Annotated in this window: 27 protein-coding genes, 15 pseudogenes and 2 other annotated features; of the genes and pseudogenes, 5 read left to right on the top strand and 37 right to left on the bottom strand. The window is 43.5% G+C overall.

Annotated elements, in window-relative coordinates; translation table 11 throughout:
* Positions 1–302: 302 nt before the first annotated feature.
* The 6 genes and pseudogenes from JCM14505_RS06110 to ykzS all read right to left on the bottom strand — a co-directional run bounded on the left by JCM14505_RS06110 (position 303) and on the right by ykzS (position 4,507).
* The gene (locus JCM14505_RS06110; RefSeq protein WP_054653481.1) at positions 303–548 is read right to left on the bottom strand and encodes a DUF1797 family protein; all 246 of its coding nucleotides are present in this window, start codon (positions 546–548) and stop codon (positions 303–305) included.
* Between the two features lie 35 nt (positions 549–583).
* Positions 584–1,605, bottom strand: a pseudogene (locus JCM14505_RS06105) (lysylphosphatidylglycerol synthase transmembrane domain-containing protein).
* Positions 1,598–2,636: pseudogene (locus JCM14505_RS06100) on the bottom strand (glycosyltransferase family 4 protein). Before JCM14505_RS06100 ends, JCM14505_RS06105 begins: the two co-directional pseudogenes overlap by 8 nt.
* Positions 2,629–3,840 carry a glycosyltransferase family 4 protein gene (locus JCM14505_RS06095; protein ID WP_054653480.1) on the bottom strand — a complete coding sequence of 404 codons (1,212 nt, stop codon included), beginning with the start codon at positions 3,838–3,840 and terminating at the stop codon, positions 2,629–2,631. The pseudogene JCM14505_RS06100 and the gene JCM14505_RS06095 overlap by 8 nt, the downstream one beginning before the upstream one ends.
* Before the next feature lie 124 nt (positions 3,841–3,964).
* A pseudogene (locus JCM14505_RS06090) lies at positions 3,965–4,230 on the bottom strand (phosphocarrier protein HPr).
* A gap of 100 nt (positions 4,231–4,330) precedes the next feature.
* Positions 4,331–4,507: a protein YkzS gene (gene ykzS, locus JCM14505_RS09220; RefSeq protein WP_162839108.1), complete on the bottom strand. Its 177-nt coding sequence runs from the start codon at positions 4,505–4,507 to the stop codon at positions 4,331–4,333.
* 142 nt (positions 4,508–4,649) lie between these two features.
* On the opposite strand from ykzS, the gene JCM14505_RS06085 reads away from it, so the two are divergent.
* Positions 4,650–6,836: an ATP-dependent Clp protease ATP-binding subunit gene (locus tag JCM14505_RS06085; protein WP_054653479.1), complete on the top strand. Its 2,187-nt coding sequence runs from the start codon at positions 4,650–4,652 to the stop codon at positions 6,834–6,836.
* Between the two features lie 51 nt (positions 6,837–6,887).
* On the opposite strand, the gene JCM14505_RS06080 is transcribed toward JCM14505_RS06085, so the two are convergent.
* The 31 genes and pseudogenes from JCM14505_RS06080 to JCM14505_RS05940 form a co-directional block, all read right to left on the bottom strand.
* Entirely contained in the window at positions 6,888–7,502 is a 615-nt protein-coding gene (locus JCM14505_RS06080; RefSeq protein WP_225352292.1) for an ECF transporter S component, read from the bottom strand.
* A gap of 19 nt (positions 7,503–7,521) precedes the next feature.
* A pseudogene (alaS, locus tag JCM14505_RS06075) lies at positions 7,522–10,173 on the bottom strand (alanine--tRNA ligase).
* 250 nt (positions 10,174–10,423) lie between these two features.
* A complete protein-coding gene (locus tag JCM14505_RS10060) occupies positions 10,424–11,137 on the bottom strand; it encodes a helicase-related protein (protein ID WP_263848961.1) in 714 nt (237 codons plus the stop codon).
* A gap of 105 nt (positions 11,138–11,242) precedes the next feature.
* Positions 11,243–11,761: pseudogene (locus JCM14505_RS10055) on the bottom strand (DEAD/DEAH box helicase); the annotation flags it as partial.
* A gap of 60 nt (positions 11,762–11,821) precedes the next feature.
* Positions 11,822–12,769, bottom strand: a complete 948-nt coding sequence (locus tag JCM14505_RS06065) for a DHH family phosphoesterase (RefSeq protein WP_054653477.1) — start codon at positions 12,767–12,769, stop codon at positions 11,822–11,824.
* A 105-nt stretch (positions 12,770–12,874) separates the two neighbouring features.
* Positions 12,875–13,174 (bottom strand): annotated as a pseudogene (yajC, locus tag JCM14505_RS06060) (preprotein translocase subunit YajC); the annotation flags it as partial.
* 51 nt (positions 13,175–13,225) lie between these two features.
* Entirely contained in the window at positions 13,226–14,077 is an 852-nt protein-coding gene (locus tag JCM14505_RS06055; protein ID WP_054653476.1) for a hypothetical protein, read from the bottom strand.
* A 19-nt stretch (positions 14,078–14,096) separates the two neighbouring features.
* Positions 14,097–15,107, bottom strand: coding sequence for a Holliday junction branch migration DNA helicase RuvB (gene ruvB, locus JCM14505_RS06050; RefSeq protein ID WP_054653475.1), 1,011 nt, complete (start codon positions 15,105–15,107; stop codon positions 14,097–14,099).
* A 19-nt stretch (positions 15,108–15,126) separates the two neighbouring features.
* Positions 15,127–15,714: a Holliday junction branch migration protein RuvA gene (gene ruvA, locus JCM14505_RS06045; RefSeq protein WP_054653474.1), complete on the bottom strand. Its 588-nt coding sequence runs from the start codon at positions 15,712–15,714 to the stop codon at positions 15,127–15,129.
* 6 nt (positions 15,715–15,720) lie between these two features.
* Positions 15,721–17,622, bottom strand: a pseudogene (gene mutL / locus JCM14505_RS06040) (DNA mismatch repair endonuclease MutL).
* 1 nt (position 17,623) lies between these two features.
* The gene (gene mutS, locus JCM14505_RS06035) at positions 17,624–20,254 is read right to left on the bottom strand and encodes a DNA mismatch repair protein MutS (protein ID WP_054653473.1); all 2,631 of its coding nucleotides are present in this window, start codon (positions 20,252–20,254) and stop codon (positions 17,624–17,626) included.
* A gap of 103 nt (positions 20,255–20,357) precedes the next feature.
* A pseudogene (gene rny / locus JCM14505_RS06030) lies at positions 20,358–21,901 on the bottom strand (ribonuclease Y).
* Between the two features lie 174 nt (positions 21,902–22,075).
* Positions 22,076–23,128: a recombinase RecA gene (gene recA, locus JCM14505_RS06025; protein ID WP_054653472.1), complete on the bottom strand. Its 1,053-nt coding sequence runs from the start codon at positions 23,126–23,128 to the stop codon at positions 22,076–22,078.
* Positions 23,129–23,196: 68 nt separating this feature from the next.
* Positions 23,197–23,679 carry a CinA family protein gene (locus tag JCM14505_RS06020; RefSeq protein ID WP_054653471.1) on the bottom strand — a complete coding sequence of 161 codons (483 nt, stop codon included), beginning with the start codon at positions 23,677–23,679 and terminating at the stop codon, positions 23,197–23,199.
* A gap of 104 nt (positions 23,680–23,783) precedes the next feature.
* A pseudogene (gene pgsA, locus JCM14505_RS06015) lies at positions 23,784–24,367 on the bottom strand (CDP-diacylglycerol--glycerol-3-phosphate 3-phosphatidyltransferase).
* 46 nt (positions 24,368–24,413) lie between these two features.
* On the bottom strand, positions 24,414–25,703 hold the full coding sequence (yfmH, locus tag JCM14505_RS06010; protein ID WP_054653470.1) for an EF-P 5-aminopentanol modification-associated protein YfmH: 1,290 nt from the start codon (positions 25,701–25,703) through the stop codon (positions 24,414–24,416).
* Positions 25,696–26,952 (bottom strand): EF-P 5-aminopentanol modification-associated protein YfmF, encoded by a 1,257-nt coding sequence (yfmF, locus tag JCM14505_RS06005; protein ID WP_054653469.1) that lies wholly within the window; start codon positions 26,950–26,952, stop codon positions 25,696–25,698. The genes yfmH and yfmF overlap by 8 nt, the downstream gene beginning before the upstream one ends.
* A 98-nt stretch (positions 26,953–27,050) precedes the next feature.
* Positions 27,051–27,906, bottom strand: a pseudogene (locus JCM14505_RS06000) (amino acid ABC transporter substrate-binding protein).
* An 18-nt stretch (positions 27,907–27,924) separates the two neighbouring features.
* Positions 27,925–28,560, bottom strand: a complete 636-nt coding sequence (locus tag JCM14505_RS05995) for an amino acid ABC transporter ATP-binding protein (protein WP_054653468.1) — start codon at positions 28,558–28,560, stop codon at positions 27,925–27,927.
* Between the two features lie 14 nt (positions 28,561–28,574).
* Positions 28,575–29,221 (bottom strand): annotated as a pseudogene (locus tag JCM14505_RS05990) (amino acid ABC transporter permease).
* Between the two features lie 199 nt (positions 29,222–29,420).
* Positions 29,421–29,646, bottom strand: a binding site (T-box leader).
* 140 nt (positions 29,647–29,786) lie between these two features.
* On the bottom strand, positions 29,787–30,266 hold the full coding sequence (gene mreD / locus JCM14505_RS05985; protein ID WP_225352291.1) for a rod shape-determining protein MreD: 480 nt from the start codon (positions 30,264–30,266) through the stop codon (positions 29,787–29,789).
* A gap of 14 nt (positions 30,267–30,280) precedes the next feature.
* Complete coding sequence (gene mreC / locus JCM14505_RS05980; protein WP_054653466.1) at positions 30,281–31,135, bottom strand: rod shape-determining protein MreC; 855 nt, start codon at positions 31,133–31,135, stop codon at positions 30,281–30,283.
* Positions 31,136–31,250: 115 nt separating this feature from the next.
* A complete protein-coding gene (locus JCM14505_RS05975; protein ID WP_162200498.1) occupies positions 31,251–31,787 on the bottom strand; it encodes a JAB domain-containing protein in 537 nt (178 codons plus the stop codon).
* A complete protein-coding gene (locus JCM14505_RS09135) occupies positions 31,720–31,884 on the bottom strand; it encodes a hypothetical protein (protein WP_162200497.1) in 165 nt (54 codons plus the stop codon). The genes JCM14505_RS05975 and JCM14505_RS09135 overlap by 68 nt, the downstream gene beginning before the upstream one ends.
* Positions 31,885–31,942: 58 nt before the next feature.
* Positions 31,943–33,241, bottom strand: a complete 1,299-nt coding sequence (locus JCM14505_RS05970; RefSeq protein WP_054653464.1) for a bifunctional folylpolyglutamate synthase/dihydrofolate synthase — start codon at positions 33,239–33,241, stop codon at positions 31,943–31,945.
* A gap of 60 nt (positions 33,242–33,301) precedes the next feature.
* Positions 33,302–35,951: pseudogene (locus JCM14505_RS05965) on the bottom strand (valine--tRNA ligase).
* Positions 35,952–35,994: 43 nt separating this feature from the next.
* Positions 35,995–36,214: a binding site (T-box leader), on the bottom strand.
* A 46-nt stretch (positions 36,215–36,260) separates the two neighbouring features.
* The gene (gene tpx / locus JCM14505_RS05960) at positions 36,261–36,755 is read right to left on the bottom strand and encodes a thiol peroxidase (RefSeq protein ID WP_054653463.1); all 495 of its coding nucleotides are present in this window, start codon (positions 36,753–36,755) and stop codon (positions 36,261–36,263) included.
* Positions 36,756–36,832: 77 nt separating this feature from the next.
* Positions 36,833–38,057: pseudogene (thiI, locus tag JCM14505_RS05955) on the bottom strand (tRNA uracil 4-sulfurtransferase ThiI).
* A gap of 14 nt (positions 38,058–38,071) precedes the next feature.
* Positions 38,072–39,218 (bottom strand): annotated as a pseudogene (locus tag JCM14505_RS05950) (cysteine desulfurase family protein).
* Positions 39,219–39,297: 79 nt separating this feature from the next.
* On the bottom strand, positions 39,298–39,927 hold the full coding sequence (locus JCM14505_RS10050; RefSeq protein ID WP_054653462.1) for a septation ring formation regulator EzrA: 630 nt from the start codon (positions 39,925–39,927) through the stop codon (positions 39,298–39,300).
* Entirely contained in the window at positions 39,884–41,002 is a 1,119-nt protein-coding gene (locus tag JCM14505_RS05940) for a septation ring formation regulator EzrA (protein WP_054653461.1), read from the bottom strand. The genes JCM14505_RS10050 and JCM14505_RS05940 overlap by 44 nt, the downstream gene beginning before the upstream one ends.
* Before the next feature lie 339 nt (positions 41,003–41,341).
* Between JCM14505_RS05940 and rpsD the strand changes: the two genes are divergently transcribed.
* The 4 genes and pseudogenes from rpsD to JCM14505_RS05920 all read left to right on the top strand — a co-directional run bounded on the left by rpsD (position 41,342) and on the right by JCM14505_RS05920 (position 44,427).
* Positions 41,342–41,947, top strand: a complete 606-nt coding sequence (rpsD, locus tag JCM14505_RS05935; protein ID WP_054653460.1) for a 30S ribosomal protein S4 — start codon at positions 41,342–41,344, stop codon at positions 41,945–41,947.
* Positions 41,948–42,014: 67 nt separating this feature from the next.
* A pseudogene (locus tag JCM14505_RS05930) lies at positions 42,015–43,293 on the top strand (replication-associated recombination protein A).
* 314 nt (positions 43,294–43,607) lie between these two features.
* Entirely contained in the window at positions 43,608–43,889 is a 282-nt protein-coding gene (locus tag JCM14505_RS05925; RefSeq protein ID WP_054653459.1) for a hypothetical protein, read from the top strand.
* A gap of 67 nt (positions 43,890–43,956) precedes the next feature.
* Positions 43,957–44,427: a universal stress protein gene (locus JCM14505_RS05920; protein WP_054653458.1), complete on the top strand. Its 471-nt coding sequence runs from the start codon at positions 43,957–43,959 to the stop codon at positions 44,425–44,427.
* The last annotated feature ends 17 nt before the right edge of the window (positions 44,428–44,444 follow it).

Genomic DNA, 44,444 nt, shown 5'->3' with positions numbered 1-44,444 from the left:
TTGCCATTTGGCAACTTTTATATGATAACTTATATCAAAGAGTTTGTCAACAACTTTTTATAAGTTATTTCGTTGCTTGTTTATTTCAGACAACCCATTAATTTTACCAAACAATCAACAACTATGTCAACATGTTTTTTGTTATTAACTGAGCAGCGCTATGTAAGAAGCAACTTAATAATAATAACACTTACTAACCAATGCGTCAATAACTATTTTTATTAAATTAGTTATTATCAACACACCGGTTAACAGGTGCTTAATTAATATACCAAGTCACAGCTAATTAAACAACCCTTTTTTTAATAAATATTTTCAAATTCCTTAATTGCATCATAAACCTCAATCGCTACTAAATCGAGATCATCAAAAATACGTGATGTTACTTGACCGACTCGTTGAACTTCAAAGACTCCAGTAGCTTGATGATAGGTCACCTCACAAACAGGAATTCCAAATTGTTCAAACGTTCTCTTTTGGTCGCCAATATGACGGTCTTGATACATGGCTTCCAAGCGAGACATAATTTTCATTAACCGACTTTGCATAATTAAATACTCCTTTTAAAAACCGACTAGCCAAGCTAATCGGTTTCACTAACTTTATTAGGTTTAATCACTGTAGCCACCATTCCGGCGAAAATACCACCATAATAAGTTATCAGGCGCCACAAAACCATCGCCAAAACTAACTTACTATTATCGGTAACGTAATGTCCAAAGAGAACTAAGAACCCATACTCAGCTCCGCCAGCCCCACCAGGAATCGGAAAGACTGACGTCACCATGAAAATAATTACGTGTAAACTCATAATCATCCAAAAGTTAAGCTGCGTCACTCCTAGTGATAACAATAAAAAAATATGGAATCGCATAATAAAAAAACAATTGCCCCATTGTTACTAACGATACCTTAATTAACAGCTTTGGATTCCGCCGAATACCTAAACTCTCTTGATGGAAAATATCAATTTTTTTCCGCTAATTTGCGTTGTAACGACTGATACCGATGAACAGATAAAAACCAATGGGTTGGCCAAAGCACCATATGGGTTAAGCGTTTCGTTAATTGATACCAATTCATAATCATCAACAGCGTCAAGATGACCACAAAATGGATAATAAACCCGATGATCACAAACATCGTTAACGCTTGAAGCTCGGTTGCAATTAAATGAAACCCAATCATCATACTCAGACAAAAGTTAAGCACAATCATGGCTTGGAAAACCACAAACTTCATCAATAGCATCGAACTCGCTCGTCCACCATCAACCCCAGCTTTTAACATCGCAATGATTTGTGCTGGCTGCCCTCCCGTCGAAAACGGGGTAATCCCGTTAAAAAGTTGTTCAATTAAAGGTAGCCGCAAGGCATTGCCCCAGGAATAACTTGGGTAGCGTTGTTTCATAAATAGTTTAACGACTACCCCTTCGAGCACCAAATACAAAGCCATACAAAAAATGGCCACTAACAACCATCCCCAGTTAAGCTCAAGCAAATTCAGCCACAATTGATGTAAATTAACATCCCGTAAGGAGTAGGCAAAAATTGCGACCCCAATTATCATCATGATTAAGAGGGCACCCCAATTTTTTCTAGTCATGTTGTTTCCCCCTTTGCTGGGCTTGTGTTTGATAGAAGGTTTGCCAAATCGATGCTAACCGCGCTTTTGAGTATCGTTGTGCTGTTGCTAATGATAGCTCTTGATAAGGAACTAATAATGCCGGATTTGCTTCTAGTTGTGTTAATAAAGTTTGCATCTCAGCTACATCCGCTGCCGGCAGATAGTCGCCCTCAATAATAGCATGGTACAGTGACAAATCACGTAACATCACTGGCGTCCCGGTACTAAACGCTTCTAACACTGACATTGGAAATAATTCATTAAATGATGGCAATAAGAAGAGATCGGCTGAATTTAACAATTCATTAATCCGCGCCCGCGTAACAATCCCCGTAAAGGTTAAATTAGCTGGTGGATGTTCTACGACTTGTTTTAATTCATGATAGCCATCCGTAATCGCCCCAAAGGAAAAGCCCCCCGCCCAAATAAAGCGGATGGTTGGATTTTGCTTGGCAAGCTGTACAAAATCCATCACCCCTTTGCGCTCTTGAACTTGACCACTACCAAAGACCACTAATTGCGATTCCGTCACCCCTAATGCATGCCGGAGTTGGGCTCGTTTTGCTTCTGCGACCGGATGAAACTGATCATCATCGACAAAATTAGGAATATATGACACCATCGCTGGATCAATCCCATAGGCTGCTAATTTATCAATAAAACTCGGATTAACCACGACCAAATGATCCATCCGCTTATAAAAAGCAATGACATATTTATAAAACAACCATTTGATTGGCTTGGGTAATTTAATACTGCCCTCAAGGGTCTCCGGCAAAAAAATGAACATACCCTATTTTTTGTCCCCGTCGCTGACTAAATGTCGATAAATAAAAACTGGGATTAATCGTATGGTAATGACTAATATCACTCTTATCAAACGCATTTACCCGAATGGTAAACTGATCTGATAACTGTTTTTGCAAGAGCTGCATTAATTCTAAATAGGCACTACCGACCCCTTGGCCTGCAACTGAATCCGCTTTGGAATACATTGTAATTTTAATCATGCCGCTTCACCTTTAATCGCCAACGCCGTGGCTTTGGTTGCCGTCCCTGGCGTTGTTCAATACAAGTTTGATAATACGCTTCAATTCGTTGACCAAATACCTCAGCCGAGATAGCGTGCATTTTAGCTTGCCGCAGTTTCCTTGCTTCCGGATTGGTTCCGTACTTTAAATAGTTAGTTACTCCGGCGACTAAATCCGCCTTTTTTTGGTAACTGACCCCAATTGCCGGATCGTCAATTAATTCATCCGTATATTCACTGCGCATAACCACGATTGGTAAATCTGACGCCACCGCTTCATCATATGTTAATCCCTGCGTTTCCGAGTCTGAAGCTGAAACAAAGACATTGGCCATTTGGTAATACCGATGAACAAATTGATTTTTAATTTCACCAGCAAATTGAACATGCGCTTGCAACCCCATTACCTTCACCTGACGCATTAATGATGCCTTGGCTGGTCCGTCACCAACAATCAATAACTGCGCTTGGGGGACCGCTTGAATGATTTCTGGCATCGCGTCAATCAAGCCCTTGATGTTTTTTTCAAAGGCTAGTCGACTTAACGACAACATCACGGGCGTCTGTTCATCATATCCGTATTGTTCCCGTAAGGTTAGTAATGTTTGTGGATCAACGGGGGCTTGGAAACGCTGTAAATTTATCCCGGTTGGAATAACTTGAATCGGTGCTTCAATCCCGTATTTCCGCAAAGTAGTTAACACCCGGTCACTCGGTGCCACGACCCCATCGACATGTTTTAAAAAGGTCCGTAAAATCGTTGCGACATTTTGCGGTTTAATTAATCGTCCATTAGCCACGTAATGTAAATAATCCTCATACATGGTGTGGTAAGTATGTAAACACGGAATCTTTAATTCGCGCGCTACTAAATGCCCCATCACGCCCAATGAAAACTCAGTTTGAGTATGAATTACATCCAATTGCAAGCGTTTCGCAATCAGGAGCACTTTCACCCAACCACTGACCGTAACCCGTCGTTCAGGAAATGAAACAAACGGGATACTTGGAAAGCGATAAATTTGCTCTTGCCGGTCTAACACTGGGTCCGCCTGGGGATCAGTTGTAGTAAAAATATAAACCTGGTGTCCCCGAGCCATTAAAACTTCCCGTAAGGTTCGAATGGATGTTGCCACCCCACTTACTTGTGGAAAATATGTATCTGTAAACAACCCGATTCGCACCAGTCATCCTCCTTTTATCCGTTTCACAAATACCATTATTATACCGTAGGGGAAAATTGGTATCAAATCAAGTCAATCTAAAAAGCGACCTACCACAGCAGGTCGCTCTTTAGATTGGTAAAACTTATTCAGCTAAGTTTTCGTTGGCCATCGTTTCTTCGATTGCTTGATTGCTTCAGCTTCGTCAGCCCCTTCACTCGTAATCGTCACGTCAGCCCCTTGACCAACACCTAATGACATTACCCCCATGATGGACTTCAAGTTAACACTCTTGCCGTTGTACACAAGGTTCGTGTCAGCAGCAAACTTTGAAGCAGTTTGAACTAAAATCGTTGCAGGCCGAGCGTGAATACCAGTTTCAGCCGTTACATGAAATTCCCGTTGTTCCATAATTAAATTCTCCTTATCAAGGATTCAATGAATTCATTGAATCTTAAATGTACATCTACTATAACAAATGTAAGCGCTAAATTCAAACCACAACCACGATTTATTCTTCAATTAATCGATATTCAATAATGCCACCGCGATTCGCAATCCCCTTAATTTGGGAACGGTGAGCATAATCACGAAAAACCGCTTGAAAGTCCATAAAATCGGCCGGCTTAATTTCTAACACTTTGATTTCACCCTGCCATAATCGTTCTAATTCCGTTGCATAATCCATATTACTAGGCTCCCTTTTAAATCATCTCTTCACTATTGTAAGTGATACCTTTCAAACAAACAACTTGCACTCCCAAAGGAAGTTAGTATAATAAATATCAACAATAGTCAAGAAAGGTCAAACAGATTACGAGGTATTTGTTATGCAATGTCAAAACTGTCATGAACGCCCAGCTACCATTCACTTACAAGTTAATTACAATGGTCACCGCGTCCAACTTAATTTATGCCAAACCTGCTACCGGCAATTTCAACAATCAAATCAAATGCTAAATGGAGGTAACGAGATGGATAATAACCAATTTGAAAATTTTGAAGACTTCATGCGATCCATGGGCGCCATGGGCAGCCAAAATAATGAACAAGCGGCCACCACGGGACGTAATGCCCAAACTAAGCAGGGCATTCTCGACCAGTTTGGGATTAATATGACCGACCTCGCCCGGCAAGGCAAGATTGATCCCGTGATTGGACGAGACAATGAAATTCAACGAGTCGTTGAAATTTTAAACCGGCGGACAAAAAACAATCCCGTCTTAATCGGTGAAGCTGGAGTCGGGAAAACGTCCGTTGTCGAAGGACTCGCCGAAGCCATCGTCGCCGGCCAAGTCCCTGACAAACTGGCCAATAAAGAGATTATCCGCCTGGATGTTGTCTCTTTAGTTCAAGGGACCGGCATCCGGGGCCAATTTGAACAACGAATGCAACAATTGATCCAAGAAGTTTCGAAAAACGATGACATCATTTTATTCATCGACGAAATTCATGAAATCATGGGCGCCGGGAATGCCGAAGGCGGAATGGATGCCGGCAACGTCTTGAAGCCCGCCTTGGCCCGTGGCGAATTCCAATTAATCGGCGCCACCACCCTCAATGAATATCGCCAAATCGAAAAAGATGCTGCTTTAGCTCGCCGCTTCCAACCGGTTGAAGTGGCACAACCAAGCGTTGAAGAAACGATTCAAATCTTAAATGGGATTAAACCGCGGTATCAAGATTATCACCATGTTCAATATACAGATGAAGCCATTGAAGCAGCAGCCAAATTATCCGACCGCTACATTCAAGATCGCTTCTTACCAGACAAGGCAATTGATTTACTTGATGAAGCCGGTTCCCGGAAGAATTTAACCTTAAAGACGGCTGATCCCCGCGCCATCGAAAATCAAATCCACACCGCCGAAGCCCATAAACAACAAGCCGCTGAAAACCAAGATTATGAAAAGGCTGCCTTTTATCGGGATCAAGTGCATCGCTTAGAACAAGCTAAGAAAGAAGCCGAAGAACATCACACTGATGAAGCCGCCGTGGTTTCTGTGACGGACATGCAAAAGATTGTCGAAGAAATGACCAACATTCCGGTAAGTGAATTACAAGAACAAGAAGCTAATCAGCTCCGCGATCTTGATCAACAACTCGGTGCAAAGGTGATTGGCCAACCAGAGGCCGTCAATAAAATCGCCCGAGCCATCCGCCGGAATCGGATTGGATTAAATAAATCTGGTCGCCCAATTGGCAGTTTCTTATTTGTCGGTCCCACTGGGGTCGGGAAAACCGAAACCGCAAAGCAATTAGCTAAACTACTTTTTGGCTCCACCGATGCGATGATTCGCTTTGATATGAGTGAATACATGGATAAAACGTCAACTTCAAAGTTAATCGGAGCGGCGCCTGGTTATGTTGGCTATGAAGAAGCCGGGCAATTAACTGAACAAGTCCGGCGCCATCCATACAGTTTAATCCTCTTGGATGAAGTTGAAAAAGCCCACCCTGACGTGATGCACATGTTCTTACAAATTCTCGATGATGGTCGGTTAACCGATTCTCAAGGACGAACAGTTTCCTTCAAGGATACGATTATCATTATGACCAGTAATGCGGGGGCTGGTGATATGGTCGCTAGCGTTGGCTTTGGCACTGCCAACAACAATCACTCTGTCATTGATAAGCTAACCAATTACTTCAAACCAGAATTTTTAAACCGGTTCGATGATATCATCGAATTTAACGCCTTAACCGCTGAAGATTTAAACCAAATCGTCGAATTAATGTTAAATAATATGAATGCAACGTTAGCCGATCGTGAATTACACGTTGACGTAACGCCGGCGGTCCGCAACCGGCTCGTTGAACTCGGCTTTGATCCGAAAATGGGGGCTCGACCACTTCGCCGCGTCATCCAAGACCAAGTTGAAGATCGACTTGCTGACTATGTACTTGATCACCCTGGTAGCAAGCAATTAATCGCGGACTTAATTGATGATGAAATTGTCATCAAGGCGACTAGTGAAGCGCCAATCACTGAAGCAACGCCTGCAACTGAAAATTAATTCCATCACAAAAGCGTAGACCTGAAATGAAGGTCTACGCTTTTTATATCGCTATTTACCTGGTTGCTGCGTTAATTTCTTAACAACTTTCCAAACAGCCGGCGCAATTAATCCCGTTAAGATTAACGCCACCGCCGCTTCAACTAACCCATTCGTCGTCACAATCGCTAATAAGGCCGATGCTAAATGACCATTTGTTTGCCCATACGCCGCCGTTACTCGGTGATTATGATTAAAGAATAAATAAATTAACCCTAATACCAACACCGTATTCGTCAGCGATGCAAGTAAACCAGCAATTGCCGCACTAACACTTGGTGACAATAATTTAACTAATTCACGGAAGGCATACCCGGCAACCACCCCGACCAAAACGCGGGGGACGATTGCAATCACCGGATTCGTAAAAATGATTGGTGCCAAGGCACTGGTAGGATAAACAAAGGCGCGCAGCAACGTGACTATCCCCCATACGCCACCCATGATTGCTCCTTCGGCCGGTCCGAACGCCACCGCAATAATCGCAATCGTCACGGGAAGAATCGTAATCGACATTAAACCGAGGGGCAAATTTCCTAACCATGGAATCATGGTTTGCAACAAAACAATTACCATTAGTAACGCCCGTAGCGTTAACCGTAAAATCCGTTGGTGTCGCTTCATCATGGCCACCTCCTAATGGTGCTTAGTGATTTAAAAATTCCACTGCTTGCGTTAACGCAGCTTGGATTCCAGCTGGGTTCTTCCCCCCAGCTTGGGCTAAGGTTGGGCGACCACCCCCACCACCTTGAATGGCTGGTGAGATTGCTTTGATTAAGTCGCCAGCTTTGACCGTCTTCGCCTTATCATCGCTAACCGCCACTAATAAGTTGGCTTTGCCATTGGCTTCCGTGGCTAAGACTAAGAAGTCCGAGTGGCCTTGCGAACGCCATTGGTCAGCTAATTGCCGTAACTGATCCATCCCAGCGACATTCAATTCCGCCGCAATTAAGCTTCCGGCCGTCGTTGTTTGCACATCCTTAAAGACATCCCCAGCGGCTTGCGCAGCTAACTTGGATTGCAATTGTTCGTTTTCCTTTGTAACGGCTTTTAATTGATCTTGTAATTCTTCTAAACGCTTTGGCAATTCTGGCAATTGCGTTACCTTCAAGCTAGCAGCAGCTTGAGCAGCCAAGTCGGCCCGGGTTTGTAAGTACTTAAAGGCCGCCGCAGAAGTTACCGCTTCAATCCGCCGGACCCCGGCACCAACCCCAGCTTCAGAAACAATCTTAAAGAGCCCTAATTCATTCGTATTCTTAACGTGATCACCACCACAGAATTCGGTGTTAAAGTCACCAATCTTGACAACCCGTACCCGGTCTCCGTACTTGTCGCTAAAGAGGGCAATTGCGCCCATTTCTTTAGCAGATTCTAAATCCGTTTCAACTGTTGTGACTGGAATTTCAGCCCAAATTTGTTCGTTCACCATCTCTTCAACCTTGTCTAAATCATCCGGCGTAACTTGGCCAAAGTGATTAAAGTCAAAGCGTAAGTAATCAGCTTCCACTAAGGAGCCGGCTTGTTGTGTCCGACCACCTAAGACATTGCGAAGGGCTTGGTCGAGTAAGTGGGTAGCAGTGTGGTTCTTTTCAATCTTGTGATGCCGGGCTGCTGCCACCACTAACTTATAACGTGCTCCTTGCTTCAATTCCGTCAAGACTTCAACCCGATGTAAGTTTTGTTGATGAGGGGCATGTTGTACATCAACTACCTTAGCCACGACCGTCCCATGGTTATCAATGATGTCCCCGGTATCGGCCACTTGGCCCCCCATTTCAGCATAGAATGGCGTCCGATCAAAAATCACATCGACCATTTTTTTGTCCGGCTGTCGCACTTTGCGTATAACTGCCTTCCACGGCCATCCCAATTAATTTGGCGTCACTCACTTCAAGGTCAGTGTAACCAACGTATTCACTTGGCGTTTCAAAGTCGGTCCAAAGGCCAGTTTGAACCCCCATCCCATTATCGGTATCCCGCGCGTACGGGCCCGAACTTGTTGTTCCGTCATCGCCGCTTTAAAACCGGCAACATCAACTTGCAAGCCTTCATCTTCGGCATATTCTTGCGTTAATTCAACTGGGAAACCATACGTATCGTATAACTTAAAGGCTGTTTGCCCATCAATCGTTGTTTCACCGGCCGCTTTAACTTCATCAATTACCGAATTCAATAAGTTTAGCCCACCGTTTAACGTGGCACTAAACCGGTCTTCTTCGGCCTTCACAACTGATGCAATGTAATCGGCATTTTCCAAGACGGCTGGATAGTAATCTTGCATAATCTTACCAACCGTTGGAACCAAGGAAGCTAAGAAGGATTCTTCAATTCCTAATTTCTTTCCTGCCACTACTGAGCGCCGCAATAACCGCCGGATGACGTAGCCCCGGCCAACGTTAGATGGTAAGGCACCATCGCTAATTGCAAACGTAATCGAACGAATGTGGTCAGCGATAATCTTAAATTGAATATCATCCGTCTTATCTTGCCCATAAACTTTCCCCGCACTTAATGCTTGGGTTTGTTCGATAATTGGCATAAAGAGGTCCGTTTCAAAGTTTGTTGGGGCATTTTCAAAAATCGAAACCACCCGTTCTAACCCCATCCCCGTATCGATGTTCTTTTGTGGTAATGGTTCGTACGTGTCTTCTGGCGTGTGGTTAAATTGCGAGAACACGATGTTCCAAATTTCTAAGTACCGTTCATTTTCCCCACCTGGGTAACTTTCCGGATCATCTTCCGGTAAGTTGTTCATCGCTTGCCCCCGGTCATAGAAAATTTCGGTATCCGGACCAGATGGACCTTGCCCAATATCCCAGAAGTTTTCCTTATCGGCAATTAAATGATCTTCGGCCACCCCAACTTGTTTCCACAAATTGTAGGCATCCTTATCTTCTGGGTAGTAAGTAATGTAAAGTTTTTCTGGATCAAAACCAAACCAATCATCACTCGTTAATAATTCCCAGGCCCAAGGGATGACTTCATTCTTAAAGTAATCCCCCACCGAGAAGTTCCCGAGCATTTCAAACATCGTATGATGCCGGGCTGTCTTTCCCACATTTTCAATATCATTCGTCCGAATACTCTTTTGGGAACTAGTCATCCGCGGATTGTCCGGAACCACTTGGCCGTCAAAGTATTGCTTCATCGTGGCCACCCCAGAGTTAATCCATAATAAAGTTGGATCATCTACGGGTACTAACGAGCGACTTGGCATTTCAGTATGACCATGTTGCTTAAAGAAATCTAAATACATCCGCCGTACTTGGGCGCTATTAAGTTGTTTTAATTCTTTCATTCAATTAACCTCACTAGTAAAAAAATCTACCGCTACAAATTCCAGAGACGCCGATGACGCGGTACCACTCTGGTTGTAACGATAGATTCGTATACCTCTTAAAATGATTATTAACTTGAAACCTTTGAGGAGCAACCAATCCTCATCGTCGTTTTTCACAGCTACCAAAACGTTTCTGAAAGTTCAAAGGATTCGTCATATCTCAAATTAGTGTCTATTATAAGCTAACTTTGCATTAAATTGCAACGAACTAATTCCCTTGGCGTTGCTTTTGCCGTTCAATTCGGTGTTGCCGTTGCCGTTGGCGCTTACCTTTTAAGAATTCGTGCCGTTGTTCTTGCCGCCGTTTTTGAATTTCATCTTGCTTAATCCGGCGCTTGATTTTCTTCTTATAACCTGGCTTAACCTTCCGCTTTTGCTTCTTCACGTAACCCTTCAAGGTCGTATCTAATTCCGCTTGCCGGTACTTAAAGCCTTTCCGGCGGTTCCGATCATGGGTTGTGACCACTCGACCATCTTTAATCGCCTTTGGGACAAACTTAATCCCACGTTGTTCAAGTTTTTCAACCAATTCCTCTTCGGCTGGAACATAGAGCGTAATTGCCGTGCCGTGCATCTTTGCCCGGCCGGTCCGACCAACCCGGTGCACAAAATATTCCAAATCGGTTGGAATATCATCGTTAATGACCAATGAGACCCCTTCAATGTCAATCCCACGCGCCGCTAGGTCAGTGGCCACAATGTATTGTAAATCTAGATTGTGAATTTGACGCATCACCCGTTTCCGCGCTCGCGGTTCTAGTCCCCCATGAATCAAGGCCACCTTTAAGCCTTGGCCAAGTAAGAAATTATATAACTCTTCCGCGCGATCTCGCGTATTCGCAAAGACGAGGGCTAAATATGGGTCCCCCATCGTCAATAAACGGTAAACCAGGTCATTTTTATCCCGGCCCTTCGTCGACATTAACCAGTTTTCCACGTTGGGATTAATGACCGTTTCCGTTGGAATTTCTTCAATTTCCGGATTCCCCATATACTTCTTTAAGAACGGCCGTAAGCCTTGGGGAATCGTCGCCGAGAAGACTAACATTTGTAAGTTTTCTGGGAAATAAGCCGCAATTTGGTCGACTTGATTCAAAAAGCCCATATCTAAGGTCATATCAGCTTCATCAATGACAAACCGCGTCGCTTCATGGATATCAAGTGCATTGGACTTAACTAAATCTAAAATTCGCCCCGGCGTCAATTACGACTTGGGGACTCCGCCGTTGCAGTTGGTCGATTTGTTGTTGCTTATCCGTCCCCCCCACATAATTATGGATAGTCCATTGGGCTTGGCAAATTGGTTAATTTGCTTGGCCGCATTATAAATTTGGTACGCTAATTCCCGACTGGGGGTCGTAATCACGACTTGAACATTTGGGTTGTTAACATCCAATTGTGAGAAAAGCGGTAATAAAAATGCATGCGTCTTTCCACTCCCCGTTTGGGATTGTCCAACGACACTTTTCCCTTTCATAATTAGTGGAATTACCTTTTGTTGCACCGGCGTTGGTTGGGTAAACTTCAAGTCCGCCAACGCCTGCATCACAAACGGCTGAAATTTAAATTGACTAAATTGTCCTGCCATTATTTAAACTATCCTCTCTTACTTTTCTTTCATACAAGCAGCTGTTAATTCAGCTACAATTTGTTCACACTCCGCTTGGTCTTTAGCCCGCGCACCACTCGCCAGCGGATGGCCGCCACCTTGGTGAAGTTTGGCCACCGTATTAATCACGACTTGCTTTGATCGTAACCGCACTCGGAAGCTGCCATCATTTTGTTCTAAGAAAATGGCCCATGCTTTCACATCATGAATTTTGCCTGGTAATGGCACCACGGCCGACGTCCCCGATTCGCTAATGCCTAATTGCTCTAAGTGCTCCATCGTTAACGTCACCCAAGCAACTCCGGCTTCATTGACGGCCAAATTTTGATAAACATCCGCCGATAACTTAGCTAATGGCCAGGAAATTTCATCTTCTTTCCGGCTGATTTGTTCCGCTTGGGCGCCAGCTTCAATTAACGCTCCCGCCACTTGCAAAGTATGGCCGGTGGTAGCCGGGTACAAGAAACGTCCGGTATCACCGATAATCCCAGCATACAATGCGTTCGCCGCTTCTCCGGGTAACGTTAATTGGGCTTGAAATTGATGATAAAAATCATAAATAATTTCCGACGTACTTGAGGCCTGTTCATTCACAAACATTACATCACCATATGGTTCATCATTAGGATGATGATCAATTTTAATTAATTGATCCCCCTGATCAAAGCGGCGATCGTCAATGCGCGGTGCATTAGCCGTATCTAAGACGATTACTAAGGCATTTTGAAAATCCGCCCCGTCAATGTCATCCATTGTTCCAATCCAATCAAAGCTCGGAATATCCTTACCAACCACACTCACTTCTTTATGCGGGAATGAGGCTTTAATAATCGCCGCTAACCCAACTTGTGAACCAATCGCATCCGGATCCGGGCGTTGATGCCGATGGATAATAATCCGATTGTATTTTTGAATGGCTTGTAAAATTTGCGTTAATTCATCCATGATGTTCTCCTTTAGGTTCCTGCCTTCTAGTATACCAAGGACCGCTAACTTTGCATAATTAAAAACGAGGTCCAAGTTGGGCCTCGTTTTTAATTACTTATCAGTTTCCGATGCTTGTGTCGTTGATTGTTCTGCAGCTTGCGGCCGGTTAACCCGCGCAATTGCATTTAAATCAAAGGTTAAATAAATCCCTTCACAATCAATCGTCACTGTTTGTTGCGTCGTGTTCACTTCATGGACAACCCCATGTAAGCGACCAATCGTTACCACTTCATCACCTGGTTGTAAGCTACTAACCATTTCTTGGTGTTGTTTCCGTTGCTTTTGTTGTGGTCGCATCATGAAGAAATACATAAAAAGAATCATTAACACAATTAACATCATTGATGAGTATGTACTGTTCATTATAAAAAACTCCCTTAATTTTGATTTAATCTTAATATACCGGACAATGGCTTAAATTTCCAGTCCTGACTCGGTTGGGGCCAATAATTGTTGCCAATTAAAGCTACTCAATGCCTGTTCCCCACTCACCGGTGCTTGGGCTAATAACGCCCACACGGCGGCTGGAACATTCTGCGGCGTGACTGCTTGAACTTGGCCTGCCACCAACACTTGCCGCTGTTTCGCCCAAAGCGTTGGTAAGGCGGTTAAGATATAGTCAACTTGCATTTGTTGTGCGATTGCTAACTTATCCAGCGAATCAACCATCACCAAAGTTTGACTCGTTGCTGGTAACAATGACTTGAGCAATTTAATTCCGCGTTGCCATTCGGCTAAATCTGGCGCTAAATTATCCAACCAAAAGTTAGTCACCCCTTGGTCAGTTAGCGCCTGCAAACTAGCTAACCGCAATGCTTTTAGTCCACCGCCTTGCCAACTTCCCCAGGTACCTTCATTTTGCCACTGCGCATTAATTTCAACCGCCGTTGCTAAATCATCGACTGGTCCATAATAATCCGCCACTTGACTTAACGGCAAGCTGATGGTTGGTTGGATTGCGTCAACTAATTCTTGATACGCATTAGTGGTCAATTTATGGGCTTTTCCTTGGCGATAATACGTCGCCCCACTTTTAATCGCCTTGGTCGTAACTTTCTTCATTGGTCGATTAAGGCCTGGGTAAGCAATTACTTCCCCCGCCCAATTAAAAACTTGGGCGATTCCGCCAGCGTCTTTTAACCAAGCGTGATTGGCTTGCCAGCTCAGCGCCGGAACCGCCAAACTTTTGACCCCAAGGCTTTGCCACTGATTACTTGTCAACGGGAAGATCGTTCCGGTCGATAAGATTGGCACAATTTGACTCATTTAAACTTAACCACCTTTCCTACTCCGTTGGCATTGGAATCCCTAAGTGTTCATATGCTGCCAAAGTCACCTGCCGCCCTCGTGGCGTTCGACTCAAAAACCCAATCTGCATTAAATATGGCTCATACATTTCTTCAATCGTGGTGGTTTCTTCACCAATATTGGCCGCAATTGTCTTTAACCCCACTGGACCACCATGGTACAACTCAATCATCGTAGTAAGCAACTTGCGGTCAATTTCATCGAGCCCTTGGTCATCAACTTGGAGTAATGACAATGCCATTTGCACGGTTGGTAAATTGATTGCTGCATGCCCCGCCACTTGCGAAAAATCACGCACCCGTTTTAACAAACGATTGGCAATCCGCGGGGTCCCCCGCGAACGTAAAGCTAACTCATGGGCCCCATCCGTTTCAATCGGGGCTTGAAAAATCTTGGCCGACCGAGTCACAATCGCCGTTAATTCCGCTGGCGTATAATATTGCATCCGTTCCACAATTCCAAAGCGATCCCGCAACGGTGCCGATAAAGATCCCGCTCGAGTGGTCGCCCCAATTAATGTAAATGGTGGTAATGGGAAGTGAACTGGATGCGCCGTTGGTCCTTCGCCAATCACAATATCGACATAAAAATCTTCCATGGCGGAATACAACATTTCTTCAACCACTTTTGGTAAGCGGTGAATTTCGTCAATAAATAATACGTCACCTGGTTGTAATTCATTTAATAAGGCGACTAAATCACCCGGCTTTTCAATCGCTGGCCCACTCGTCGTTTTAATTTGAACGCCCAACTCATGCGCAATCACCATCGCCAACGTGGTCTTCCCCAAGCCTGGTGGCCCATACAATAACACGTGGTCTAAGGCTTCCTCCCGACTCTTAGCCGCTTGAATGTACACTGTTAACTTATCTTTAATCGCTTGTTGACCAATATACTCAGCTAACCGTTGTGGCCGTAAGCTTAACTCGGCTAACGCTTCACTGGCATCATTGGTATGTTGATCCATCAAGTCACGCTCTTCTGCCATAGCCTCCTCCTTTCACAACTTAAATCAATAATTTCAATCCCGCACTAATGTAATCACTGGTAGTCATTACTTCCGCCGTAGCTAATGATTTTTCAACTTTTTGCACTTGTTTATCCGTATAACCAAGGGCTTTCAAGGCGGCCAAAGCATCTGCTAATGCTTGATTTTCCCCAATCGTTTCCGGTACCAGTAATGGCATCTCGGCAGTTTCCACTTGCACTCGATCTTTTAACTCAACAATAATTCGTCCGGCTGTCTTTTTCCCAATTCCAGGAAATTTGGCTAAGAACGTATCGTTTCCTTCGTTAATCGCTTGCGCTAAAGCGGCATGATCGGGCGTTGCTAAAATCGCCAACGCACTCTTCGGCCCAATCCCACTCACACTAATTAATTGCAAAAATAATTGTTTTTCGGCTAACGTTTGAAATCCATACAACGTAATCGCATCTTCCCGAACTGCTTGATAAATATAGACTTTCGTTGGCGTTGTTGATTCAGTATACGCATAGGGATTAGCCACGGCCACTTGATAGCCGACCCCATTAATATCAACCACAATATAATCCGGTGTGACTGCCGTAATTAAACCATTTAAATAGTTAAACATCTGTTTTTACTCCTCATCATGGGTATCAAAATCATCCGCATACGCTTGATGTTGATCTTGAATCCGTTTAAATAATTTTTCTAAATCCGTCGGGGTTAAATGTACCGTCACTGGCCGCCCATGAGGACAGTTAAAGGGATTTTCACAAGTTGGCAATTTGGCCAGCAAGGCTTGGGCCTCCGCCGTTGTTAAATGATGATTGGCCTTAATTGCGCGCTTACAACTCATCATAATCGCCGTTTTTTTCCCGAAAGTTAGCCACCGTTAGTTTGGGATCTTGTAAGACCCAATCAATCATTTCCCGGGCTGTATCCGCTTCTTGTCCCGGCACAAACCACGTTGGATGACTGCTTAACATAAAGCTACTTTGCCCAAACGGCGTTAATTCCAACCCCAATTCCGCTAACAATGAGATATGATCTTGAATTTGCAACGCTTGGGTTAGCGGATAATCAAAAATTAACGGTTGCAATAAATTCTGTTGATCCGACTGACTTGGCCAATTTCCACGCGGTAGCGTTCGTAATTAATCCGTTCTTGCGCCGCATGTTGATCAACAATGTATAAACCATCCGCAGCCTGGGCTAATAAATAAGTCCCATGCAACTGCGCTAAGTACGTCAACTGTGGAAATCCCGTTTTAGTCGCCGTCGTTAAATCCAAGGCCACATTTTCCGTTTGCAGCGGTTGGCTTGGCGGAATCGGCGCTGGCTGCTCCTCAATTGGCGCCTGATAGCGTTGGTCAAACCTTTGCATCGCCGGACTAGCTAGGTCGGTTTTCGTATTGATGATAACTGGCTCATGCGGGACCACGACTGGTCGCTTAATGGTTACCTCAGCGGTTGGTTCCGCCACTTCCGATAAAGCCGGTGCAGTCGCTGCCACTAATTCTTGCGTTTGGCTCCCAACATCCGGAATTAAATTTTGTTGGCCAATTACTTCCGCGACGGCCGTTGTAATTAACGCCGTCAATTGCTCTTCTTTGCTTAACCGAACTTCTCGTTTCGCTGGGTGTACGTTCACATCAACCAAAATGGGATCTAATTCAATATTCAAGACGGCAATTGGATAGCGCCCGACCATTAACTTCGAGCCATACCCAGCAATCAAAGCTTTGGTTAAGGGAAAGCTCCGGATATAACGTTGATTAATCGTTAACGTCACATAATTTCGGCCCGCCCGCGTTAATTCTGGTAACGATACTAAGCCGGTGATTTTAAAATCAGGATCACTTGCTGCCAACGGTAACATTTTTTGTCCCGCCTTCGTCCCATAAATCGTCGCTAATACTTGTTGTAAATTACCATTTCCCACCGTCCGGAAGACTTCTTTCCCATCATGGTGCAGACTAAAGGCAATGCCGGGTTCGGCTAACGCTAAGCGATTAACCAAATCCGTAATCTTACTCAATTCCGTCCGTGGGGACTTTAAATACTTTAACCGGGCCGGCGTATTATAAAACAAATCACGGACCGTAATATCAGTGCCTGGGCGCGCTGAAGCTGCTTGAGTTGCCAACACTTCGCCACCACGTAAATGAATCATCGCTCCCGCTTGATTCGCTTGCGCACTAACTAATTCCACGTCCGCAATTGACGCAATACTAGGTAATGCTTCGCCTCGAAAGCCCATTGTTTGAACCCGAAATAAATCGCGGCGCGTTTGAATTTTACTCGTTGCATGGCGCCGAAAAGCAATTGCTAGTTCATCGCTAGCAATTCCATCCCCATTATCAATAATCCGAATTTCTTGTAATCCGGCTTCTTCAACCATAATATCAATGCGCGTACTGTGGGCATCAATCGCATTTTCAACTAATTCTTTCACCACTGATGCCGGCCGTTCGATAACTTCCCCCGCGGCAATTTGGTCCGCTAACACCGTATCTAATTCTTGAATTTTTCCCATTTTAGTTCCTTACTGCAATGTTTTTTTGCCATTGATAAACTTGATTCATCATATCCATGGGCGTCATCGCCATTAAATTTAAGTTCGTTAACTCGGTTAAGACTTGCGCTTGTTCCTTTGTTACCGTTGGTTCTGCTTGCGGATTAAATAATGCTAATTGATCAGCAACTGGATCCTCCACCTTAACAGCCGGTTCAGTTGATTGAGTTACTGATGATGTTGCTACTTGATTCGTTACTACTTCCGGCGTTGAAGTTGTGGCTTCACCTTGTTCTAATTGGGTTAAAATTGCCCGCGCCCGTGCCAATAGACTGGCTGGCATCCCAGCTAATTGAGCTACATTAACCCCATACGACTGATCGGCCGGTCCAGGTAACACTTGGTGTAAAAAGACGAGTTGACCATCTTCTTCGGTCGCTCCAACATGGACATTTTGTAAGTGCGGTAATTGTTGCGCGAGACTCGTTAATTCATGATAGTGGGTTGAAAATAGCGTTTTGGCGCCAATTTCATTATGCACATATTCAATAATTGCTTGTGCTAAGGCCATCCCATCATAGGTCGCCGTCCCCCGCCCAATTTCATCAAATAAGATTAAACTGTCGGCGGTCGCATCAGTTAAAGCACGATTAGCTTCCATCATTTCAACCATGAACGTACTTTCCCCAGAGACTAAATCATCGGCGGCCCCAATCCGCGTGAAGATTTGATCAAAAATCGGCATGACCGCATGTTTGGCGGGGACAAAACACCCCACTTGCGCCATAATCGCCATTAAGGCCAATTGCCGCATATAGGTACTCTTCCCTGACATGTTTGGTCCCGTAATCAGCAACATTGATGTCTCCGGATCCATCATCACATCATTGGGCACATAAGCTTGGTGACCGAGAAACTTTTCCACAACGGGATGTCGGCCCGCTTCAATCGCAAGCTGATGATTATGATTTAATTCCGGTCGAACAAATTGATAGTTTTCACTAATCACGGCAAAGCTTTGCAAAACGTCAATTTCGGCTAATAATTTGGCCACGGCCTGCAACCGCGGAATGGCGGTCTTGATTTCATCCCGAACAGCCGTAAAGAGTTCATATTCCAGCGCCGTTGACTTTTCCCGCGCTTCCAAAATCAAGCGTTCCCGCTCCTTTAATTCAGGCGTTGCAAATCGTTCCGCATTCGTGAGCGTTTGTTTACGTTCATAACGATCCGCCGGCAATTTCGCAATATTCGCCTTCGTCACTTCAATATAGTAACCAAAGACATTGTTGTAACCAATCTTCAAATTACTAATCCCGGTCGCTTCTCGTTCCCGAGCTTGTAACTCCGCAATCCATTGTTTCCCGTTGGCCATGGCATCCCGGTACTCATCTAATTGCTGCCGGTACCCATCCCGAATGACGCCCCCATCCGTGATTGCAATCGGTGGTTCGGGCGCAATTGATTTATCAATTAAATCGGCAATATCAGTTAATGGATCTAAATCATCCACTAGTTGATCAAACACAGGGAGTTCCATTTCTTCCAAAATATAGCGTAACTTAGGAATTTGTTCCAACGATGTTTTTAATTGAATTAAATCCCGACCGTTGACACTCCCATACGCCACTCGGCCCGCCAACCGTTCTAAGTCATAAACTTTCGTCAATTCCGTTTGCAGATTTTGGCGTTCAAAGTAATGATCCATTAACCCTTGGACCTTATCTTGGCGTAGTTCAATCGCTGCTTGATCAATTAATGGTCGGTTCAGCCACTGCTTTAATAACCGACTCCCCATTGCTGTTTTCGTGGCATCCATCAACCAAACTAAGGTCCCTTGCCGTTTACCAGTCCGTAAGTTGGTCAACAACTCAAGGTTCGCCATCGAATGGGGATCCAACTTCATAAAGGAATCTAGTTGATAACTAACGGCCGGTTGCAAGTGCGATAATGACCGCTTTTGCGTTGCTAACAGGTAACTAACCAGCAGCGAAACTACAGCAATCTGTCCTGCATCACTCAACGCTTGCGTGACATAACTAATTTCTGCTTGTGCCTCAACTTGCGGTTGCGTTGAGACCAAGATTTCGCGTTTCGTTAATTCTGAGCGCTGGTCCTCCCCTAAATCAGGAGTTACGACGACTTCTTTTGTCCGTAAATTAACCAATTCATTGACGGCCAGTTCCCAAGTATTTACCGTGGTCGTTTTTAATTCCCCGGTTGTTAAGTCAACATACGCAATTTCATATTGTTGCGCTTGTTGCGTTAACGCCGTTAAATAGTTATTCGATCGCGTTTGGTCACCGGCTAAATCCATTTGCGTCCCCGGTGTAATTAAGCGCGTCACAGCCCGCTTAACCATCCCTTTTGCGGCCTTTGGATCTTCCATTTGTTCACAAATGGCCACCTTATAACCTTTTTCAATTAGGATATCAATGTAGCTATCGACTGCTCGGTGCGGCACGCCACACATTGGAATTGGGTTATCCGCCTTTTTGTTCCGCGTCGTTAACGTTAATTCCAACAATTGCGCCCCTTTAATGGCATCATCATTGAACATCTCATAAAAGTCACCTAACCGGTAGAATAAAAATGCATCCGGATATTGATCTTTAATTGCTTGATATTGCGCCATCATTGGGGTTTGCTTCGCCATAAATTGATTCTCCTCACTTTTTTAATCTAAGTTCTATTTTAATCGATTTAACCCTTAAAAACAAAAACAGGCTCATGACCCTTCGTCATTAACCTGCTTTAAACTATTTTGCATATTCAATTGCACGCGTTTCCCGAATGACCGTCACTTTAATGTGCCCCGGATATTCGAGTTGTTGCTCAATTTCATTCTTTAAATCAAACGCTAAGCTGGCTGCTTGCTTATCGGACACGGCAGTTGGTTGCACCATCACCCGAATTTCACGCCCGGCTTGAATTGCATAACTCTTTTGCACCCCGGCATGTTCGTTAGCAAGGCTTTCAAGCTTCGTTAACCGTTGAATGTATTGTTCCAACGATTCACTCCGGGCCCCTGGCCGCGCCCCTGAAATGGCATCCATCGCTTGAACTAAGGCCGCGATGATTGATTCAGCAGGCACGTCACCATGGTGAGAAGCAATCGCATTGATTACCACTGGGTTTTCATGATACTTTTGCACCAATTCAACCCCTAATTCAACGTGGGATCCTTCAACTTCACGATCAATGGCTTTCCCAATATCATGTAATAAACCAGCTCGCTTGGCTAATTCAACATCTTCGCCTAATTCCGCGGCCATAATGCCCATCAGTTTCGCAACCTCAATTGAGTGTTGCAAGACGTTTTGACCATAACTCGTCCGGTATTTCATCCGCCCAATCGTCTTGATTAAATCCGGATGCATCCCATGGATTCCCAAGTCAAAGACCGCTTGATCCCCAACTTCCCGCAGTTGATTGTCCATTTCCTCGCGGGCCTTATCCACTGCTTCTTCAATCCGTGCCGGATGAATCCGCCCATCCTTAATCAACTTTTCCAAGGCCATTTTGGCAATTTCGCGCCGTACCGGATCAAAACCACTTAAAATGACTGCCTCTGGGGTATCGTCAATAATTAAATCAATCCCCGTTAACGTTTCAATCGTGCGAATATTCCGCCCTTCACGCCCAATAATGCGACCTTTCATTTCATCGTTTGGTAAAGTCACCACGGTCACCGTGGCTTCAGAAACCATATCGGCCGCACTCCGTTGAATCGCTTCAACAATCAAGCCCTTTGCCTTTTTATCAGCATTATATTGAGCTTGTTCGATTGCTTCTCGAATCATCTTTTCGCGTTCACTAGCGAGTTGCGTTTTTAATTCATCTAATAATAATTGCTTCGCTTCAGCTTGGGTTAATCCCGCAATCCGTTGAAGTTCTTGGCTTTGTTTAGCAATTAAAGTTGCAACCTGTTGCTCGTCTTGTTCTAACTTTTCCGAACGGCGATCGAGCTTTTGTTCCCGTTTGCTTACCGCATTTTCACGGTTTTCTAAAGCATTATCTTTTCTGTCTAACGAAGACTCCCGTTGAATCAAACGTTCTTCTTGTTTTTGGACGTCATGGCGACGGCCCGTTAATTCCGTTTCGACTGATTCGCGGTAGCGGTGTGCAGCATCCTTGGCTTCAATAATGGCTTCTTTTTTTAGCTGTATCCGCTTCTTTTTTTAGCAGCAGCGATAATTCCTTCAGCACTGATATGAGCCCGATTCAAACGGTTTTCATAAACCATTTTACGCACCCAATATCCAGCAATGAAAACAATCGCAATGACGGCGAAAAGGATCATTATTGTTGTTAATGTCACTTTCTTCACCTCAATTTCTGTATAGATAATTAGAGTCCATACAGCTTTAATTCTATCCTCTAGGAATAAGTGTGTCAATCATTTGCCAGTGATCGCCATTATTTAAAAATGGTCACTAATTGACGAAAACTACGCAATTAATGACCATTTATCTAACTATTCTTCCGGTGTTGCCGGAGCATCAGGTTCAGCTGCAGATGGCGCTGGAATCGAATCATCAGCTTCCATCCCGTATGCGACCCGAACTTGATTCATTAATTCGTTCATCGCTTCTGGATGTTCGGCTAACCAAGTCTTAGCATTTTCCCGTCCTTGACCAATTCGATCACTCTTATAGGAATACCAAGCCCCACTCTTATTAACGAGATCCTTTTCAACGGCCATATCAAGCAATTCACCCGTCTTAGAAATCCCTTCACCGTACATAATATCAACTTCAGCCCGCTTAAATGGCGGCGCCACCTTGTTCTTAACAACTTTAATCTTTGTCCGGTTCCCGATTACATCGGTTCCGTTCTTTAATTGTTCACCCCGCCGAACTTCTAACCGAATCGTGGAGTAAAACTTCAAGGCCCGACCACCAGGCGTCGTTTCAGGGTTCCCAAACATCACCCCAACTTTTTCCCGAATTTGGTTAATAAAGATTGCAATCGTCTTGGTCTTGTTAATTTCCCCCGACAACTTCCGGAGTGCTTGGGACATTAACCGGGCTTGTAACCCAACGTGGGTATCCCCCATTTCCCCTTCAATTTCAGCTCGTGGAACTAAAGCGGCTACCGAGTCAACAACCACGATATCAACCGCCCCACTGGCAATCAATGCATCGGCAATTTCTAACCCCTGTTCCCCAGTATCAGGTTGGGAGAGTAATAATTCATCAATATTAACTCCTAGGGCCGTTGCATATTGTGGATCTAAAGCGTTTTCGGCATCGATATAAGCGGCCGTTCCCCCACGCTTTTGCACTTCGGCTACCGCGTGCAAGGCAACCGTCGTTTTCCCAGAACTTTCTGGTCCATACATTTCAATAATTCGGCCCCGTGGGTAACCACCTACCCCAAGGGCTTCATCAATTGCTAAGGAACCACTTGAAACGGTTGCAATCTTCGTATCAGCTGCATCCCCCATTCGCATAATGGAGCCTTTACCAAAATTCTTTTCAATTTTTCGTAACGCACTTTCCAGTGCCGCTTGTCTTTGGTCAGCCACGTTGCTGTCCTCCCTTATTTCAATTCAATATCAATATCATAACAGGTTAGTCGCTAAAAAACCACCCTTTAATCGAACAAAAGTTCGCGCACCATTTGCAACGCCGCCGCGACTGCCGCTTGCCGAATTTGCTCACGCGTCAAACTGGCATCAAATTGATACAAGCGCGCCACCTGACCAGTGGAACTCGCTAACCCAATCCAAACCGTCCCCACTGCTTGTCCGTCTAACTCAGCGGGACCGGCCACTCCCGTTAACCCCAACGCAAGATCAGTTCCGGTTTGTCGGCGACATTCTTTAGCCATTGCCATGGCCGTGGCCTCACTCACCACTCCTGCTGAAGCAATCAACTCCGCTGGCACCCCTAATAATTTTGTTTTAAACGCGGTGGCATAAGTTACAAAGCCACCCAACAAGACTTTAGAAGCCCCAGGGACTGATGCCAATTCACTCATCAACATCCCCGCCGTTAAACTTTCGGCGGCGCTGATTGTCAATTGACGTTCTGATAATAGTTTAACCACATCACTGGCCGTTACTTGTTGGTCCATCTTTTACCTCCTCGTATTATATAAATACCCGTTTTACTGACAATTAAACCAAAAATGGTCGCCTGGATGAACTATTTTTTCATCACAAACGACCAACACCTTTATTATTTAAATCCGTCAGCAAACACACTGCGGGCTTGATAAATATAGTCAATCCCAGAGTAAACCGTAAAGAATAGACAAATATAGAACATAATTTGACCAAATGGGACATTAATTAATGCAAACCCAATGTTATTTAAAATCAAGAAGATAATCGCAATTAATTGCGTCGTAGTCTTAATTTTACCTGGCATTTGAGCGCCATGACCTGCCCATTTTGTTCAACAACTAACAGTCGTAACCCTGTAATTGCCAATTCCCGCCAAATGATGATACTAACTGCCCAAGCCGGTAAAATCCGTTGTTCGACTAATAAGATAAACGCCGTCATCACTAATAACTTATCTGCTAGCGGGTCAGCAAACTTACCAAAGTTAGTGACTAATTTTTGGCGCCGCGCAATTTGACCATCTAAATTATCCGTAATTGAAGCCACGATAAAAATCATCGCTGCCCAAAATTGGGTTACCGGAATTTCAGCACCTAAAAATGAGTAGTACCCCCATTGAACCGGCATAATCATCAGGACTAAGAAAAACGGAATTAAAATTAATCGTAACACCGTTAATTTATTTGGTAGATTCAAAACAAATTCTCCTTTGCGTTGCTCATTTGTTGTCAGTATATCATATTTAATCAGCTAATGGCGCGACAACCATTTGCGTTAACCGCATTGGGGCAATTAATTTCATCATAGCCTCAACCATCTCAGTAAAACTAATTGAAGCCAACGTGGCAATTTCATCAAAAATCATCGCTTGATCGAACAATTCCCCTTCAAACCGATTAGCAATTGCTTCTGGGGAATCCAAATTAAAAATTAACCGCCCTAAGGTAGCATTTTTAATCGCTGTAAATTGCTCCTCACTTGCGAGTAAGCGTTCGTGAGCCGTTGTTAACACTTGCTTAATTTCGGCCGTAAACCGTGCTGGATCATCCGTTTCCGTAGCAAAGGATGCAAAATGAAAGCCCCGTTCAATTTCAAAACTAAAGTTAAACGAGTCATCTAAAACCCCTTCATTGTAAAGACGTAAATAATTATCACTCGTATCATCAAATAATAATTCTAACCCTAATTCTACCGCGGATTTATAACGCAATCGTTCCTTTCCCGTTGGTGCCTGATACGTTCCCCGTAAGCCAACCATTACTTTGGAGCGTTGCACATCCATCTTAACTTCATCCCTTGCAATCACATCAACCCCCGTTGGATCAGTAATTAATTGATTACGTTGCGGTAATGGCAAGGTTGCAAACGTTTTGGCAGCTTGATTTTGTTCAATCCACGTTAACGTTTCGCTAGGATCTAATTGGCCAACCACTAATAACGTCATATTTTGTGGTTGATAAAAAGCACGGTAGGCATCATATAATTTATCGGCCGTAATTTGGCTAATCGAGGCGACCGTCCCAGCAATATCAATGTGCATTGGATCATTCGGATATAAATTCCCCATCATCCCCATGTACAGGCGGTTACCTGGATTATCAGCGTACATCTTAATTTCTTGCCCAATGATTCCTTGTTCCTTTGCTACCGAGTCAGCACTAAAGTAAGGAGTTTGCACAAAATCCAGTAGTACATCTAAATTTTCATGCAAATTTTGCGTCGTTGAAAACAAGTAACTCGTTTGCGTAAAACTGGTAAACGCATTGGCATCCGCCCCATATTGACCAAACTTTTCAAATGCGTCGTAATCTGCCTTTTCAAACATTTTATGTTCTAAAAAGTGCGCCATCCCATCCGGAATTTCAATCCAATCTTCATCATCACTCAAGCGGTAGCGCCGATCAACCGATCCAAAATTGGTCGTTAAAATTGCATACGTTTTGTGATAGTCCGGCATCGGATACAGCTTAACTTGTAAGCCATTAGCTAGGGTTTGACTAACCACTTCATTCGTTGGGGTCACTTTAATCATCGGCCTTTCCTCCTACTAATACATACTCTGTTTGGAGTGATAATTGCTTAGCCACGGCCACGACTTGTTCTTTGGTCACGGCCATAATATCAGCTTCAAAATGCGGATTAGCTGCTACGTGCGCGGTATTCCGTAAAATTAATTGTTCTAACCGGGCATTCGAACGATCAAGGTTCGCTTGGTGCTGATTAATCAACGTTGCTTGCACCATTTTTAACGTCTCAGCGCTAAATTCTCCCGCTTGTAACAAGTCAATTTGCGTTTGTACCAATTCACGTACTTGGGCCAAATTTTGCGTTTCAATTCCCGTTTGTAAAACTAAATGCCCATTAAATGGTCGCAACGAAGTACTTGCATAATACGCTAAACTGGCCTTTTCCCGGACATTCGTAAACAGCAGGGAATAAGGCGTCCCCCCTAAAATCCCATTCATCACTAGGGCCGCATAATATAGGTCATCGCCAAAATAAATCGGTAAGTTATACGTTTGATCAAATTTGGTTTGTGCCACCGGTTGCACTTCTTCTTGCTTGCGTACCGGTTGTTTTCCAGCCACGTATCGTGCCGGAATTACTTGTTTGGCTCGTGGCTGCCATGGTAAAGCTAACACGGCCTCCTTAACCGCTTCTTCATCAATTTTTCCCACCACATAAATATCAATTTGATCATTCGCAAGCATTGATTGATATGTTGCCACTAAATCAGCCATCGTCACAGCAGCCACTTGATCTGCGGTGCCCGTTCCCGGAACTTTCATCGCTGCATCATGTTGATAATATAATTCTTCAACTTGGCGCAACGCATAAAATTGTTTGTCATCATCCCAGGATCGTAATGTATTAACAACGTTGGTTTGTTGTAATGCAACCGTTTCTGAGTCAAAACTTTCCTTCACTAATAACGGGTTAAAAATAATTTCTTGTAATAATGCTAATACTTTGGGGAATAACGCTTCGCCAGCGATTTCATCATTAATAAAACTCGATTTAAACCGCATCACATGCGCCTTCGATAAACGTGACACATACGCACCCATGGTAGCGCCATACAGAGTGGCTAAATGCCGCGCCAAAGCCGTTTGCGTTGGATATTTAGCACTACTAGTTGATAAGACATTGGCTAATAAATTCCGCGCGGCCGCATTTTGCCCATCATGTTTGGTCGTAAAAGTTACCATTAACCGGGTAATTTGAAATTGAGTTGTCGGGAGTACATGTAAATTAACCCCCGTCATTAATTCTAAATCCATTTTATTTCCTCTTTGATTAAACTAAAAAAGGAGTGCCTATTAATGTCACTCCTAATTGAACGTCTTAATTATACTATATTTTTCAGCTCATGCTGCATTTAACGCCAGTGATTAACCGGCCCCAAATAATTACTCTTTTTACCAAACCACTTTTCATTCAAGCGTTGTAATTCGCCGGTCTTTTGTAAATGAGCTAAACCAGCATTAATCTTTTTCAAAAGCGTCCGATCACCTTTACGCAAGCCAACCACGCTACTATCCTTCGGGAATTGATTAATCACTGTCTTTTGATAATCATTTTTATCTTTCAACTTACTAATGTAATAATCAGCATACGTTTGATCAAGTAAAATTCCTTGAATCCGCCCCGCATTCAAATCAATAAAGGCACTTGGATACGTATCATACAGCACTGGTTGATGATTTTTAATCCGATCCTTTAAAACATGTGGATATTGATCAAGGTCGGTGGCAGCTACCGAACCAGTTTGTAAACCTAAGACTTTTCCTTGCATCTCAGCTGGCGAGTTAATGTGATCTGCTTTTTTCGTCACTAAGATTTGCGCATTTTGTAAATATTGCCGTGAAAAAGCCACTTTCTGCGCCCGTTCTGCCGTTGGTGAATATCCATTCCAAATCGCGTCAATCGTGCCATTACGTAATTCATTTTCCTTCATTGACCAGTCAATCGTTTGAAAATCAACTTTAATGCCATATTGTTTAAAGACGGCCCGTGCTAAATCAACGTCGTACCCAACTAAGCGACCACTTTTTTTCCCGGAAGCCAAAGGGGACGAAACTATCATCAACCCCAATCACAATTTTGCCGCGTTTTTCAATTCGTTGCCAAGTATCTTGGGTATTAGCCCGTTGGTTAACACTCGTACATCCTGCTAAAGCCATGACTGGTAACATTGCGAATAAGACGGCTAAATAACGCCACTTCTTTGCCATTTTAATCACCTGCTTTTCCTAACTCTTGGGTTCAACCCGGTACATTTCATCTGCAATCTTTTCGGCAAAATCCATATCGTGCGTCACGACTAATTGGGTCATTCCTTGTGCTTTTAGGCTCATTAATAAATCAGCTACGTTATCCCGCAAGTTCGGATCTAAGGCACTCGTTGGTTCATCGTAACATAAAATCTTCGGATTCATCGCTAAGGCACGAGCAATCGCCACCCGCTGCTTTTGCCCCCCCGATAATTGGTAGGGATACAAATCCCCCTTCCCCGTTAATCCGAGTTGATCTAACAATTTTAAACCGGCTTGGGTTGCTTCTTCCTTACTTTGCTTTAACACCATTTGAGGCGCTAAAGTAATATTTTCTAACACCGTAAAGTGAGGGAATAAATTAAAATCTTGGAAGACAACCCCAATCACCGCATCCGATGTATCTGTTCCTTGGGGATTAAAAGGTTGACCGTCGACTAAAAATCCCCCCGCGTCGGGAGTTTCTAACCCGGTAATGCACCGAAGCAAGGTCGTCTTACCTGCCCCAGATGGGCCGACAATACTTAAAATTTCGCCATCCTTAACCGTTAAATTAACATCAGCTAAAATTTGCCGACCATCAAATTGTTTTTGTAAATTCTTTACTTCTAACATAATTCCCCGCCTCCTTACTTAAAGTATGAGTACCGTTTTTCAACCCGGCCAAGGATATACGTACACCCAGCAATTAAAATTAAATAAATTGCACCGGCCATCAATAATGGAACTAAGGTGACATCACGCGACATTGCAATATTCCCCGCCCGTAATAAGTCACCTAAACCAATTACGTAAACTAATGATGAGTCCTTAATCAAATTAATCACTTCATTCCCAATTGATGGAATTACGATTTTAATAACTTGAGGGATAATAATCTTACGAATTGTTTGCCAATAACTTAACCGTAAGACTTTGGCTCCTTCGTATTGGCCTTGATCAATTGATTGTAACCCACCCCGGAAAATTTCCGCGAAGTACGCCCCATAATTAAAGATAAAAGCAAAGACAGCTGCTTCAAACCGTGGGAAGACAATCCCAATAATCGGTAAGCCATAAAAACAATAATTAATTGCAGTAACAATGGGGTTCCCCGCATTAACCAAACATAAATGTCCAGTACCCAGCGCAAAGGTTTAAAATGCGTATTTAAACCTAAACTAACTAAAATCCCCAATGGCAATGACCCAAGTAACGTCCAGAAAAAGACTTGCAGGGTCAAGGTTGCCCCTTGTAATAACGATGGTAAAATCGCAGACATATATTCTAATGACATTTTCTTCACTCCTTAATAATTTTAAATTTTAACCTCGACATTAAAAAAACGTCCCCTTAGGCCTAAAACCTAAGGGGACGCCCTGTGCGTGGTTCCACCCCACTTCATTAACTAGTTCGCACTAATTAACCTCAATAAGTTCATTTGTTGAAATCGTGGTATCCGGATAATTAAAAACGCCCTCTAGCTACCTAAGTAGTTAGAGGGCGTTGTCCGCGGTTCCACCTCATATTCATTAAGGCCTCACAACCTTAACCTCAGTGAGTTCAAATAAACTCGGCGCTGTAACGGGCGACCCCGGATTATTTTTGATCAATAATCAACTCACAGATGTGATTCGGTTAAGCCAACCTGATTACTTCCACCAACCGTAATCTCTCTTAAATGGCTAACATTTAACCTACTAGTCTGATCAATGTCGTGTTATTTATGGTACTAATCTTACGGGTCAAGCTATCGATTGTCAACACTTAAATTAAAAAAATCTAATTTACTTTCGCACGCGGGTTTCTTTTAACCGGTTTTAACAACCAATGCCCTTGATATAAGCGAATCACGAACCCACTTAACAAAATGATATAACTAAATTTAAAATTAACGTTGGCAGGAAAATCCGGATCATAAAAGTGACAATCCCCACATGAATTAATCCCAATAAACTTTCGATGCCATATAAGTATAATTCATAAACGGCAACACTCGCTAATAAATAGCCCGCTTGCCATAAACCAACTAATTTGACTCGTGATAATAGCAATTGATTAAGCCACACTAATAACGGTAATCCAAAAACTGCCAAGCCAACTATGCCCGAATAGTAAATATCAGTACCTAAGCCGACTATTACCGATCCTGTCAACACTGGTAAATGGGCATTTCGTCCCCAAACCTGGGCCATTACTAACCATAATAAAGCCAAATGACTCACCATGATAACACGTTCACCAAATAATCCCCGCGCCATATTAGCACTCAACGCACCATCAAAATAAAAGGTCACGTATAACCCAATTACAAATAAAACCTTCCGTTTTGTAATTTTCAACCATTTAAACATCGCTATTCCTCACGTAATTTGGCAATCGTAACGTAGTTAATATCATTTAAATTGGTTGCTGGCTTAACATAAATTCGACCAATTTTACCATCACTCCCCTTGCTGGTCTTGACCACCTTACCAACATATAATCCCTTGGGGGTAACGCCACCTAATCCATTTGTCGTTACTTTTGATCCGGCTTTTACGGCATCGGCACTTGTCACTTCAGACATCACTAGCGTCCCGGTTCGTAAATCATAATCAGTAATTAAGCCATTCACTAATTGATTTTGATCATTGTTAACTGCCACGGCAAATTGATTCGTTGATTCACTCGCACTCGAAATCAATTCAATCTTACTGGTCGTTGGATTAACTTCCGCCACGCGCCCAATTAATCCGCTGCCTGCCAAGACGGCCATGTTTTTCCGCACTCCATCAACTTGTCCCTTGCTAACAATTAACTGTTGTTGCCAAGCAGATGGGTTCCGGCTAATCACACTCGCATTAAGCGTCGTATAATCAGTTAAACTCCGCGTCAATTTTAATTGCGCCCGTAATTGTTGATTTTCGTGCGCCAAAGTTTTATTGGTTAACTTCGTTTGTTGTAACGTACTAACATCCCGTTTAAGTGCCTTGTTTTCCGTATATGCATTCAACAACTGACCAAGTGAACTGACACTCCCATTTGCTGAATTCATCGGGTAATTAACAATGCCCCCAAACCAACTAGCTACCGTATTACCAATTTGTTGAACTGCCGTTGGGGTGGCTTGATTATTTCGAATTCCAACTGAACCGGCCATTAATCCTAAGGCTACCAATAAGCTCAGCATGACTGTAATTGTGCGGTGTTGGGCAAAAAACTTTCTCATTGATTCGCTCCCATAACTAATTTAATTAATTTGTAAACTAGTTTTTTTCCAAAATTATTCTACCCTACTATACACTATTCACTTCAAAAAAATGTAGCATCATCCCCTGGATTCTTTAATCTTCTACGGCTTGTAAAGTGGTCTGGATAACCTCTTGTTCCCGCCAACTATAATAATCGACTTGTCCTAAAATTAAATTATCAACTAATTTAATATGCATTAACTGACATGCCGCTTTTAGCTGCTCATAAAATTTTTGATCTGCTGCCGACGGCTGTTCATCTCCGCTGGGGTGATTATGCGCCACAATCACTCCATGCGCGTTGGTCCGTAATAAAAACGCAAATAATTGATCCATGTAAATTGGACATTCACTATTACCACCCCGAAAAATTACTTGCTGATCTAAAATTTGATTGCGGACATTTAATGCATACGCCACTAATTGTTCTTGCGTTTGACCAAGCCACTCCTCCATTAACTGATGAGAAAATTCATAACTGGAGTTAATATTACCGTTTAAGGCAATCGGCGTCGTTAAACTGCGCTGGCCTAGTAACATGGCGGCGATTAAACTTTGGGCACTAGTCGCCCCGTAAGCGATAAAATCCGTTATTTTTTTGCCAATCTGCTTGTTGAAAGCTGCGTTCATTGGGGAACCAACGCAAAAACGTTTTGCGCATGGTTGCATCCGGAACTGCCATCGTAACTAATTCATGATATGTTTTATTCTTCCAATATGTTTGCATGGTATTTCACCCTCCTAATGGTTAAATACCCGTTAATCTCATCTTTAAACCAATTAATTTAATCATTTAACAAAAAATTTCGGACTTCACTGATGAAATAAAGCGAGCCAGTAATCAGCAACACGTCATCCGTTGCCAACTGTGGAATGATTTGTCCCAACCCTAACTGCCAATTTTCAGTTACCACAATCGGGTTCGTCGTCACTAAATTAGTTGGTAGGTCCTGCCAAGTTTGACTACGCCGGTGTTGATTGGGCCCAGCAAATGTCGTTAACACTAAATGTACCTGTGGTAAGGCCGCTAATTCACCGAGCATTAATTCCGCTTGTTTATCAGCTAATACTCCTAGCAACACATACACTTCGCGTCCCTCAAGCTGTTGGCGAATCGAAGCACATAGAGCTTGCATGCCTGGTAAATTATGGGCACCATCTAAAATCACTAGGGGTTCATGTTGTATAATTTCCCACCGTCCCGGCCAACTAACTTGTGATAAGCCGCGACGTAAGGCTGCCAAGTCAACCGGTAACTGGCGTAACTTCAACCAAGCGAGGACCGCTGTCGTAGCCACGGCTGCATTAGCTAATTGATACTGACCTTGCAAGCCGAGGGGCAAGGGGCCCAATTCGGTTTGTAACCCTTGATAATGAAATTTGGGGGCCACTAGTGACCGATATGAAAAATCCTCCCCAGCTCGATACCAAGTCGCGTTCGTCCGCTTCACTTGCTGCTGAATTGGGGATAAGGCTCTTTCCGGTAGCCAACCCGTCACCACGATTCCCCCTTTAATAATCCCGGCTTTTTGCGTCGCAATCGCCGCTAAGTCATCACCTAACAGCTTTTGGTGATCATAACCAACCGTTGTAATCACTGCAACGTCACTATGATCAATCACATTAGTCGAATCATACAATCCACCAATACCAACCTCTAAAATGACCACATCCAAAGGTTGCGTCGCAAAGTATGTAAACATCAGCGCCGTCACCACTTCAAATTCGGTCACCGGCTGACCAATTGTATCTAATTGAGTAACTATGGGAGCCACCACTTGCACCGTTGCCAATAAATCAGCATCGCTAATCGGGACTTGATTAATCATAATTCGCTCATTAAAGCGCGTTATATACGGTGAAGTAAAGGTTCCAACCCGCAAACCACTGGCAGCCAACATTGCCCCGATCATCGCCACCGTTGATCCCTTGCCATTGGTTCCCGTGACATGAAGATAATGTTGATTCGCCTGGGGATTGCCTAACTGCGTTAACAAAGTTTGCAGCCGCCCTAAACTAGGTTCTTTATGCAAGCGCGGGCGACTGTGAATCCACGCCAACGCCTCCGAGTACGTTTGTATCATCGCTTTTCCTCCAATACTAAAAACCCCCTTGGTGTTACCAAAGGAGTTTTTACACTTACATTATGCTTGTGCTAGGGAAGCTAAGCGTTCCTTAGCTGCCACTAATTTTTGTTCCCATTCTTGCGCCTTGGCTTTTTCTTCTTCAACCACGGCGGCTGGCGCATTGGCCACGAACTTTTCATTGCTCAACTTCTTCGTTGAACGTTGGACTTCTTGTTCGAGCTTCTTAATTTCTTTTTCCATCCGCGCCTTTTCTTCGTCTAGATCAACCAATTCCGCCATTGGAATGTAAACCGTTGCACCGGCTAGAATCCCACTCATCGCTAATTTTGGTTCATCAATTTGACTGTCAATCACTAATTGCGCTGGATGACAGAAGCGATCAATGTATTCCTTCGTGGCATTAAAGATGGCCGCATTTTCATCATTGTCCACCTTAATCAATAAGTCCACTGGCTTGGACATTGGCGCCCCTGCTTCATTCCGAATGTTCCGGACGGCCTTAATCAATTCAATTAATTGATTAATTTGCCGTTCCGCAATTGGATTATCAAATTCAGCATGTTCAACTGGGTAATCAGCGACCACGATTGCATCCCCAACGTGAGGCATTGATTGCCAAACCCGTTCCGTCACAAATGGCATAATTGGTGCATTAACTTCAAGATTTGATCAAGGACGTACGCTAAGATGTGCTTCGTGTTGAGCTTTTCTTCATCCGTACCATTGTTCAACGTTTCCTTGGTCATTTCAATGTACCAATCACAGAAATCATTCCAAATGAAGTTGTAAAGCGCCCGACCAGCTTCCCCAAATTCAAACTTGTCGAATTGCGTCGTCACTTGCTTAACCGTGGCATTTAAGCGACTTAAAATCCACTTATCCGCTAACGTCCATTGACCTTGCGCTGGTAAGGTTGGTGTTTCAACCCCATCTAAATTCATGATAACGTACCGGCTCGCGTTCCAAAGCTTATTGATAAAGTTCCAAGCCGCATCCATCTTCTTGTAGGAGAAGCGAATATCTTGGCCCGGCGTTGACCCGTTCACTAAGAACCACCGTAAAGCATCAACCCGTACTTTTCAATCACATCCATTGGATCAATCCCATTCCCTAAGGACTTGGACATCTTCCGGCCTTCTTCGTCCCGAATTAATCCGTGTAATAAGACGTTCTTAAATGGTGTCTTGCCCGTAAACTCAAGGGACGTAAAGATCATCCGGGAAACCCAGAAGAAGATGATATCATAACCCGTGACTAACGTAGACGTTGGGAAGTACCGCTTAAAGTCGGCCGCGTCCGTATCTGGCCAGCCCATCGTTGAGAACGGCCATAATCCACTACTAAACCACGTATCTAAAACATCAGAATCTTGTTCCCAATTTTCGGCATCGGCTGGTGCTTCCATCCCAACGTAAATTTCTCCCGTTTGCTTGTGGTACCACGCTGGAATCCGGTGTCCCCACCACAATTGCCGTGAGATGACCCAGTCATGAATATTTTCCATCCATTGGTTGTAAGTATTTTCAAACCGTGGTGGGAAGAAATCAACCCGATCATCAGTATCTTGCGCCGCTAAGGCTTGTTCCGCTAACGGCTTCATCTTCACGAACCATTGCGTTGACAACCGTGATTCAACTTGAACCCCCGTCCGTTGCGAATGACCAACCGAGTGGACAATTGGTTCAATCTTCAACATGTAACCTTGGTCTTCAAGGTCCTTCACGATGGCTTCACGCGCTTCAAATCGATCCATACCTTCGTACTGACCGGCATTTTCGTTCATAGAAGCGTCATCATTCATCGTATTAATTTCTGGTAAGTTGTGGCGCTTACCCATTTGGAAGTCATTTGGGTCATGAGCTGGCGTAATCTTAACCATCCCAGTCCCAAAGTCCGGCGTGACGTAATCATCGGCGATAATTTCAACTTCCCGGTCAACTAATGGCACCCGAATCTTTTTCCCAACTAAGGCTTGATAACGTTCATCGTTCGGGTTAACAGCTACGGCCACATCCCCAAACATGGTTTCCGGCCGCGTTGTCGCAATTTCAATGTAATCTTTGCCATCATAAGTCGTCCCATCCACAAATGGGTACTTCACATGGTAAAAGGCCCCTTTATCATCTTGGTGTTCAACTTCGATATCGGAAAGCGCCGTCCGTGCCTTCGGATCCCAGTTGATAATGTACGTTGCCCGGTAAATTAAGCCCTTGTTGTAAAGGTCAACAAAGACTTTCCGGACGGCTTTGTTTAGACCTTCATCTAACGTAAAGCGTTCCCGATCGTAATCAACGGAAATCCCCATCTTCGCCCATTGTTGGTGAATAATGTCGGCATATTCGTCTTTCCAATCCCAAACTTGTTGTACAAACTTTTCCCGCCCCAGGTCATAACGTGAAACACCTTGTTCGGCTAACCGGGCTTCGACCTTCGCTTGCGTAGCAATTCCGGCATGGTCCATCCCTGGAACCCATAATACATCGTATCCTTGCATCCGCTTTTGCCGCACAATAATATCTTGCAGGGTTGTATCCCAGGCGTGACCTAAGTGTAACTTACCAGTCACATTTGGCGGTGGAATCACAATTGAATATGGATGTGCTTTTTGATCACCACTTGGCTTAAAGTAGCCTTGATCAATCCACCATTGGTAACGGCCAGCTTCAACATTAGCTGGATTATACTTAGTTGACATTTCTTTTGTCATAACTATCTCCTTATCTGTCCCAACAAAAAACTCGCCCTATCAAAAATAGGACGAGTTGCTCGCGGTACCACCTAAATTAAAATCTAAATACTTAGATTTTCACTTAACCATTCGATAACGGGAATGACCCGAAATAACTTACTAACTTTCAGCTATTTTGCTCCCGGACTACTTTCATAATCAATTCATTTGGTATTGCTTCCACTCCCCAATACTCGCTAATCACTCGAATTAATTACTACTCTTCCGTTCAATGCAATTGTTTAAAGTAACGTAATCATAGCGATTTTTAGCCCGTTCGTCAAGTCCCTACCCTAACTTTTCAACGGCAGCCAAGGCGGCCTTATAATCAGGCTCTTGTCCCATCACCGGAACAATTTCTGCATACGTAATCTTACCAGTCGCATCAACCACAAAGACCGAGCGCGCATCAACGCCTTCATCTGGAATAAATAACTTCATCGCATATCCAAATGATTCAGCTTGGTCAGATAATAATTCAACTTGTGGTAATCCTTCAGCAGCACACCAATTAGCCTGTTGTTCGGGAGTGTTAACCGAAATCGTAACTAATTTCACCCCCGTCATTTGACTCACCATTTCATTAAAGTGGCGCGTTTGCAAGGTACAAACCCCCGTTGTAATATCAGGAACCACACTAATTAGTAATGGTTGGCCAATTAAATCCCGCGTTTTAACCTTAGCTCCATTTTGATCTAATACCTTAAAATGGGGTAATTCTTCCCCTACTAATGGTGGTTGACCAACTAAGGACCGGGCTTCATTATCAACTAAAATTTCCATGATTATTTCCTCACCTGTTAATTAACAAATTCTAAATTGGCAATAGTATATCAGACTTTACCTTGAACGTCAGTTAATTATAATAATTCAGCAAAAACATCTTGGTTTTGGTTCAGGAATTCTTGCCCTGCATGAATATCTGTAATTTCAATTCCAGCTAATGCACGTTGGACTAAGCCGTCAATATCAAGTAATTGTTCGTAATAACGGGTCTTTTCAAGGTTTGGCTTGGTCTTGGGGGAAGGTGGCGTAAAGACTGTACAACAATCTTCATATGGCAAGATTGATAAATCATAGGTTCCAATTTCTTCGGCAATCTTAATGATTTCAGTCTTATCAAACGACAAGACTGGCCGTAAAACGGGGAACGACGTCACATCATTAATCGCTACCATACTATTCATCGTTTGGGACGCTACTTGCCCTAAAGCTTCACCATTAAAGACCGCCAAACCGTGTCGCTTTTGGGCAATCGCAGCCGCTAACCGGAGCATAAAGCGCCGTTGCACGGTCATTAAGTAACCTTCTGGTAATTTTTCCTTAATCGTTTCTTGAATTTCAGTAAATGGCACTTGAATAAAGCGAATATGACCGGAATACTTAGCTAATACTCCCGTTAATTCTTTGGACTTCGCTAACGCTTGTTCACTCGTATATGGTGGACTGTAAAAATGCACCATCTCTAGGGATACCCCCCGTTTCATGGCCAAATAAGCTGCAACTGGTGAATCAATCCCCCAGAGAGCATCATCATCCCTTTCCCAGCGGTTCCCACTGGCATCCCACCAGGTCCAGGAATTACTTGACTCGTTAAATAAATCCCATTTAATCGCACATCAACAAGTACGGTAATGGCTGGGTTATGCACATCAACTTTTAATTGCCCATCAAAAGCCTTGAGCAACGCGCCCCCCATTTGCCGGTTCATTTGGAACGTATCCAAGGCAAATTTATGGTCTTGGCGCTTTGTTTCCACCTTAAACGTCGTAATTTTACCGGCTTCTAATTGCGGTGCTAACATTTTAATGGCTGCCTCCGCCGCTTGGTCAAAGTCTTTTCCGTCCGTAAAACCGGCGAAAAACTTTGGATGCCAAATACATTGTGTAACCGATCCATCACGACATCACTGTCCGCCCCGTTTAACACAACGTGTAACCGATCAGGGCGGGCATGAACTTTAACATCATCAATTCCCCGTAAGGATTGGCGAACATTTTCTCCTAACCGATCGGTGAATGTTTTTTTATTGCGGCCCTTCGTGGAGAGTTCCCCGTACCGCACCATAATTTCATCGTATTTCAAATTCTTCTCCTTCATTAACCCATAATCTTCGTAAAGTTGCTGTATAACTCATCAAAGACCCGATTAAATTCTTCCGCATCAGCCATCGTATTTTGATCACCTAAACTAATTCGAACGGCACTTTCAGCAACGTGTTGGTCAACCCCCATTGCTGAAAGGGTACTGGTTTCGGCCTTCTTTGATGAACAAGCACTCGTGGTTGAAATAAAGATGTCATGCTTTTCAAACGCATGCACAATTGTTTCCCCACGGACCCCCACAATCGCGAAACATAAAATATGGGGGGCAAAGCCAGCATCATTGCCCGAAAAGACTTTCACATGTTCAAACTGGCTCACATGATCAATAATCGCTTGCTTAATTGCCCGTTCTTGCGCCACAACTTTTGCTTCTTGTTCCTTCGCAATTCGTAACGCCCGGGCCATGGCTACCATCGCTGGCGTATTTTCGGTTCCCCCGCGGCGACCTAATTCTTGACCACCACCATTAATCAATGGAGCGAGCGTCCGACCGGCTTTAACATACACAAACCCAGTTCCACGTGGAGCATGATATTTATGACCAGAAAAAAACAACAAAATCAACGCGATCACTAAACCAAACCGCATCCATTCCCTTAGCAATTGCTTGAACCGCATCCACCATAAAATGGACCTTCGGGTGAGCTTTTAAAATTTCACCAATTTCACCAATTGGTTGCACGGTACCAATTTCATTATTAACTGCCATTACTGAGACTAAAATCGTATCTGGTCGCAAGGCAGCTTTCACATCCGCCGGGTTCACTCGCCCTTGTTGGTCAACCGGTAAATACGTCACTTCAAAGCCGAGACTTTCCAACTGTTTCATCGTATTACGAACAGCTGCATGTTCGACCGAACTAGTAATGATATGCTTTCCAAACTTTTGCTTGGCCAACGCCGTCCCTTTAATGACCCAATTATCACCTTCGGAACCACCACTCGTAAAAACAATTTCATCCCGTTTAACGCCCAGGAGATTAGCAATTTGTTGGCGTGATTGTTGGAGCAAGTTGGCGGCGACTTCCCCCATTTGATGCAAACTAGATGGATTGCCCCAAATTTGCTCGCTAACTTTATTATAACTAGCTAAAACGTCCGGCAACACTTGTGTTGTCGCACTATTATCCATGTAAATCATGTTGTGCTCCTTTACCTAAAATCTACGTTTATGATTATAACAAAAAAGTGGGGAAACTCCCCCACTTTAGCTTATCCAATTATTGCCGGCCAATTTCTTGATAGTAACTAGCTTCGATTTGTTTGTAGACACCAGGTTCAACATCTTCAACGGCCGCCCCAATAATTTCGAGTGCCCGGGCATATTCATACTCATTAAAGTATGTTTGCGTTCGCGCAATCATTTCATTTAATTCTGGATGTTGCATGCTTAAGCGTTGCGCATATTGCAAAATCCGTTCCGTTAACGCGGCACTATCGCGTAAACTATTCGTCTTATCATGCAATTTATCGAAGTCATCTTGCACAACTAGCATCTTCTTCGTAATCGCATCCATATCGATTTGTTGCTTGTTCATATCCTTGGAAAGTTGACTTAATTCGTCACTCACCAAGAAGAAAAAGTCCAAGTAATCTAATGGTAAGCCCGGTAAGTTTAACCCTTCAACCCGCCGCTTCGTGGTCCGTAAATCAACTGCATACCGTTGTAAGGCTTCACGCGCTAACTTTTCATCTGATTGTAATTCTGAAACGCTCGCATTGATTTCGGTTTGTTGTTGTTCAATCGCCGTTAACGCTTTTTCGGCAGTCAGCAAGTTCGTTAAGACTTCACTATCAACCGCAGTTTTAGCTTCTAAGCGTTTTTTGCTCCGTATTAAAATCAGTTTCAATTTGCTTCAACTGCTCATCTAATTGCCGCACCGTCGCAATTTCATCATTATTTAACGTATAACTGATATTCAACCGGTCCAATTCATTCGTCAACAACTTGTTTTGTTGTTGGGCATGCGCTAAGTGTTCAGCAAACGGCACGAGCATTTGTTGAACCTTAGGACGGGCCGTAATTTCCTTTTCCATTACCGCATATAAATGATCAATCTTCTTTGCTAAATCAGCATTAATCTGATCAACATTTGATAGATCAAGGACGGCCAACTGATTTAACGTTGCTTGCCGTTGTTGTTCTAAAGCTTCAACGGCATGATCAATATTATCTTCGGTAAAGTGATAATTATCGGAAATTAAATGCCCATACCCTTGCTTTAATTCAGCTAATTGATCGGGAAATTCCATTAATAGTGGGTGACTTAACACTGGAATTTTCGCCATTAAATCATCAAAATGCGCCGTAGCTGCCTGCAAATCTGCTAATTTACTTGAAGCCGCATCGCGGTCGCCATGTTTCGTTAATTGCGCAAAAGCTTCAAAATCATTTTCAATCGTCGTTAATTTTTCATTTAACTTGGCGACACTATCCCCATATTGAGCCGCATCCGTCGTTAACGTATTGTGTTCTTTTCTAATCCAGCTCCGTAATTGATCCGCCGCTTCATCTTGTTGCTCAATTTCACGATCTAAGTTCTTTAACTGTTTGGCAATGTCATCAGCCACACTACTTGCCTTTTTAACTGCAGTCGCCAAATCATCGACTCGACTCCCTAATGAAAGGACCGCCGCGCCATGAAATTCTTCTGCAATTTCCTCATCAATTGCTTTAGCTTCGGCAATTGATGGTACCACTTCTTCATGATATTTAGTTTGCAACCCTTCAAACCGTTTCAACGTATCACCAGCAAACATGTCCAATTCCTGGTCATCAAGTTGGGCCATTAGCGTTGAGTTATCTAGGTCTGTTAGTTGAGCCCGTAATTTATTAATGCGGTTTAACAAATTACGTTGATAAAAGTACATTGCACACACGACCACAATGGCGATGACAATGATCCCGATTAAAACTTGTAACATAATTTACCTACCCTATGAATATAGTAACCAATTGGTCCGAGAATAAATTTAATACCTTTGATTATAGCATAAAAAAAACGCAAACATTAAGAGGTACCAGCTAACTTTATCCTATTAATAACATCGATCTGACTTGACCCCTTCACCACTATTAGTGTATGATATTGCTTGTGTAAAATAATGCAGCAGCTAGAAACAAGCTCGTCAACAGCCTAATGCTAAGTCATTTAGTATTTTTAGTACCCCAGCTGCATGGGTGAACGATCTAATTAGGCTGCACGAATGTGATCTAGCAATCGGATTATTTTACTCCAAAAAAATACTTGGAGGATTTTATTTATGTCTCGTTATACTGGACCAAGCTGGCGTCTTTCACGTCGTCTTGGCGTTTCACTTTCTGGAACTGGTAAGGAATTAGCTCGTCGCCCATACGCACCTGGTGATCACGGTAACGACCGTCGTGGTAAGTTATCTGAATACGGTACGCAATTACGTGAAAAGCAAAAGCTTCGTTTCATGTACGGCATGACGGAACGCCAATTCAGCAACCTTTTCGTGAAGGCTGGTAAGATCAAGGAAGGTACGCACGGTACTAACTTCATGATCCTTTTGGAACGTCGTCTTGACAACATGGTTTACCGTTTAGGTTTAGCTACGACGCGTCGTCAAGCTCGTCAATTAGTTAACCACGGTCACATCATGGTTGATGGCAAGCGTGTTGATATTCCATCATACGAAGTTAAGCCTGGCCAAGTGATTTCTGTTCGTGAAAAGTCCAAGAACTTAGAAATCATCAAGAACGCCGTTGAAGCTGTTGTTGCTCGTCCAACGTACGTTGAATTCGATGCAGACAAGCTTGAAGGTTCACTTGTTCGTCTTCCACAACGTGAAGAAATGAACGCAGATATCGACGAAGCATTAATCGTCGAATTCTACAACAAGTAGAACTTTGTGAAAAGACCTTTCCATTTTGGAAAGGTCTTTTTTTAACCATTTGCAATAGGAGGAAAATATGGAACCGCTCGCCTTTCGTATGCGTCCCCGTGATTTAAGTGAAATCGTCGGGCAACAACACCTGGTCGCTCCCGGAAAAATTATTTGGCGGATGGTTGAGGCCAAAATGCTCTCATCCATGATTCTCTATGGTCCACCCGGCACTGGTAAAACTAGCATTGCCAGCGCCATTGCTGGATCAACCAAGTATGCTTTTCGGACCCTCAACGCCGCCACGGATAGTAAAAAAAAGAACTCCAAGTGGTAGCCGAAGAAGCTAAAATGAGTGGCACCGTTATTTTATTACTCGATGAAATTCACCGGCTTGATAAAGCGAAACAAGACTTTTTACTTCCCCACCTCGAAAGTGGTCGGATTATTTTAGTTGGAGCCACCACTGAAAATCCCTATTTATCAATTAACCCCGCCATTCGGAGCCGGACGCAAATTTTTGAAGTTCACCCATTAACGAACGATGAAATCAGTCTAGCCATTGACCGCGCCTTAACCGATCAAGAACGGGGGCTTGGATCACTACCACTCCAGCTCGATGATGATGCCCGCCAACGGCTAATCACCGCCGCTAATGGTGATTTACGAAGCACCTTAAACGGACTTGAACTTGCCGCTAAATCAACGCCAAAAAAATGAAGCTGGCATCATCAAACTAACCCTCGATGTCATTGCCAATAGCATCCAACGGCCAAGTCTCAGCTTTGATAAAAACGGTGATAATCACTACAACATTATTTCGGCCCTTCAAAAGTCAATTCGTGGCAGCGACACCGATGCCGCCCTCCATTATCTTGCCCGGCTCGTGGTCGGCGGTGATTTACCAATTATTGCCCGGCGCTTACTAGTGATTGCCTATGAAGATATTGGCCTCGCCAATCCCCCAGTCGCGCAACGGGTGGTAGCCGCTATTCAAACCGCACAACAAATTGGCTTCCCTGAGGCGCGCATTCCCCTCGCCAACGCAGTTATTGAAATGTGCTTATCTCCCAAATCAAATTCAGCCATTATGGCCATCGATGCCGCCATCAACCGAGTTAACAAGGGTAATCTTGGTGATATTCCAAACCACTTAAAGGATGCTCATTACCAAGGCGCTGCTAAATTAGGCCACGGGGTTGATTACTTATATCCCCACAATTACCCCGAAGATTGGGTTAAACAGCAATATCTTCCAGATAATTTAAAAAAATGATCAATATTACGAACCAAAAACCAATGGGCAATTCGAACAAGCCTACCGTGATCAATACTATCGGTTATTAAATGCCCAACGAAAGTCTTAAGATAAATTGGTTCCATTCATCACCAAACATGGTAAAATAATTATAGAGGTTCTGTGGTGTACGCCTTGATCATATATCAGGTTTGCCTTACAACCAATTACTTTGGGACAAATAGATTAATAAATTTGATTACATGCCTTTTCACTTGGTAGCAATTGATTTATTGGCTTAGTCCCACCTGTCAAACATGCAGGTCAACTCTGACGGTCAATTAACGGCACTAACGGATACTTCTTAATTGGAAATTTAATTTGGAGGCCGGAAATTATTCCGACCTCTTTTATAATTGAAATTTTTTTCGAGGAGCTTATCAAATGATTCAAATTTTAACCATTATCTTTGGCGTCATCCTCGCCATTCAAGCTGGCTACTTTGCCACTCATCAACACCGAGAATTTCTTGGTTTTCCCTATCGTCATCCCAAGGCTCAAGCAACCCTAGCTAAAATTTGGGCCGTTATCCTATCCTTGGTCACGTTATTAGTTTGGGGAATGGCTTATCTCAATAATCCAATTCTAATTTTATGGTCCCTTACTGCAGCTTGTTTAATCGAATTAGCCATGGCCTGGTCAACGGTCACCTTACTTTTGAAGTAATCGCTTTCATTCTCTTGTTAATTGTTGTAAAATAAGTGTAACCAAAAGGTAAGGGGGATATAGAATTATGACTCAAGAATACAAACATATTTTAGTACCAGTTGACGGTTCCAAGGAAGCGGAATTGGCCTTTAAGAAGTCGGTCGCCGTTGCTAAGCGGAATGGAGCGGATACTGAATTACAATTGCTTCACGTCATTGATACCCGTGCTTTCCAAAACATTTCTAGCTTTGATAGTTCAATGGTAGAACAAGTTACGGAAACGGCTAAAAAGACGTTAGACGAATACATCGCCTTTGCTAAGGAACAAGGGGTTGAAAACGTTAGTTACACGATTGAATATGGTGCACCAAAAACGTTGATTGCTAAGGAAGTACCAGCTAAGATGCATGCAGATTTAATTATGATTGGAGCCACTGGTTTAAATGCCGTTGAACGCTTCGTAATCGGATCAGTAACTGAATATGTAACGCGGATGGCGGTTTGTGACGTTTTAGTTGTCCGGACTGACTTAGATAATCAACCTGTTAAAAATTAATTTAGAACATATAAAAA

This window comes from Limosilactobacillus equigenerosi DSM 18793 = JCM 14505 (genome assembly GCF_001311375.1).
Lineage (GTDB): Bacteria > Bacillota > Bacilli > Lactobacillales > Lactobacillaceae > Limosilactobacillus > Limosilactobacillus equigenerosi.
This window is presented reverse-complemented; position numbering and strand designations above follow the sequence as displayed.

Excerpts from the sequence above, each read along its gene's own strand:
- JCM14505_RS06110 (WP_054653481.1), bottom strand. The coding sequence starts at position 548 with ATGCAAAGTCGGTTAATGAAAATTATGTCTCGCTTGGAAGCCATGTAT.
- ykzS (WP_162839108.1), bottom strand. The coding sequence starts at position 4,507 with ATGGATTATGCAACGGAATTAGAACGATTATGGCAGGGTGAAATCAAA.
- JCM14505_RS06085 (WP_054653479.1), top strand. The coding sequence starts at position 4,650 with ATGCAATGTCAAAACTGTCATGAACGCCCAGCTACCATTCACTTACAA.
- JCM14505_RS06080 (WP_225352292.1), bottom strand. The coding sequence starts at position 7,502 with ATGATGAAGCGACACCAACGGATTTTACGGTTAACGCTACGGGCGTTA.
- JCM14505_RS10060 (WP_263848961.1), bottom strand. The coding sequence starts at position 11,137 with ATGTCGACGAAGGGCCGGGATAAAAATGACCTGGTTTACCGTTTATTG.
- JCM14505_RS06065 (WP_054653477.1), bottom strand. The coding sequence starts at position 12,769 with ATGGATGAATTAACGCAAATTTTACAAGCCATTCAAAAATACAATCGG.
- JCM14505_RS06055 (WP_054653476.1), bottom strand. The coding sequence starts at position 14,077 with ATGAGTCAAATTGTGCCAATCTTATCGACCGGAACGATCTTCCCGTTG.
- ruvB (WP_054653475.1), bottom strand. The coding sequence starts at position 15,107 with ATGGCAGAAGAGCGTGACTTGATGGATCAACATACCAATGATGCCAGT.
- ruvA (WP_054653474.1), bottom strand. The coding sequence starts at position 15,714 with ATGTTTAACTATTTAAATGGTTTAATTACGGCAGTCACACCGGATTAT.
- mutS (WP_054653473.1), bottom strand. The coding sequence starts at position 20,254 with ATGGCGAAGCAAACCCCAATGATGGCGCAATATCAAGCAATTAAAGAT.
- JCM14505_RS06020 (WP_054653471.1), bottom strand. The coding sequence starts at position 23,679 with ATGGACCAACAAGTAACGGCCAGTGATGTGGTTAAACTATTATCAGAA.
- yfmH (WP_054653470.1), bottom strand. The coding sequence starts at position 25,703 with ATGATTAAAGTGACCCCAACGAATGAAGTGGTTAGTCAAACCCTAGCT.
- yfmF (WP_054653469.1), bottom strand. The coding sequence starts at position 26,952 with ATGGATTTAGAATTAATGACGGGGGTTAATTTACATGTACTCCCGACA.
- JCM14505_RS05995 (WP_054653468.1), bottom strand. The coding sequence starts at position 28,560 with ATGTTAGAAGTAAAGAATTTACAAAAACAATTTGATGGTCGGCAAATT.
- mreC (WP_054653466.1), bottom strand. The coding sequence starts at position 31,135 with ATGAGAAAGTTTTTTGCCCAACACCGCACAATTACAGTCATGCTGAGC.
- JCM14505_RS05975 (WP_162200498.1), bottom strand. The coding sequence starts at position 31,787 with ATGAACGCAGCTTTCAACAAGCAGATTGGCAAAAAAATAACGGATTTT.
- JCM14505_RS09135 (WP_162200497.1), bottom strand. The coding sequence starts at position 31,884 with ATGCAAACATATTGGAAGAATAAAACATATCATGAATTAGTTACGATG.
- JCM14505_RS05970 (WP_054653464.1), bottom strand. The coding sequence starts at position 33,241 with ATGATACAAACGTACTCGGAGGCGTTGGCGTGGATTCACAGTCGCCCG.
- tpx (WP_054653463.1), bottom strand. The coding sequence starts at position 36,755 with ATGGAAATTTTAGTTGATAATGAAGCCCGGTCCTTAGTTGGTCAACCA.
- JCM14505_RS05940 (WP_054653461.1), bottom strand. The coding sequence starts at position 41,002 with ATGTTACAAGTTTTAATCGGGATCATTGTCATCGCCATTGTGGTCGTG.
- rpsD (WP_054653460.1), top strand. The coding sequence starts at position 41,342 with ATGTCTCGTTATACTGGACCAAGCTGGCGTCTTTCACGTCGTCTTGGC.
- JCM14505_RS05925 (WP_054653459.1), top strand. The coding sequence starts at position 43,608 with ATGATTCAAATTTTAACCATTATCTTTGGCGTCATCCTCGCCATTCAA.
- JCM14505_RS05920 (WP_054653458.1), top strand. The coding sequence starts at position 43,957 with ATGACTCAAGAATACAAACATATTTTAGTACCAGTTGACGGTTCCAAG.